This window comes from Streptomyces sp. NPDC090021, from assembly GCF_044748225.1.
Classification (GTDB): domain Bacteria; phylum Actinomycetota; class Actinomycetes; order Streptomycetales; family Streptomycetaceae; genus Streptomyces.
Genome location: NZ_JBIVFO010000013.1, coordinates 1 through 56937, shown reverse-complemented (window position 1 = coordinate 56937; position 56937 = coordinate 1). Strand labels below are relative to the sequence as shown.

Sequence of the window (56937 nt, the reverse complement as noted above, 5' to 3'; positions counted from 1 at the left end):
AGCGAGCTGACGGTCGAGGCGATCCGGCGCGCGGCCCGCCACCACAAGCTGCAGGTCCTCACCGGGGTGCTCGGGGACCGTCTGGTCGTGATCGCGGGCGGCAGCGACAACCCGCTGCAGGTGGCGAAGTCCCTGATCGGGCCGTTCGCGGCGGGTCCGGTGGTGGCCGGCCCGGTGGTGGCCGACCTGCTGAACGCGACGAAGTCGGCGCAGGCCGCCGCGGCCGGACTGAAGGCCTGTACGGCGTGGCAGGACGCTCCGCGGCCGGTCCTGGCGGATGATCTCCTGCCGGAACGCGCGATCGCCTCCGATCCGGCAGCCAGGGAACAGCTGGTGGAGGAGATCTACAGACCGCTGGAGGAGGCGGGGTCGGCACTACTGGAGACGTTGAGCGTCTACCTGGAGCAGGCGAGCAGTCTCGAAGGGGCTGCTCGGATGCTGTTCGTACACCCCAATACGGTGCGCTACCGGCTGCGACGTGTGACCGACGTCACCGGATGGTCGCCGTCCGATGTCCGATCGGCGTTCACCCTGCGGATCGCCCTGATTCTGGGGCGTCTGGCCGACGGTGACACCCAGTCCTGACATTTTGTGGGACATCAACAATTACCCCGACGGTTCTTGGTCCCTGTCCCCACGGGCGGCAGGGACCATCCACAAGAGAGAGTGTGAGGGTGCTCGTACTCGTCGCTCCCGGCCAAGGCGCTCAGACGCCCGGCTTCTTGACCCCCTGGCTCGACCTCCCCGGTGCCGCCGACCGCGTCGCCGAGTGGTCGGACGCCATCAAGCTGGACCTCGCCCGCTACGGCACGACGGCCGACGCAGAGGAGATCCGCGACACCGCGGTGGCCCAGCCCCTGCTGGTGGCCGCCGGTCTGCTGTCCGCCTCCGCGCTGGGCTCCACCTCGGCCTTCGGGGCCGTCGCGGGCCACAGCGTCGGTGAGATCACCGCCGCTGCCATCGCCGGCGTACTGCCCGAGAAGGACGCCCTGTCGTTCGTCCGGACCCGCGGGCTGGGCATGGCGGAGGCCGCCGCCGTCACCGAGACGGGCATGGCCGCGGTGCTCGGCGGGGAACCCGCCGTCGTGGTCGCACACCTCGAGAAGCTCGGCCTGACCCCGGCCAACATCAACGGCGCGGGCCAGATCGTGGCCGCCGGCACGATGGAGCAGATCGAAGCCCTGCAGGCCGACAAGCCCGAGGGTTCCATGAAGGTCGTTCCCCTCAAGGTCGCGGGCGCCTTCCACACCCACCACATGGCCCCCGCGGTCGCCGAGCTGGAGAAGGCCGCCGAGGCCCTCTCCCCGGCCGACCCGGCCCTGAAGTACGTCTCGAACAAGGACGGCCTCGTCGTCGCCACGGGCGCCGACGTCGTCGCCCGCCTGGTCGGCCAGGTCGCGAACCCGGTCCGCTGGGACCTGTGCATGGAGACGTTCGCCGAGCTGGGCGTCACGGGGATCATCGAGCTGTCCCCCGGTGGCACCCTGACGGGTCTGGCCAAGCGCGCGCTGAAGGGCGTACCGAGCGTGGCGCTGAAGACCCCGGACGATCTCGAGAAGGCCGCGGCGCTGGTCGCCGAACTGACGGCCTGAGAGAAGGAGCCCACACAGCATGTCCAAGATCAAGCCGGCCAAGGGCTCCCCCTACGCCCGCATCCTCGGTGTCGGCGGCTACCGCCCGACCCGCGTGGTGCCCAACGAGGTCATCCTCGAGACCATCGACTCGTCCGACGAGTGGATCCGTTCCCGCTCCGGCATCGCGACCCGGCACTGGGCCTCGCCCCAGGAGACCGTCGCCGCGATGTCGGTGGAGGCCTCGGGCAAGGCGCTGGCCGACGCCGGTGTCGCCCCCGAGCGGATCGGTGCGGTGATCGTCTCGACGGTCTCGCACTTCAAGCAGACCCCGGCCGTCGCGACCGAGATCGCGCACCGGATCGGCGCGGTCAAGCCCGCCGCCTTCGACATCTCCGCGGGGTGTGCCGGTTTCGGCTACGGCCTGACCCTCGCCAAGGGCATGGTGGTGGAGGGTTCCGCGGAGTACGTCCTCGTCATCGGCGTGGAGCGGCTCTCGGACCTCACCGACCTGGAGGACCGCGCGACGGCCTTCCTGTTCGGCGACGGCGCCGGCGCCGTCGTCGTCGGTCCCTCGGACGAGCCGGCCATCGGCCCCACGGTGTGGGGTTCGGAGGGCGACAAGTCCGACACGATCAAGCAGACCGTGCCGTGGGACGAGTACCTCGGCAAGGACGCCGGAGAGAAGTTCCCGGCCATCACGCAGGAGGGTCAGGCGGTCTTCCGCTGGGCCGTCTTCGAGATGGCCAAGGTGGCCCAGCAGGCGCTCGACGCCGCCGGGATCACCGCGGACGACCTGGACGTCTTCATCCCGCACCAGGCGAACATGCGGATCATCGATTCGATGGTGAAGACTCTGAAGCTGCCGGAGCACGTCACGGTCGCCCGTGACGTGGAGACCACCGGCAACACCTCGGCCGCCTCGATCCCGCTCGCCATGGAGCGGCTCCTGGCGACCGGAGCGGCGAAGAGCGGCGACACCGCGCTCGTCATCGGCTTCGGGGCGGGGCTCGTCTACGCCGCGACGGTCGTTACCCTCCCCTAGGGCCGGGATCCGCATCCCGGTCTGCCTTACCCAGTTACCCAGAGAAGGAGCGCCACATGGCCGCCACGCAGCAGGAGATCGTCGAGGGCCTCGCCGAGATCGTCAACGAGATCGCGGGCATCCCGGTCGAGGACGTCGAGATCGACAAGTCCTTCACCGACGACCTGGACGTCGACTCCCTGTCCATGGTCGAGGTCGTCGTCGCCGCCGAAGAGCGCTTCGACGTCAAGATCCCGGACGAGGACGTCAAGAACCTCAAGACGGTCGGCGACGCCGCGGACTACATCCTGAAGCACCAGGCCTGAGCCTGACGAGCGTTTGTCGCCACCTGGCGGTGGCGCCGTGACAATTCAGCACCCTCTGAGACGTGGAGAAAGAATTCCTGTGAGCCCGACCAATCGCACCGTGGTCGTCACCGGTATCGGCGCAACCACTCCGCTGGGTGGCGACAGCGCTTCGACCTGGGAAGGTCTGCTCGCCGGCCGTTCCGGCGTCAAGCCCCTGGAGGGCGAGCGCTTCGCCGAACTCCCGGTACGGATCGCCGCCCCGGTCGCCGTGGACCCGAGTGAGGTCCTGCCCCGGCCGCTGGCCCGCAAGCTGGACCGCTCGGCGCAGTTCGCCGTCATCGCGGCCCGCGAGGCGTGGGCCGACGCCGGTTACACCGCCCCGGCGGGCGAGGACGAGTCCATCGCGCCCGACCGCCTGGGCACCGTGATCGCCTCCGGTATCGGTGGTGTCACCACTCTGCTCGACCAGTACGACGTACTGAAGGAAAAGGGTGTGCGCCGGGTCTCCCCGCACACCGTCCCCATGCTCATGCCGAACGGCCCGTCGGCCAACGTAGGCCTTGAGGTCAACGCCCAGGCGGGTGTGCACACCCCGGTCAGCGCCTGCGCGTCCGGCGCCGAGGCCATCGGTTACGCCGTCGAGATGATCCGTACCGGCCGCGCCGACGTGGTCGTCGCGGGCGGCACCGAGGCGGCGATCCACCCGCTGCCGATCGCCGCCTTCGCCAACATGATGGCGATGTCGAAGAACAACGAGAGCCCGCAGACGGCCTCCCGTCCGTACGACAAGGCCCGTGACGGCTTCGTCCTGGGCGAGGGCGCGGGCGTCGTCGTCCTGGAGTCCGCCGAGCACGCCGCGGGGCGCGGCGCCCGGGTCTACTGCGAGGTGCTGGGCCAGGGTCTGTCCGCGGACAGCCACCACATCGCGCAGCCCGAGCCGACCGGCCGCGGTGTCGCGGCCGCGGTGCAGAACCTGCTCGACAACACGGGTCTCGACCCGGCCGAGCTGGTCCACGTCAACGCGCACGCCACGTCCACCCCGCAGGGTGACACGGCCGAGATCAAGGCCCTGCGCAAGGTCCTGGGCGACGACCTCGACCACATCGCGATCTCCGCGACCAAGTCGATGACCGGTCACCTGCTGGGCGGCGCGGGCGGCATCGAGACCGTCGCGACCGTGCTGGCGCTGTACCACCGCGTGGCCCCGCCGACGATCAACGTCGACGCGCTCGACGACGACATCGACGCGGACATCGTCGTGGGCGAGCCGCGCAAGCTGCCGGCCGACGGCCCGATCTCCGCGATCAACAACTCCTTCGGCTTCGGCGGCCACAACGTCACCCTGGCGTTCCGCAGCGTCTGAACCGGTTCCATGTGAAGGGGCCCCGCACGGCAGTCGCCGTGCGGGGCCCCTTCACATGTACGGAACGCCTCCCGGCTCAGACGACCTGGTGGAGCCAGCGGACGGGTGCGCCTTCGCCCGCGTAGCGGAAGGGCTCCAGTTCGTCGTCCCAGGGTTTGCCGAGCAGTTTGGAGATCTCCGCCTCCAGGTCGGTCTCGCCGCGCACGGAGCGGGCCAGCGCGGCGCGCAGCCGGTCCTCCGGGATCAGGATGTCGCCGTGCAGACCGGTGACGGCGTGGAAGATGCCCAGCTCCGGCGTGGAGCTGTAGCGCTCCCCCTCGGCGGTCGGGCAGGGCTCCGCGGTCACCTCGAAGCGCAGCAGGTGCCAGCCGCGCAGGGCGGAGGCGAGCTTCGAGGCGGTGCCCGCCTCGGCCTGCCAGGAGAACTCGGCTCTCCAGGTGCCCGGGGAGGCGGGCTGCCTGATCCAGTCGAGGTTCACCCGCACCCCGAGCACGCCCGCTACGGCCCATTCCACGTGCGGGCAGAGCGCGCGCGGTGCGGAATGCACGTACAGAACTCCACGTGTCGTCACCGGGACCTCCAGTGGTGGACGAGGTCGGGAATAAAACTCCAGAAAACAGACAGTTTGTGACGTGATGTAATGTAACGGAAATTATTTGACATTGCGCTACGGGACCTGCGGCCGAAACGCCACGGGAAAAAGTTACCGTGCGCCAGGGGTCCAGGTGTGACGTACGGTCACTCCAGCGCCGGTAAACACGGAGCTTTCACTCAGCAGGACCCCCCGGACGACGCGGGGTCGACAAGGAGGGGTCCTTCCCATGCGCACCACCCCCGCCCGGCGCCGGGCGCGCCGTGCTCTCGCGGGCGCGGGCGCGGTGGTCGCGCTGCTGACCGGGACCCTGACCGGGTGTCAGTCGGGCGGGCAGGCCGGCCCGGGCGAGCGCGGGTCACAGTCGGCGCCGCGCTGGAACACGGCGCCCACCTCGATCGCGGCCGCCGGTGACTCCATCACCCGCGGTTTCGACGCCTGTTCGGTCCTCGCGGACTGCCCCGAGGTCTCCTGGGCCACGGGCAACGACCCCTCCGTCCGCTCCCTCGCCGCCCGGCTGCTCGGGGACGCCGCGGTGCCCGAGCGCAGCTGGAACTACGCGGTGACGGGCTCGCGGATGGCGGACCTGCCGGGCCAGCTGACGGCGGCCGCCGCGCACAAGCCCGACCTGGTCACGGTGATGGTGGGCTCGAACGACGCCTGCCGGCCCACCGCTTCGTCGATGACCCCGGTGGCGGAGTTCCGGTCCGGTTTCGAGCAGGCCCTGGCCCGGCTGCGGGCCGCCTCCCCGACCTCCCAGGTGTACGTCTCCAGCGTGCCCGACCTGCAGCGGCTGTGGGAGCAGGGCAAGGACCTGCCGATGGTGCGGCAGGTCTGGAAGCTGGGCATCTGCCAGTCGATGCTCGCCGATCCGCTGTCGCTGGCCACGGGGGCCACCGCCCGGCGCGAACAGGTGCGGGCGCGGGTGGTCGAGTACAACGAGGTGCTGCGCGAGGTCTGCGGGAAGGACGCGCTGTGCCGCTACGACGGCGGCGCGGTCTTCCGGTACCCCTTCGCGGCGGAGCAGTTGAGCCGCTGGGACTGGTTCCACCCGGGCAAGGACGGGCAGGCGCGGCTGGCGGAACTGGCGCACCGCCAGGTGACGGCCGCCGAACCGCCGCGTTGACGCCGCAGCGCGCGGAGGGCCCGGAGGCGGAAGGCCCGGAGGCGAAGGGCCCGGAGGCGGAAGGTCCGGGGGCGGGTGTCAGGTCCCGCCCCCGGACCGGCTTTCAGGGGTGGTTTCCGGCCATACGGTGTGTCACGCGATGTCGAGCGTGGCGGTCAGCCGGGTGTCGCCGTGCGCGTGGCTCGCGCGGACCTCGTAGGAGCCGCCGATCCGCCGCCGGGCACCGGCCTCCTCGTCCCAGATCTCGAAGGCCCGGGCGGGCAGCGGGATCTCGGTCTCGACGCTCTCGCCGGGACCCGCGGTGACGCTCGCGAAGGCCGCCAGCCAGCTCGCCGGCCGCTCCACGGTGTCCTCCAGGGGCGCCAGGTAGACCTGGACGACCTCGCTGCCCGGCCGGGTGCCGGTGTTGGTGAGGCGGACCCGCACGGCGTCGGCCGTGGCCTCCAGGGACTCGTACGTCCAGTCGGTGTAGCCGAGGCCGTGCCCGAAGGGGTAGGCGGGGACGACACCGTGCTTCTCGTAGGCCCGGTAGCCGATGAAGAGGCCCTCGCCGTACTCCAGGCGCCCGTCGGTGGGCACGACCCCGGTGACGGGCGCGTCCGCGAACCGCGCGGGCCAGGTGGTGGGCAGCCGCCCGCCCGGCTCCTCCTCCCCGAGGAGTACGTCGGCCAGCGCGGCCCCGCCCTCCTGCCCGGGGAACCAGGTCAGCAGCACGGCGGCGACGTCCTCGCGCCACGGGAGCTCCACCGGGGATCCGGCGTTGACGACGACCACGGTGTTCGGGTTGACGGCGGCCACCGCACGCACCAGGTCGTCCTGGCGGCCCGGAAGGGCGAGGTCGCTCCGGTCGAAGCCCTCGGACTCCACGCGCTCGGTGGTGGCGACGACCACGACGGCGGTGTCGGCGGCGCGGGCGGCCGCGACCGCCTCGGCGATCAGCTCGTCGGGGTCGCGCCGCGGACCGAGGTGGAGCAGCGAGAACATGACGGCCCGCATCGGGAGCCCGCTCGTGTCGGGGACCCGGTAGGTCAGCGACACCTCGACGGGCTCGCCCGCGGTGAGGGTGACGCCGCCCCGGACGCTGGGCGCCCCGAAGAAGGCCTCGAAGGGGTCGGCCTCGTCGCCCATCTCCTGGACGCCGCTCCACAGCGGACGTCCGTCGACGGAGAGGGAGAAGGCGCCGAGTCCGCGGGTGCCGAAGGCGTGCTCGCCGCTCTCGCGCGGTACGAACGTACCGCGGACCTCGATGCTCGCCATGGTCTCGTAGGTGGCGCCCGCGGGCAGGTCGTCGCCGATCCACTGCACCTGGCCGGTGGGCAGGGCGCCCTGGCCGAGGACCGCGCCGGAGGCGTCGCGGCACACGGCGACGAGCTCGAAGCCCTTGTCCGCGGGGGTGGGCTCCTCGGAGGGATCGGCGCCGACGGCGTAGGTGAGGGTCCCGTCCGCAAGGGCCGCGGCCAGGCCGTCGAGCGGGGAGACGATCCGTTCGGGGAAGACGGTGGCGCTGCCGCCGCCGAGCACCCGGGCGTCGCGCGCGGCGGCCCCGAGGAGGGCGACGGTGCGGCCGGCGGAGGCGTCCAGCGGCAGGGCGCCGTCCTCGTTGCGCACGAGGACGAAGCCGCGGGCGGCGAGCTCACGGGCCAGCGCCTGGCCGTCGACCGGGGCGGGCGGGGTCTCCACAACCGCGGGGGCGCCGTCGAGGGCCCCGACGCGGGCGGCGAGGCGCAGGACGTTGCGCACGGCGTCGTCGACGGCGGACTCGGGGACCTCCCCGGCGCGGACGGCCTCGGCGAGGGCGGGTCCGTAGACGGTGGTCGGGCCGGGCATGGCCACGTCCAGTCCGCCCAGGATGTCGCCGGCGGTGGAGCGGGCGGCCGTCCAGTCGGAGACGTTGCAGCCGTCGAAGCCCCACTCGCCGCGCAGGACCTCGTTCACCAGGTGGTGGTGTTCGGTCATCGTCGTGCCGTTGACCTGGTTGTAGGCGGTCATGATGCCCCACGGGTGGGCGTTCTCGACGATGGCTTCGAAGGGGGCCAGGTACAGCTCGCGCAGCGGGCGCGGGGCGATGACGCTGTCGACGGTGAACCGGTCGGTCTCGGCGTCGTTGCCGACGAAGTGCTTGACCGTGGTCCCGACGCCGCCGTCCTGGACGCCGCTCACGTAGCCGCTGCCGATGGCGCCGGTGAGGTACGGGTCCTCGGAGTAGCACTCGAAGTGCCGGCCGCCGAGCGGCGAGCGGTGCAGGTTGACGGTCGGCGCGAGCAGGACGTGGACGCCCTTGCGGCGGGCCTCCTGGGCGAGGAGCCGGCCGGCGCGGCGGGCCAGATCCGGGTCCCAGGTGGCTGCGAGGGACGTCGGGGAGGGCAGGGCGACGGACGGGTCGTCGGCGGTCCAGCGCACGCCGCGCACCCCGACGGGGCCGTCGGACATGACCAGGGAGCGCAGCCCGATGGCGGGGAGCGCGGGCAGGGACCACATGTCCTGGCCGGCCAGGAGCAGGGCCTTGGTGTCGAGGTCGAGCTTGTCGAGCGCCGCCTCCACGGCGTCTTCCCGGATCTGATCGCGGACCTGATCGGCATCGGTCACGGCCGAGCCTCCTCGTCGAGAGCGGTGCGGTTGCGCGGTGCGGCGCGGTGCGGGTGCCCCCATCGTGAACCCGTTGCCTGTTGAACGGTAGGGTTTGTTATTCTTTCGTGATATTCGAATGCCGTACCGTCCTTCTACGGTCCTGCGGGCGGGAGTGGACGGAAGGAGTGCCATGGCGATGGCCAGGGCGAGGAGCGAGGAGCGCCGCGGGGAGATCGTCCGCGCGGCCGTCGAGGTGATCGCGGAACGCGGCTACCGGGGGGCGTCCCTGGGCACGGTCGCGGAGCGCGTGGGCCTGACCCAGCAGGGGCTGCTGCACTACTTCCCCACCAAGGAGGCGCTGCTCGTCGCGGTGCTGGAGGAGCGCGACCGGTGGGACACCGGCGGCGGCTCGCGCGCGGCGGCGGACACCTGGCGACTGGACCTGCTGGCCTCGCTGGTGGACTACAACGCGATGCGTCCGGGCATCGTGCAGACCTTCTCGGCACTGCTGGGCGAGAGCGTCACGGACGGGCACCCGGCCCGGGAGTTCTTCACCGAGCGCTACACCCAGGTCCGCGCGGAGATGGCGGCGGTGCTGCGCGCCGAGTTCGGCGACCGCCTGCCCTCGGGCCTCACCCCGGAACAGGCGGCGCCGCTGCTGACGGCGGTCATGGACGGCCTCCAGTACCAGTGGCTGCTGGACCCGGAGACCGTGGACATGCCCGCCGCCTTCCGCGCCTTCCTGGCCCTGCTGCGGGGCCCGGAGGCATAGCCGGCGCGGGCGCCGCAGGCGTCGTTCTAGTCGACCTGGAGCTCGCCCATCCGGCTCCAGCCGGTCGCACCCTCGATGGTGGTGCTGACAATCTCGGGCGTACGGGTCACCATCGGCCGCATGGTCTCCAGCGCGGCTCGGAAGTGCTCGGAGGTGACGTGCGCTTCGGCGGCGTCGTCCTGGAAGGCCTCGACCAGCACGTAGGTGTCCGGCTCCTCCAGGCTGCGCGACCACTCGAACCAGAGGTTCCCCGGTTCGGCGCGGGTGGCTCGGGTGAACGGCGCGACCTTGTCGGGCCATGCGTCGACGTATTCGGGCTTGACGGGGAATTTCACCACAATGAAGATCACACAGGCATTTTATGCAGGGCCCTGCTGACCCTGCTGCAGGAGGCCGCGGACGGGTTGGCATCCTGAGCCGGTGAAGATCGCCGCCGCACAGATGACGTGCGTCCCCGCCGATGTCCGCGCGAACGCCGCCCGGGCCGCCGCCCTCGCCCTGACGGCCCGTGAGCAGGGCGCGGCGCTGGTGGTGTTCCCCGAGCTGACGCTCACCGGCTACGAAATCGACGCGCTCGCCGCAGACCCCGGGCTGTGGACCGGAGCGGACGACCCCCGGCTGGACCCGCTGCGCGCCGCCGGAATCGCCACCGCGGTCAACGTGGCCCTGCCCGGCGACGGGCCACGGCCCGCCATCGCGACAGTGGTCCACGGCGCGGACGGCACGCACCTGACGACGTACCGCAAGCAGCACCTGTTCCGGCACGAGCAGGACCTCTTCGAGCCCGGCACGGGCGACGGGTGCTTCGAGCTCCTCGGGGTCCGCTTCTCACTGGGCGTCTGCTACGACAACCACTTCCCCGAACTGCCCGGCCGGGGCGCGGCCGCCGGCTGCCGGGTCCACCTGGCCGGCTCCCTGTACGGAACCGGCGACGGGATCCACGAGCGCGCCACCGTGTACCCGGGCATCGCGGAAAGGCACGGCCTGTACGTCGTCCTCGCCAACCACGTCGGCCCGGCGGGCCCGTGGACCGGCTGCGGCCGCTCGGCCGTGTGGGCCCCGGGCGGCGCGCTGCTCGCCGAGGCCGACGACCGCACCCCGTCGGTGGTGACCGCCGAGATCGGCCCCGCCCTCTGACGGGGCCTCGGACGGGACGGGCGGAGCCGGACGGGTGCGTCAGACGGGCTCGGGGACCCGCGAGTGGCTGCCCGTACGGGAGCTGCCCGGGGCCGGGAGCCGCCCGGCCTCGTCCCTGCGGTCCGGGAGCAGGGCGGGCAGCACGACGGCGCAGGCCGCCACCGCGTACAGGCAGCTCCAGAAGACCCACCCGCCGGGCGGGGCCCAGTGCGCGGAGGTCGCCACCCACGATCCCCCGGTGCCGACGGCGAACCGGCGCAGCGTCCAGTAGAAGGCCGCCGCGTCGGCCAGGACGAGGGCGACGACGGAGAAGCCGACCAGCCGCCGCCAGGGCAGGCCGCGCTCGGGGGCCCGCGTGGCGCAGACGGCCACGGCCATCAGCGGCAGGCCGACGGCGAAGGGCAGCAGGTAGCGGCCCTGCCACACCATGCCGATCCGCTCCGCCTGCGAGGCCTGCGCGACCACCGGCACCATCACGACGGCCACCAGCATGCCCAGCAGGGCCACGACGTCGCGGGCCCGGCCGTGGACGAGCGCCAGCACGACGACGGTGGCGAGCACGGCCATCCACACCAGGTACATGAAGGCCGGGGCGGGGGTGTCGAGCCAGCCGAAGAAGCCGAGCATCTGCTTGATGTAGACCTCGGTGTTGCCGAGGGTCCGCTTCGCGGCCACGCCCGTGGTCAGCGAGTCAGGGATGTCGATCTTCGAGTTGTCGGGGTGCTTCGCCGCCCAGAGCAGCGCACCGGCCGTCGCCAGGCCCAGCAGGGCCGTCCAGAGCCACAGGGCCTTGCGGCGCAGCACCTGTCCCAGCAGCCCGCGCCGCTGGGTCAGCAGCAGGCAGAAGACGACCGCCCCGCCGAACCAGATCAGTCCGAGCGGCCGGATGTTGATCAGCACCAGGCCGCCGATGCCGAGCCGGGCCAGTCTGCGGTTGAGCAGCACGGGGTCGGGCGACAGGACGACCGACAGCAGGGCCGTCCACACCAGGATTCCGGCGGCGATCTCGCCGCCGCTGGGGTTGACCATGCCGGACATGTAGAGCGTCATCGGAGTGGCCGCGGCGAACACCCCGAGCATCGCCAGTGAGCGCCGCCGCCATTCGGCGGCCGTGACCACCGCGCTCGCCAGCAGGGCCGAGCAGAGCAGCGCCGACATGAAGCGCATGAGGTACAGCCCCTTGGGGCCGTCGACCAGCAGGCTCGGCCAGCCGGTCACCAGGTAGTAGCCCGGGTGGTAGCGGCCGGCCGCCGTGGTGGCCTGCGCGGTCTTCTCGGAGTTGCCGAGCGAGGGCGCGCAGGACGCGGGCTGCTGCTCCTTCCACGAGTAGCACTCATGGACCGTGGGCAGGTTCCGGTACCACTCGGGGAGTTGCACGCCGGTCTCGGCGAAGTGCCCCTCGATGCCCGCGACCGTGTGCGGGACCATCACCTCGGTGCCGCCGATCTGGCCACGGGCGACGGCGGCGGCACGGATGAAGTGGGCGTGCTCGTCGGGGGAGCTTCCGAGCGGGCTGGCGGCCGCCCACGAACCCGTGAGCGTGAAGAACAGCGCGAACGAGATCAGCCAGAGCCGTTTGGGGGTCCTGGCCGACCAGTCGGCGAGTCGCGTCAGTGCGGAAGTCATCGGTCCCCCGGGGTCATCGGATGAAGCCCAGCCAGCTCTGGTCGCCGTCCTTGGAGCAGGTGCCGCCGGGCGCGTACTTCGGGCAGCTCCCGTCCCGCTCCGTGATGGTGTGCGACACCCAGGGCAGGATCCGGTACGTGTTCTCCTTGGCCGGCATGTAGCGGTCGGCCATCGAGGAGGAGACCGTGCCGAGGAGGAGCAGCAGGGCGCACAGGGCTCCGATCACCGCGCCCTCGCGGCCGGGGAAGCCGGTGCCCGGCGTGGTCCCGGCCGGTCCGGAGTCCGCCGCGGGCTGCGTCCGGCGCTCGGCCATCCGCAGCGAGACCAGGTGGACGACCAGCGCGCACAGCAGCAGCCCGCAGTAGAGCAGCTGGTTGTTCGTGCGGGTGTAGAGCTGGACGGTCTGCGTCTCGTACATGTGCGAGGCGATGTACATGCGCATCACCCACGCGCTGATGAACATGGCGGCGATGGTGACCACCATCGGCTTGCGGATGCCCAGCCAGATCGCGGCGCCGAGGCCGACGAAGGTGACCAGGGCGAACAGCCCGACCCCGCCGTACTCGCCGGGCAGCGGCCACTCGCCGACCTTGCCGGGCATGTCGGTGCGCCACATGAGGTAGTACGCCGGGTCGGTGAAGTTGTCGAACCGGAAGTTGTAGTCCTTGGTGGTCTGGCCCTCGGTCAGCATGACCATCAGGTAGCGCCCGGCGACCACGAGGAACGCCGCCAGGGAGGCGCCGAGGAAGGCCGCGCCCTTGATCCGGCCGAGCCGGCCGTCCCGCCACGGGAAGTACAGCAGCGCGGCGAACAGCACGCCCGCGGCGCTCCACAGGAACCAGCCCGAGTAGGTGAGGAACATGAGGCCGAGCAGCCCGCCGAACCCCGCGCCCTTGAGCAGCAGCGGCCGCCAGTTCTGCGTGCCGCTGCGGCTCAGCGACACCACCATCGCCACCAGGACCGGGACCAGCACGACGAGGACGGTCTGGCTGTACGGCTTGTACGCGTCGATCAGCGCGAAGGCGGGGGCGACGCCGAAGGCGAGGGCGCGGACCGGGCCGAGGAGCATGCGCCAGCACAGGTAGACCAGCGGTCCGAAGGCCGCGGCGCCGAGGATCTGGAGGTCCTTGAAGGCGTAGGCGGTGTTGCCGCCGCGGAACCACTCGGCGTAATAGCCAAGGGTGTGGAGGGGGGCCGGGGGGTAGACCGGCGAGCCCGAGGGGCGGCCGTTGGCCACGGCCTGGGCCCATTCGACGATGCGGCCGCTGTCGCCGTTGAGGCCGAACATCGGCCAGGGCGTCCCGTGGAGCGCGACGACCGCTCCGGCGGCGACGAAGCCGCTGGCCAGGCCGGCCAGGGCGGCGGAGGCGAGCCGGGTGGTGAGGTCGAAGTGCCGGCCCCCGCGCAGCCGTACGGCCAGCGCCACCGCGCCGATGAAGACAAGGCCTATGAGCGCGAACCGCAGCTGGATCGCGGCGAGGCCGCTGACCTGCGCGATCCGGTCCAGGGGGTTCAGCTTGAAGCCGCGGGCCAGCAGCGGGAGCACGAGCGCCGCGGCGAAGGCGACGACGGCTTCGAGGAGCAGGAGCGTGCCGCGTGAGCCGATCGCGCGGCGGGTGGCCGGTATCGGGCGGGCGGGCGCGGCCGGTCCGCCCGGGGGCAGCACGGTCGCCGTGCCCTCGGTACTGACTGTCACTGCTGTGTCCCTACTGCTGGTCGGTCCCTCGGCCCGGTGGCCGCTCTGGCTCGGCAAGCCGCCGCGCGACTCCGGCCCCCCGCCGAAGCTCCGGGCCAGGGCGGACTCAAGGGCAGTGAGAGACAGCCTTGGCATTTGCTGCCATGCATACTACGGGCCCGCCGGGGGCTGCCGGGGGCGGGCAACCGGTCTCCGGCCGGCTAGGCCGGATCCGGGAGGAGGTGCTTCGCACCCCACTCCCCCAACGGCTCCAGGGCCGCGTTCAGGTCCTGGCCCAGCGCGGTCAGGGAGTACTCGACGCGCGGCGGGACCTCGTCGTACACCTCGCGGTGGACGATGCCGTCGGTCTCGAGCTCGCGCAGCTGGGCGGCGAGCACCTTCTCGGAGACGCCGGGCACGAGCCGGCGCAGCTCGCCGAACCGGCGCGGGCGCTGCTCCAGCGTCCACAGGAGCGACACCTTCCATTTGCCGTCGATCACGGACATCGCCGCGGCGATCCCGCACTCGTCCGCACCGGGCCTCCGTGTCACCGCCACCGCGCATCCTCCCCACCTGCTCGCTCACCTCGGGGTAACCACCCACTCCGAAGTGCGTACTTGAGCACCGCACTGCCTGCAACCAGGCTAAACGCCATGACCGACACCACATCCCGGAAATCGCTCACCCTCCTCGGACTCGGCGACATGGGCACCGCCCTCGCCCGCACCTGGCTCGCCGCCGGGCACTCCCTGACCGTCTGGAACCGCACCGCCTCCAAAGCCGCACCACTCGCCGCCGAGGGCGCCGTCGTCGCCCCGGGCGCCGCGGCGGCCGTCGCGGCGAACGAGCTGGTCGTGACCTGCCTGCTGGACGACGCCAGCGTGCGTTCCGCCCTGGACGGCATCGACCTGACCGGCAAGGACCTCGTCGACCTCACCACCGGCACCCCGGCCGAGGCCCGGGCCCGGGCTGCCTGGGCCGAGGCCCGCGGCGCCCGGTACACGGACGGCGGGATCATGGCCACGCCCACGATGATCGGCGTCCCGGAGGCCGGCGGGTACGTCTTCTACAGCGGCTCGCGCGCCCTCTTCGACACCCACCGCGCGACGCTGGAGGTCCCGGCCGGTGCCCGCTTCGTCGGGGAGGACCCGGGTCACGCCGCCCTGCACGACGTGGCCCTGCTCAGCGCGATGTACGGGCTGTTCGCCGGCATCTCGCACGCCTACGCGCTGACCGAGGGCGAGGACATCGCCCCGAAGGACCTGTCTCCGCTGCTGTCCGAGTGGCTCGGCGCGATGGGCTTCTTCGTCGGCAACGCCGCCGAGCGGCTCACCTCGCGGGACTTCACCGGCGGAGTGGTCTCCCACCTCGCCATGCAGGTCGCGGCGACCGGCACCCTGCTGCGCACCGCCGAGGAGCAGCAGGTCAGCGCGGAGCTGATCTCCCCGTACCTGGATCTGATGCGCCGCCGGCTGGCCGAGGACCCGGCCGCCCACGGCGGGGAGGACACGGCGGGGGCCATCCTGCTGCTGAAGAAGCGGCAGGACACCCCTTGAGTCCTTGAGTCCTGGGGGGAGCGGCCTACGAGAACGCGGGCGGCGGCGGTCCGAAGCCGGCGGGAGCGGCCTCGGTGGCCGGGGTTTCGTCGGTGCGCATCAGGTCGCGCGCCATCAGCGTGGCCCCCGCCACCGCGCCGGGCATCAGGAACACCGCGACGAGCGGCACCAGGAACGCCAGTACCAGCGGCACTCCGAAGCCCAGCACCAGCAGCCGCCGTGACCGCAGCAGCACCAGCCGTTCGGGCAGCTCCACCTTGCGGCGCTGGAGGGCCACGGAGGTGAGCTCCTGGGTCAGGAAGTAGCCGGAGACGCAGAAACCCAGCACCGGGACGACCGTCTGGCCGATCACCGGGACGAAGCCGAGCACGAAGAGCCCGCTGCCGTACAGCACCACCCGTCCGAGCACCTTGACGCTGTCCCGGGCGGAGATCCACAGCTCCCGCCACAGCGGGAGACCGGACTGCGGGACCTCGCCGCCCTCGCTGCGGTCGACCTGCTCCGAGAGGGACTCGTAGAAGGGCTGACCGATCAGCAGGGTCACGGCGGTGAAGGTGATCACCGCGAGGAAGAGCCCGAGGCCGAAGAACAGGGCGGTGAGGAAGCCGCGGAAGAGGCCGAGCCAGGGGGCGGACCAGTCGTCGGCGAACGGGGTCACCCAGGCGGTCAGGTCGTCGGCGCCGTAGCCGAGCCCGATGAGGGCGCCGGCGTAGAGGGCGAGCGAGACGAGCCCGGGCAACAGGCCGAAGCCCAGCCACCGACCGTGTCGCAACACCCATCGCTGTCCGGCCAGCAGGTACCGGAAGCCCCCCGCAAGATCGTGCATGGCGTCAGTCTACGGCGAAGGCCGCACCCCGATCGGGGTGCGGCCTTCGCTGTGCGGCTGCCAGATCAGACGGCGAGCTCGACGGTGATGTTGCCACGGGTGGCCTTGGAGTACGGGCAGACCTCGTGGGCCTTCTCGATGAGCTCCTTGGCGGTGGCGGCGTCCACGTTCGGGATCACGGCGGAGATCTTGACGATCAGGCCGAAGCCGTCGTCGTTCTTGCCGATGCCGACCTCGGCGGTGACCGTGGAGCCGGAGATGTCGGCGTTCACGTTCTTGGCGACGACGCCCAGGGCGCCCTGGAAGCAGGCGCTGTAGCCGGCGGCGAAGAGCTGCTCCGGGTTGGTGCCGGCGCCGGAGCCACCGAGCTCCTTGGGCGGGTTCACAACGACGTCGAGCCGGCCGTCGTTGGTGGCGACGCGGCCGTCGCGGCCGTTCTCGGCGGTGGCCACGGCGGTGTACGCGACGTCGGACTGCTGGATGGACATGAAGAATGTTCCTCCTGGTGATCGCCGCGACTCGCGCCCACGGGTCACGACGGCTGTGGGGTGAGCCTAACCGGTGAAGGAAACGATCATCTTTCCGGTGTTCTCTCCGCGGAGCATGCCGAGGAAGGCGGAGGTGGCGTTCTCCACGCCCTCGACGACCGTCTCGTCGTAGCGCAGCTCACCGGAGCGCAGCCACCCGGCGACGTCCTGGACGAACTGCTGCTGGAGACCGGCGTGGTCGTTGACGAGGATGCCCTGCAGGCGCAGCCGCTTGCCGATGACCTGCATCAGGTTGCGCGGGCCGGGGGCGGCCTCGGTGTCGTTGTAGTGGGCGATCGCTCCGCAGAGGGTGGCGCGGCCGTTCACGTTCATGGAGGAGATGGCGGCCTCCAGGTGGTCGCCGCCGACGTTGTCGAAGTAGACGTCGATGCCCTCGGGGGCGGCGGCGGGCAGCTGCTCGGCGACGGGGCCGTTCTTGTAGTTGAAGGCGGCGTCGAAGCCGTACTTCTGCGTGAGGAGCGTCACCTTCTCGTCCGACCCGGCGGAGCCGATGACCCGGGACGCGCCCTTGATCTTCGCGAACTGGCCGACGAGGCCGCCGACCGCACCCGCGGCGCCGGAGACGAAGACGGAGTCGCCCTCCTTGAAGGAGGCGACCTCGAAGAGGCCGGCATAGGCGGTCAGGCCCGGCATACCGAGGACACCGAGGTAGGTGGAGAGCGGGGCGAGGGAGGCGTCGACCCTGGTGGCGTGCTGGGCGTCGAGCTCCGCGTACTCGCGCCAGCCCAGGCCGTGCAGGACGTGGTCGCCGACGGCGAAGCCCTCGGCGTTGGAGGCGACGACCTCGCCGACCGCGCCGCCCTCCATCGGCCGGTCGAGCTGGAAGGGCGGGATGTAGGACCGCGCGTCGTTCATGCGGCCGCGCATGTACGGGTCCACGGACATGTGCAGGTTGCGCACGAGGATCCGGCCGGCGGCGGGCTCGGCGTCGACGGGCACCTCGCGCAGGGCGAAGTCCTCGGCGACGGGCCAGCCCTGCGGGCGACGGACGAGGTGCCACTCGCGGCTCACGGCGGGGATCTCAGACATTGCGGCGCTCCTGGTCAGAACGAAATTGGTTCACTAGGTGAAACAACCATGCGCCTGGATATTTCATGTTGTCAAGTAAGTGGGTACGCTGGATCCATGTCCAGTCATCGCGCAGACCCAGTGACCGTCGAGGTCGTCGAACTCATCGGTGACGTCGTGAGCCGGTACCACATGGAGTACGAGCACGCGGCGGCCAGCCATCAGCTGACCGGCGCCCAGGCCAAGGTGCTGAACCTGCTCTCCCTGGAGCCGACGCCCATGCGCCGCATCGCGCAGAAGCTCCGGTGCGAGCCCTCGAACGTGACGGGCATCATCGACCGGCTGGAGGGCCGCGGCCTGGTGGAGCGCCGTCCGGACCCCGCCGACCGGCGGGTCAAGCTGGCCGCCCCCACCGAGGAGGGGCTGCGGACGGCGGAGCGGCTACGCGAGTCGCTGGACTTCGCGCGCGAGCCCCTGGCCGGGCTGTCCCCGGCGGAGCGGGCAGTGCTGCGGGACCTGCTCAAGCGGATGCTGGGCTGACACCCGGCGAGCGGCCCCCGCGACCGCTCAGAACCAGCCGCAGAAGATCCAGCAGTCCTCGGTCGGCTCCGGCGTCGGCGTCCGGGTCGGGGTCGGCGTCCGGGTCGGGGTCGGCGTCCGGGTCGGGGTGGGAGTGGGAGTGGGGGTGGGGCTGCCGCCGGGTGACGGCGAACCCGTACCGCCGCCCTGTACGGACGTCCCCGGACCGGGGGTGCGGGAGACCCGAGCCGACGAGGCGGGGACGGGGGAGGACGCGGCGCCGGTCGGACCGGGCTGCGCGGTGCTCTCGGAGGGCGCCGGGGAGCCGGCCTTCTTCGTGGCCGCGCCCGGGGCCTTCACGGTGGCCTGCCCCGGCCCCGTGGACGCACCGGCCGTCGGTGCGTCCGGCAGCGGAGCGGGATCCCGGGGCGCGTCCTCCGTCAGGACCACCTCGGAGGCCCGGTCGGTGCGCTCCCCGTCGGCGGCCATGCCCGCGACCGTCACGGAGCCCGCGGCGGCGAGCAGCACCCCGAGCGAGAGTGACACCACGGTACGGCGGCGGCGCCGGTTCGCGGCCCGGCGGCGGGCGCCGGACCTGTGCCCCTCCGGGGCCGAGAGCACCACGAGGGAGTCGGCGAAGACGTCGGCCAGGGCGGCCGGCGGAGCGGCGGCGGCCCCCTCGACCGCGGGCGGCGCGGGCGGCCCGGCGGTGGGGGCGGCGGGGATCAGGTACTCGGCGGGCGTTCCGCATCCGGCGCACGCCAGTGCGCCGTTGAGGTGCCTCCGGCAGGCGTGGCAGTAGTTCATGGCGCCCGCAGGCTACGCGCTGGGGGACAACCAGCGGATCCCGAGAACGTAAGGATCCTGTGTGGAATCGTTTCCTCCATGACTTCTTTCGGGCCTGCGGCGTTCCAGTTGGTGCTGTTGCGGCGGATGGCGGACTTCCAGCCCGACCTCGTCGACGAGGCCCGACGGCGGCTGGGAGCCTCGCTCGCGGACCAGCGGGAGGCGAACAAGCGCTGGCAGGCGATGGTCCGTTCCCCGAACTCCGTCCGGGGGGACCCCCGGTCGCGTTCGCGCGGGGCGGCGCTGGCCCGGTACCGCTCGGTGCTCGGACCGCCCGAGTCCACCGGGCACCGCGCGATCGGCGACCTGGAGTGCGAGGCCCTGCTGTGGCCGCTGCCGCTCTGGCCGGACCTGCGCTTCGAGGTGCTGGCCGCGCCGGACGGGGCGGTGTGGAACGAGTGGCTCGTCCGGGCCCCGGGCGCGCGGGGGCCCGTACTGGACTCGCCGGACGACCTGCTGCCCTGGTCAGCGACGGTGGACGAGGTGGCGCGGGCCTTCGCGCCGGTCCGGCCGATGGAGGGCACCGCGCCGACCCGCTGGCGCCTCGCCTTCACCGCGCGGGGACGGCCCTGCGTGGCGGAGTTCACCTACGGCCTGCTCCAGCGCGTCACCATGGCCGGTCCTCAGGCGTGACGGCAGGCGCCGCGGGCCGTACGGGTGATCCTGCGGACTCTCGACAGGGCGTACCCGGCCGTCACGTATCCCGCGCCGACCGACAGGGGGCCGAGCACGGCCAGGAGCGGCAGGGCCGAGAAGAACAGCGGTTCGTGGGGGCGCTCCCGGCCGGGGGAGGTGCAGGAGGGCGGCTCGCCGGCCCTCGGCCCCGGGCAGTCGGCCGGCGCCAGGACGGCCCTCTTCTCGGCGCCCAGGCCCAGAACCGGCTCGCTGCCCCTGCTCACGGCCTGCTCGGCCAGCAGGAGGGCCACGGCCAGGAAGGCCGTCCCGGCCAGCATGAACACCCCGCCGTACAGGCAGGTGAGGCGCAGACGGGTGACGGGACGCCGCGGCGGCGCGGGCCGTTCGTCGGTGGCGCGGGCGCGGACCCGGTCCGGCATCGGCATTTCCCCCCTCAGGACGCGGCGGCCTCCCCCACTGTCGCCCGCGCCCCCTAAGCAGCGCGTCAGCACCGTCCGCCACCCGGCACCCACGACACCCCCAGGCCCTGTCGGCCTAGGACGCGAGGAAGGCGCGCACTCCGGCCGAGGTCCCGTCGTCGGCGAGCAGGTCGTTGTGCTTCAGGCAGCCGACCGGGGTGTTGGTGGCGCCCGGGAGCGGGACGCTGTCGTCGGGGTTGATCACCTCGTCGCAGTGCGACCAGAAGGTCGCGTACTTCACCGCGCCCGGGGTGGCGTCCCCGCTGCCCAGGTTTTTCACCACGTACGACCCGGGGGTCATGTCCCGGCACGCCTGGTCCCACAGGGCGCAGGCCCACGCGGTGGAGGTGCCGCGGTTGGGGCCGGCCAGCGACACCCAGTGGTCCACGGTGGCGGTGCCCCCGCCGAACTTGACGTACCAGCGGCTCACCAGCGAGCCGAAGGAGTGGGCCACGACGTCGACCCTGGCCGCGCCGGTCTCCCGGCGGACCTGCTCGACGTAGGCGCCCAGCCTTCCGGCGAGGACCTCGTTGACCGACCGGTGGGTGTCGTAGCCGAAGGAGAACAGCTCCGCGTCGGTGTACCCGTCGGCGCGCAGGTCGGCGCGGAGGGCTCCCCAGACGCCGGGGTCGGCGTTGTACCCGTGCACGAAGACCACCGGGCTGCGCGGTGATGCCGGGTCAGCGGCGAGGACCGGCCCCCGGCCGGCGGCATGGGCCGCGGCGGACATGGTGAGCGCCGGGCAGAGCGTCAGGAGCGCGAGCACCCCCTGTCGTACCGTCAGCATCTGTGCCCCCATACCTTGTTACGCGCGAGTAGCGCGTGCGGTGCGGGCATGGTGGTGCCTGTCGGTACAGAAATCCACCCCCATGCAGCCGCGACACACCCACGGCCGGAGCATTCCAACGGGCGGATAGTCCCGAATGCCCGGGATGATAGGACAAGCGGCCGGCACTTCCGCCGGTCCTCTTGCGTCAGCGCTCTCGGGAGGTACTGCCGTGACCGTCAGTCTTGAGCAGTTGCGCCGCTGCCACGTCGCCGTCGACCTGGGGGCGGCCAGGACCCGCGTGTACGTCAAGGGCGCCGGCCTCGTGGTCGACGAACCCAGCGTCGCCGCGGTCAACACGCGCACCGGCGCACTCATCGCCGTCGGCACCTTCGCCGAGCGGATGACCGGCCGCACGCCCGACTACATCAGGGTCGTGCGCCCCGTCTCCGGCGGCACCGTCGTCGACATCGAGATGGCCCAGCGGATGCTGCGCCACCTCCTCGGCGAGAAGCTGCGGCGCGCACTGCGGCGCAAGCCCAGGCTGCGGGCGGCCGCCTGCACCCCGCACGACGCGGACCCGCTCGCCCAGCGCGCGGCGGTGGAGACCCTGGTCGGGCTCGGAGCGCGGCGCGTCGAACTGGTCGACACCCTGATCGCGGCGGCCGTCGGCTGCGGACTGCCCGTGGAGCAGCCGACCGCGACGATGATCATGGTGTGCGGGGCCGCGGCCACCCAGGTCGCCGTCCTCTCCCTCGGCTCGATCGTCACCGCCCAGCGGATCCCCGTCGGCGGCGAGGCCATCGACCACGCCGTCGTCCAGCACCTGCGCCACGCGCACGAACTGATGCTGCCCAGCCAGGCCGTCCGGCCGCTCCAACTGGCCCTGCACGGCAACGGCCTCACCTCCGAGGGGCCCGCGTCCACCCTCATCCACGGCCGTGACGTGGCCACCGGCCTGGCACGTTCCGTCCACGTGGACACCGCGGCCGTACGCGACGCCATCCACACCCCGCTGACCGCCGTCCTCGACGGGATCGGCAAGGTACTGCGCGACTGCCCGCCCGACCTGGTGGCCGACCTGACGGACCGGGGAATCATGATGGTGGGCGGCAGCGCCCTGCTGCCGGGCCTGGACCAGATGCTGCGGGACGCCACCGGAATGCCCGTCGCCATCGCCGAACGACCGGACGTGTGCGCCGTCATGGGTCTCGGCGCGATGCTCGAAGGGAAGATCGCACCCATGGTCCTCAACCCGCTGGCCGGATGACGGACGCAGAGCAGGAGAGGCCCGCCGACCGGCCCGACGAGGCCCCGGCGGGCCTCCCCGTGCTGCTGGAGGCCGTACTGAGCGTCGGCTCCGAACTGGAACTGCGCGCCACACTCCAGCACGTCGTGGACTCCGCCGCCGAGCTGTGCTCGGCCCGGTACGGCGCGCTCGGGATCCTCGACCCCGAGCGCGTCCTGGTGACCGCGCTGTTCACGTCGGGCCTGACCGAGGAGCAGCGGGCGGCCGTCCCCCACCTGCCCGACGGCCGCTCCGGCCTGCTCGGGGTCCTCGCCCGGGACCCCCGGCCGCTGCTCCTGGACGACCTCACCCAGGACCCCCGGGCGGCCGGCCTCCCACCCGGCCACCCGCCCATGCACAGCTTCCTCGGCGTCCCGATCCGGGTCCACACCGAGGTCTTCGGCAACCTCTACCTCACCGAGAAGCACGGCGGCGGCCCCTTCACCGAGGAGGACCTCGCCCTGGTGCGCGTCCTGGCCGCGCAGGCCGGCATAGCGATCGGCAACGCCAGGCTGTACGAGACCGCGCGCCGCCGGGAGCGCTGGATCGACGGGGCCGCCGCCGTGACCACGACCCTGCTGGCGGGACGTCCCGCGGCGGACGCGCTGATGTGCGTGGCCGAACGGGCCCGGCTGCTCGCCGGCGCCGCGGCCGGGGTGGTGCTCCAGCCGACGCCCGAGGGCGGCATGGAGATCGTGGCCGCCTCCACCCCGGGGGACCCCGGGGACCTCGTGGGGACGGCCATCGCCCCCGGATCGCCGGTACTGGAACAACTCCTCGGCGGCGAGCCCGTCTTCGTCGACGACTCGGCCACCGACCCGCGGATGACCACGCACGTCCGGATGCGGTTCGGGCCGAGCATGATGCTTCCGCTCCAGAGCGGCGGCCGGCTGATCGGCACCCTGGCCCTGCCGCGCGCCCGGGGCGGCCCGGCGTACGACGCGGTGGACCGGCTGCTCGCCTCGCAGTTCGCCTCGCAGGCCGCGCTGGCCCTCGTCCTGGCCGGCGCCCAGCACGACCGGGAGCAGCTCGCGGTGTACGAGGACCGCGACCGGATCGCGCGGGACCTGCACGACCTGGTGGTCCAGCGGCTCTTCGCCACCGAGATGATGCTGGAGAGCACACGGCGGCGCGCCGAGAACGCCCCCTGCGGGGACACCGTCGGCGACGAACTCGCCCGCGCCGTCGACGAGCTGGACTCCACCATCCAGGAGGTCCGCACGGCCATCTTCGCCCTCCAGCAACCGCCGACCGACGCCCCGACCACCTTCCGGGGGCGGGTCCTGCGCGAGACGAACGGCGCGGCGGTCCTGCTCGGCTTCCAGCCGTCGGTGCACTTCGCGGGTGCGGTGGACGCCCTGCTCCCGCCGACCGTGGCGGGCGACCTGCTCGCGGCCCTGCGCGGCGCCCTGGCCGCAGCGCACCGGCGCGACCGGGTCACCTCGATCGAGGTGGTGGTGGACGCGTCCTCCCCCGGCCGGGTCCGCCTGACCGTGACCGACGACGGGCGTACGGAAGCGGGGGCACCGGGCACGTCGTTCGCCTGGGAGTCGGCGCTCTGACAGCGGCGCGGCCTAACCGGGGCGGTGCGTCAGGGACGGCCGGGGCGGTCGGCAGCGCGCAGGGCGATCCGGGTGTTGGACTGGGCCACCCCGGCCTCCCGCTTCAGGCGGCGCAGCAGGCCGTCCAGGGCTGCGGGGTCGGCGGCCCGGGCGCGTACGAGGTAGTCGTGCGCACCGGTCACATGGACGACCTCGGTGATCCCTGGCAGCCCCGCGACCCGACGCTCGAACTCCTCATTGGTGGTGTCCTGGCGGAGGGTGACGTCGATGAAGACGACGAGACCGCCGGCGGTGTCGGCGGCCGGATCGACCACCACGGTGAACCCGCGGATCACCCCCTCCCGGCGCATCCGCCGCACCCGGTCCGCGGTGGCGTTGGCGCTGAGGCCGACGCGGACGCCGAGATCACGGTACGAGATCCGCGCATCCTGCTGCAGGATGCCGAGGATTTCCCTGTCGAGGCGGTCCATGCCGCGATTCTCGCAGTCGCACCCGATATCCGCGTCCATACCGCGGGCACGAGGCCCGACCCTCGCCCGTATGAGCGAACTGATGACACCGGCGCTGGCGGGCGCCGCCGCCGGTCTGGGCGTGGCGATGCCGATGGGTGCGATGAGCGTGCTGCTGCTCCAGGAGGCGATGCGGCACCGCCGGACGGCTGTTGCCGCGGCCACGGGCATCGCCGTGGTCGACCTCGGCTACGCGGCCCTCGCCACCGCCCTGGGCCCCTGGGTTGCCTCACACGTCGCCCCCGTCGAGGCGTGGGTGCGGCTGGCCTCGGCCGTGATCCTGCTGGCCATCGCGGCCCGCGGCCTCTCCGGGGCCCGCTCGGAGGCGGCGGTCGCGCCGACGCCGGATCCCGGACAGGACGCCGGCACCGGGGGAACCACGCGAACGGCCACCGACGTGCGGCCGGCCAAGGCCTTCGCCCGCTATGTCGCCCTGACCGCGATCAACCCCACCACCGCCCTCTACTTCGCCGCCCTCACCACCGCCCAGGGCGCCACCCTCGGCTCCGGCCCGTCGGGAGCCGCCTTCCTCGTCGGCGTCGGCGCCGCCTCCCTCCTCTGGCAGCAGGCCCTCGTCGCGCTGGGCTCCCTCGCGGGCGCCCGCATCTCCGCCACCGCCCGCGTCTGGACCTTCCGCCTGGGCTACGGCCTGGTGGCCGCCTACGCGGTGAAGATCGCCCTGCCGCTGCCCTGACCGCGTGCCGGTGCCGGTGTGTTGCTTGCCGACATGGCCGTTCCTTTCGGCTACTACGCCGCCACCGACGACGGCGGACCGTCCGGCACCCGCGGAGGTGCCACCGGCCCACCTCCTCCCCGACGTCACGGCCGTCGCCGGGACCGTGCCCGGCGTCGTCCTCGGCGCGGTGATCCGCGGGCCCGCCGTCCCCGGCCGCGCGTCCGCCTCCTCGTCGCGGTGCTGCCACTGCCCCTCGGGCTGTGGCTGCCGCCGCGCCCGCCCTCGCCCCGCGCCACGACGGCACTGGCCCTGACCGTCGGCGTGGCCGGGGGCGTCCACGGGATCGGCGGCGGCTCGCGGCTCGGCCCCGTTCCGGCCGGCCACGGGGCGCCGGTCGCCGTCGCGCCCGCCGCCCCGGCTGCCGCCTTCGCCACCTCGGCCGTCGGCGCCGCCACGTACGCCCAGCTCTCCCTGGCCGCCACCGGCGACGTCACCCCGGACCGGTCCCCCATGCCGGTCCCCCGTGCTGGTTCCTTGGACTGGCTCCCCGGGCTGGCTCCCCGGGCCGTGCAGCGGGGCCGGCCTGATCGACGGACACCTCGGCGCCCGCCCGGCCTCCAGCCCCCGCCTCGCCGAGACCCCGCTCCGGCTGCTGCTCGCCGGCCTGGCCACGGCCGTCGGGGCGCCGTACGCCGACCGGTTCGCGGGCTGCCCGCCTCCGGCCGGCCGAAGTACTGTCGCCCGGAGACGACTTCGACCGATCCGACCTGGGGTGCACCCGTGACGACGACCCGCCTCTCGGCCCGCGCGGCCATCGCCTCCGTGACCGACCCCGGCACCTTCGCCGAACTGCCCGCTCCCCACCGCGAGTCCCCCGCCGACGGCCCGCTGGCCTGGTCCGGGTACGACGCCTCCCGCGCCCGCGCCGCCGGGCGCACCGGCGAGCAGGAGTCCGTCGTCACCGGCACCGCCCGCGTCGGCGGTCGCGAAGCCGTCCTGATCTCCTTCGAGTTCGGCTTCCTCGGCGGTTCCCTGGGGCAGCGCACCGGCGACCGGCTCGAAGCCGCGTACGCACACGCCCGCGAGCACCGCCTGCCCCTGGTCTCGCTCATCGCCACGGGCGGCTCCCGGATGCAGGAGGGCATGCTCGCGCTGACGCAACTGCAGCGCGTGGCCCGCCAGAGCGTCCTGACCCGGGCCGCCGGACTCCCCCAGCTCGCCGTCCTGCGCGATCCGACCACCGGGGGCGGCTGGGCCACCCTCGGGGCCGGCGCCGACGTGGTCCTCGCGCTGCCCGGCGCCCAGGTGGGCTTCGCCGGGTCCCGGGTGCGGCCGGCGGACGCGGACCCGGCGGCGTACAGCGCCGAGGGCCAGTACGCCGCCGGGCACGTGGACGCCGTGGTCCCCGCCGCCCACCTGCCGGGGACCCTCGCGAACTGGCTCCGCGTCCTGGCCGCGCCCCGCTCCGGCGAGCCGGTCGAGCCCCCGGCCGCGCTGGCCGACGTACGGCCGCCCGCCACCGGCTGGGACGCGGTACGGCAGGCCCGCGACCCCGGCCGGCCGCGCGCCGAGGCGTACCTGGACGCGTACTTCGAGCTGCGCCTGCACCTCTCCGGGGACCGTGCGGGCGGTACGGACCCGGGGATGCTGTGCGGGTTCGGACTGCGGGAGGGCCGGGCCGTGGCCTACGCCGCCCAGTGCGGGACGGCCACCCGCCCGGCCGGATACCGTACGGCCGCCCGCGTGGTCCGCCTCGCGGACCGGCTCGGGGTCGCCGTGCTCACCCTGGTGGACACCCCCGGCGCGGCGAACGACGCCGCCGCGGAGCACGCGGGCGCGGGCGCCGCCATCGCCGACACCTTCGCCGCGCTGGCGGCGGCCACCGTCCCCGTCACCACCCTCCTGATCGGCGAGGGCGGTTCGGGCGGCGCCCTCGCGCTGGCCGCGCCGGGCAACACCTGGGTGACCCCGGACAGCTACTTCTCGGTCATCGCCCCGGAACTGGCCGCGGCCATCCTCAAGCGCCCCCCGTCGGCCGCCGCGGCCACGGCCGACCAGCTCCGCATCCGCCCCCAGGACCTGGTCTCCCTGGGCGTCGCCCGCGGCATCGTCGCCCCGCCGGACACCCCCTAGTCGCGCCGACGGGCCGGCAGCCGGGCGTCCATCCGGTAGAGCCTCGTCACCTGCTGGGCCAGCTCGTTGTCATCGCTGACCAGCAGCAGCCGCATCCGGCCGCATCCGGCCGCGCCCGTCCTCCCCGATGACGACCATGCCCTCGACGTTGTCGACCAGCGGGTGGTTCTGCGGAAGCTTCGACGGCGCACCCGGCGTCGGGCAGCCGTCGAGGTCCCCGAGCGCCGTCTTGCGGGCGACCCGCAGCCCGGGGCCCGCGGCCAGCGCCTCGACCTTCGAGGTGTCCGTCGCGCCCAGCGGGTCGGCGACGTACAGCCGCACGGTGATGGCGAACTCCCGGGTGAAGCCGCGCTCCAGGACAATCAGCCGGCCGTCCCGGGTGGGGGCGAGTTCCACGAGGCCGTGCCCGGCGTCCACCGGGTAGGCGTACTGTCGTCCCAGCCGGAATTCGCGCTCGCGGCCCCGCTCCCAGGTCAGGATCCGCTGGAGCGTGCGCCCCTGGGCGTCCTCGCTGTCACCGGCCAGCGGCCCCTCGACGCCCGCCCCGATCGGGCGAACCGGGCCGGACTGGTCCCGACGTGCCGGGCGAAGTGCCGCGTGAGGTGCGCCTGGTCGTAAAAGCCGGCCTCCGCGGCCGCCGCCGCGGGCCCCGCCCCCGCGAGCAGCAGTTCCCGCGCCAGCGCCACCCTGCGCCCCGTCAGGTACGCGTGCGGCGGCAGCCCGTAGGCCTTCCGGAAGCTCCTGATCAGGTGGGTGGGATGGGCGTGGCCGAGCCGCGCCGACGCCTCCTCCAACGCGATCCCCTCCACCACGCGCGCGTCCAGCAGCTCGCGCAGCCGTACGGCAAGCCCCGCCGGGGCCGGCGCCCCGTACCCCGCCGGCGCGCGCCCAGTGAGCCACCGGTGCAGCCGCTCCCCTACGAAGGCCAGCCGCGACTGGGCCTCCAGGGGGTCCCGGTCCCGTTCCCCGAGTGCCAGGTGCAGCGCGTGCACGCGCTCGCGCAGCGCGGGGTCGGCCAGCAGCGGCGCGTCCACGGCCGCTCCGGTCAGCCGTTCCGGCAGCACCGAGGTGTCCAGGTACAGGACGCGCTTGCGGAAGCCCGCCTCGGTCACGGTCCGCCCGTCGTGGACCACGCCGGGCGGGAGCAGGACCACCGCGTCCGAGACCCCGACGCCGTGCCGCTCCCGGTCGAGGGCGAAGTCCACCCGTCCGCCGTCCACGATCATCAGCGCCCAGGTGTCGTGCACGTGGGCCGGGTACGCGTGCTCGGTGAAGCGGGCGTGGAAGACCTCGGCGATGCCCGGCACCGGCGGCCGCCAGGCACTGACGGTGCTGCGCGGACGTATCGCGGCCATGCCAGGAACGTACAAGACCCTCCGCAAACGCGCCGCCAGGCTGTCCGCATGACGACACAAAAGATCGACATCGCCGGCAAGCTGGCCGGTTTCACCGAGCACTGGGCGCCGCGCCGCATCGCCCGCGTCAACGACTACGAGGTCAAAGTCGCCAAGGTCCGGGGCGAGTTCGTGTGGCACGCGCACGAGGACACCGACGAGCTCTTCCTCGTCGTGGCCGGAACCCTGACGATCCGCCTGCGGGACGGGGACGTGGTCCTGGGCCCCGGCGAGATGTACGTCGTCCCGCGCGGCACGGAACACTGCCCGGCCGCGGACGAGGAGGCCCACATCCTGCTCTTCGAACCGTCCGGCACCACCAACACCGGCACCGCGGGCGGCACCCGCACCCGGGAGCCGGTGGACGCGTAGCCCGCCCGGCCCCGCGGTCGCAGCGGTCAGGCCTGCGGGGAGTGGGCGTCGTAGCGGGCGAAGTTGCGCCAGCGCAGCGCCAGCAGGCCCACCACCAGGACGCAGGCCAGCCCGCCGCCCGTGACCGCGACGGCCGGGGAGGTCAGGTCGGCGGCGGTCCCGGCGAGGAAGTCCCCGAGCCGGGGCCCGCCCGCGACGACCACGATGAAGACGCCCTGGAGGCGCCCCCGCATGTCGTCGGGGGTGGCGGCCTGCAGCATGGTGGTGCGGAACACCATCGAGACGGTGTCCGCGTACCCGGCCAGAGCCAGGAAGAACAACCCCAGCCACAGGTTCCGCGTGAGGCCGAACACCGCGATGGCCAGCCCCCATCCGGCGACGGCGAGCAGGATCGCCAGCCCGTGCCGCCGGATCCGTGCCTGCCAGCCGGAGAACAGCCCGCCGAGCAGCGCCCCGGCGGCGATCGCGGCCACCATGAGGCCGACCGTCCTCGCGTCGTCCCCGTACCAGAGCACGGCGATGGCGGGAAACAGCGCCTTCGGCTGGGCCAGCACCATGGCGGCCATGTCGGTGAAGAACGTCATCCGGATGTTGGGCCGGGTACCGAGGAAGCGCAGTCCGTCGACGACGGAGGCCCGCCCCCGCGCGCCCTCCGCCCGGTCCGGCTTCATCGACGGCAGCCGCCACATCGCGTAGAGCGCGGCGGTGAAGGTGACGGCGTCGACCAGGTACGCCCACTCGTACCCCCCGAGGGCGACGATCAGACCGCCCAGCGCGGGGCCGACCATCGTCCCGAAGGTCATGGTCACGGAGTTGAGGGCGTTGGCCGCGGGCAGCTGTTCCGCGGGCAGCAGCCTGGGGATCATGGCGGACCGCGCCGGGCCGGTGAGTGCCCCGCAGACGGCCTGGAGCGCGACGACGGCGTACAGGAACCAGACGTGGTGCTGTCCGAGCAGCGCGGCCACGGCGAGCGCGACCGACAGCCCCGCGGCGCCGAGTGAGCTGTAGAGGCCGAGCCCCCGCCGGTCCACGGTGTCGGCGATGGCCCCGCCGTAGAGGCCGAAGACGATCAGGGGGACGAGGGAGAAGAGCCCCACGAGCCCGACGGCGAAACTTGAGCGGGTGATGTCGTAGACCTGGAGCGAGATCGCGAGGGCGGTCATCGCCTGGCCGACCCAGGAGATCGTCCCGCCGAACCACAGTCTCCGGTAGTCCGGGGACGTGCGCAGCGGGGTGAGGTCGGCGAATATCCGCCGTCGGGGGCGGGTTGGCGCACTAGTACGAGTCACATCGGATGATAAGCATCGGCCCGTCGGTGCCCCCAGGGTGCCGCCTGCCCGCTTCGCACACCGGCAACAGTCGCCCCATGCTGCTCCGGCCTCCCGGCGCGGGCGAGCCGTTGCCGGTAACCCGCCACTATCACCGCACATTTGACTGATTCGCCGCGCGCTCCTCACCTCGTGTTCAGCTCATGATGAAAAGACTCGTATGTCCAGGGAGGCGTAGTGATCGATCCTGGCAACAGCACCACGAGCACCGGCACGACGCAGAACACGGTGCGCCCCACCGTACCCCTCACCGTCGGCGTCGAGGAGGAGTTCCTGCTCGTCGACGCCCGCACCCTCCGGGTGGTCCCCGCCGCCCCGCTGGTCCTGGCGACGGCCGACGGACTGCCGGGCGAAATGCATCCCGAGGGCACCCGCTACCAGGTGGAGATATCCACCCCGGTCGCCGACTCGGCGTCCTCGCTGCGCGCCGAGCTCGCCGCGCTGCGGCGCACCCTCGGCCGGGCGGCCCGCGCCCACGGCTGCCGGCTCCTGGCCGCACCCTCGCCGGTCGTCGCGGTCGACGGGCCGCTGCACCTGACGGATGACGAGCCGCGCCAGCGCGAGCAGCACCGCCGCTTCGGCGCGCTCACCGACACCCTGGTCAGCTGCGGCCGGCACGTCCACATCGGCACACTCGACGTGGACACGGCGGTGGCGGTGTCCAACCGGATCAGACCATGGCTGCCCACGCTGATCGCGCTGGCCGCCAACTCGCCGTTCTGGGGCGGCCGTGACACCGGTCACTGCAGCTGGCGTGCGATGGCCTGGTCCGGGTGGCCCTCGGCGGGCCTGCCCCCGCACTTCACGTCCACGGCCCACTTCCGGCGCTCCGTGCAGACCCTGCTCGGCTCCGGGGCGGCCCTGGACACCAAGATGGTCTACTGGGACCTCCGGCCCTCCGGGCACTGGCCGACGCTGGAGTTCCGCGCACCGGACATGTCCCCGGACGTCGACTCGGCGGTCCTCCAGGCCGAACTGTCCCGCGCCCTGGTCGCCACCGCGCTCCGCGAGATCGCCGAGCAGCGCCCCGAGCCGGCCGTACGGGACGACGTGCTGCGCCTGGCGCGCTGGCGGGCGGCCCACGACGGCCTGGAGGGCTTCGGCCTCGACCCGTACACGGGAACGGAACTCCCGGCGGCCGACCTCGCGGAGGCCCTGCTGGACCTGATCGCCCCGGAACTGGCCGCCGCCGGCGACCTCGACCACGCCGCCAAGACCCTGGCCGGCCTCCTGCGCGACGGCTCGGGCGCCCACCGCCAGCGCGCCGCGTACGCCCGCCGCCAGGACCTGGCGGACGTCCTGCGCCACCTCGTGGACGAAACGGAGGACTTCTAGCCGGTCCCCGGCCCTGGCCCCGGCCCGCGGTCCCGCCCCGGCGGAACAGGTCGGTCCGTTCGGATCGGGCCACGAACAGCGATCGGCCCTGACCGGCGGGATGCCGGTCAGGGCCGATCGGAGGCGTGGGTCAGGGAACCGGCCCACCGGGTCCGCGCCCGGTCGACCGCCGCAACCGCTGCTGCTACGGATACGGATACGGCTACCGGCCGAAGACCAGGGCACACAACGCGCAGACGGCCGCCGTCAGCAGCATGGCGTCCGCGACGACGTCGGCAACCACCTTGCGGTGCACCGGACCGTCCGCCCCGGGGGCGCGTCGGCCCCGGCTGCGGTACTTCTTGAGCTCGGCGGCCGCCTTGTCGGAGGTCTTGAAGAAGCGGTCGAGCAGAGAGCCCGCGAACCCGACCACGAGGTACCCCTCGCCCTCGGTGTCCGCGACCCGCTCCTTCGGGAGCACGGTCAGGCTCCCGGACCCGCTGACCTCGATCCTGTGGATCGAGCCGTAGGGCACCTCATAGCTGAAGAGCGGGTTGACCACGGTGAGAGAGCTCTCACCGGCATGGACCCGGGAGCGGGTGATGCGGTAGGCGAACGATCCGGCGGCCAGCAGCAGCGCCGCCGCGAACCAGCCGTCCCGTTCGTCCCTCCACAGCCCGTCGTAGAGCCCCAGCACGGACCCACCGCAGAACAGCGCGAGGACGAGCAGGGCGAGCACCCGGAAGGAGCGTCGGCGCAGTACCCGTCCGCCCGTCACACGGCCGTATTCCATTCGGCTTCCCGTCCTTCGTGTGCGGTGGAGCCCGCCGAGGGGGCCGGGGAGCGGCCCCCTCGGCGGCCTGTCATGGTGTCCTTCGGTTCAGCAGGAGCCCACCAGCAATCCGGGACTCGCAGGGCCGGCACCACAGAATCCCAGGGCGAAGTTGGCGTTGCTCACCGAGTTTCCGCGAGTGACAGCCCAGTTGATCGGTCCTGGCTGTCTGATCGCCCCGCTGGTCGTGGTCGCCGGTTTGACGACGACGGAGGTCCGTGAGATCGCGCTGCCCCAGGCGGCCTGCTTGAGGGTGGCGCCACCCCACTGAGCGTACTTGATGGCGGCACCCGTCCCGACGGCGGTCCATGCCAGGCTCTTCCCGGCGGTCTTGAAGTCCCAATCGCCGGTCGTGACCCGATCACCGACCAGGACCACGCCCGCGCTCACGACGCCGGCGAAACCGCAGACGCCCGCCGAGGCGATCACACACGTCGCGAAGCCCGCCGCCGGAAGCACCCGGTTCTTCCAGCCGTCCCAGGTGCCGAAGGTCTCCTTCGTGCCGTCCCAGAACTTCTGCCAGCCGGACCGGTTGTCCTTGGTGTTCTTCTTGACGTCGTTCTCCCGGGCGCGCTGCTCGTCCGCCTTGCGCTGGGCCTCGCGGGCCGCCGCGTCCGCCCGCGCCTGCGCCTGGGCGCGTGCGTTGTCGGAGACGAACGGGCCATGCACCCTCGGGGTGGTCGCCGGCCGGTAGGGGCCGAGGACGGGACTGCGGCCGCCGAAGTAAGAGGACCGGCTGAACACGGTCCGCCGCCACGCCATGACGACCCGGACGACCAGACGCACGAGGTTGATGATCGTGCGGATGAAGCTCCCGAAGAACTTGCCGTCGGGGTCCGCGTACACCAGCGGGTTGTTGTTGCCGTAGGTGTAGCCGTGCATCTGCTGCGGATCCCCGGTGTCCATGACGGGGTCCACGGAGATGAAGCGGCCGAGCGTCGGATCGTACTCGCGCGCGCCCAGGTGCGTCAGGCCGGTGGCATCCGCTGTACCCCCCACGAAGCCCTTGCTGCCCGGCCAGTGGGACGGCTGCGCGACGCGCTGGCCGCCGAAGACGTGCTGCTTGCGGCGGGTGACCGCCTGGCCCATGCCCATGAGGACGGCGACGGTGGCCGTGCCGTGGTGGTCGGCCAGCATGACGCTGGTCTGACCGCTCACCTTGGTGGCGACGGTCTTGCCGTCCTGGACGTAGTGGCGGGTGCCCGTCTTCTTGCCTGCCGTGTCGAGCTTCAGCTCGTTGCCGGCCGGCAGGTAGAGGGTGGTCCCGGTCGCGTCCTTGGCCAGGACGCGGTTGCCGTCGGGGTCGTAGCCGTACTCGGTGGTGCGGCCGCCCTCGACGACCTTGGCCAGACGCCCCTCGGCGTCCCAGATCAGGTCCTGGGCGCTCGCTCCGACCTTGCGGGAGGTGGTGTTGCCCGTCTTGTCGTAGCCGTAGGTGTCCTTCTTCGCGTCGGCCTCTCCCTCGGCCTGGCTGGTCACGGAGGTCAGGGCGCGCTTGCCGGCGCCGTTCTCGCCGTAGCCGTAGGTACGGGTGATGTCCTTGGTCGCCACCACGTCGCCGGCGACCTTGTGCTGGACCTCCGTCTTGCGGTTGCCGATCGGGTCGTAGGTGAAGGAGTGCCAGTAGGCGTCGGGGCCGCCGACCTTCGGTGTGGTGCCGCCGGCGGTGCCGTCGGCGTTGGGCTTGGCGGCGCAGCTGTCCGTCGCGGTCCAGGCGTTGGTGATCCGGCGCAGCGCGTCGGTGGTGAAGCACTGGGTGTCCACCGACTTCTGCTGGTCCTGGCCCGAGGCCGTGGCCAGGCGGGTGATGTTGCCCGCCAGGTCATAGGCGTACGTGGTGTCGTCGATGCGTGCCGGGCCCGTCTCGCGGTCGGTGACCGTACGGGTCAGGTTGCCGGTGTGCTCGTCGTACTCCTTGGTCTCCCACACACGCAGACCGGTCTGGCCGAACTCGGTGCGCAGCGGACGCTTGAAGGCGTCGTACGTCACGTTGTTGACCAGCGGGCCCGCCAGGCTGCTCGTGCCGACGACCTGGTCGTACGGCAGCGAGGTGGAGTAGCGGTGGCTGACCCGCTCGGCGGCCTGGCCGCCGAGGGCGGGGTGGCGGGTCCACTCCAGCTGCCCGGTGCGCTCTCCGTAGCCGTACGTCCACTCGTAGGTGCCGGCCAGCGCACCCTCACGGCCGGGAATGGTGATCCTGGTTCCGGTGGGCTGGTAGCGCTGGTTGAGCCCGGTGGTCTCGAAGACGTACTCCTGTCCGTCCAGGTAGCGGACGGACTTGGCGACCTGTCCCTTGGCCACGGTGTCGTAGATCCAGCGGGAGAGCGTGGTACCGCCCTGCTTGATCTCTGTCTTGCGGCCCAGCGCGTCATAGGCCGTGGTGACGGTGGCGCCGTTGGCGTCCTTGGCCGACACCGGCCGGTCGGCCTGGTCGTAGGCCGTCTCGATCGGGCCCTTGTCCGGGTCCTCGGCCCGCGTGACGCGCCCCCGGTGGTCGTAGTGGTAGCGCCAGACGGAACCGACCGGGTCGGTCGCGGTCTCCTTCAGTCCGGCCGGGGTGTAGGTGTACTTCGTGGACTGCCAGGTGGTGCGGGCGTCGTTGGTGTACTGGATCAGCTCGACCGTGCGGTCGTCGACGTCCTTGACCGTGGTGGTCGCGGTCTCGCCCTTGGGCGGGATGATCGTCGTCCGGTCACCGTCGTAGCGCGTCGAGGTGCGGCGCTGCTCGACGGTGTTCTTCTCCGCGATCTGCACGGTGGGCCGGCCGGCCCCGTCGTACTCCGTGCGGACCAGGTCCGCCACCTTGGTGTCGTCGCCGGTCACCAGGGTCGGGGACGGGTTACCCGTGGCGTAGTAGCCGTTGTAGGTCTTCCACTCCAGGCCGCGGGAGTCGTACTTCTTCTCGGAGATGATCCGGCCGATGCCGGTGCCGGAGGGCACCTGCGTCTCGCGCTCACGCAGCAGACCGTCGTAGAAGGTGTACTCGCTCCGGTAGTCACCGGTGTGCCGCAGGGTCTTCGTGGTCACCACGGTGGGCGCCGTACGGGAGACCGCGTACGTGTACTCCCTGCTCGGTTCCTTCGGGTGCTCGGACTTGGTCCAGCCGGGCTCCCATGCCTTGACGACGCGGCCCAGACCGTCCCGTTCGGCGTCGGTACGCCGTCCGTTGACATCGGTCTTGGCGATCTCCTCGCCGCGGCCCGGGTCGGACTCGACGCTGGAGGAGTGGCCCAGCGCGTTCGCGGTGACCGTCCTGGTGGGCACGTACTGGGTGGTGGGGGTGAAGGCCGTGGTGGTCTTCTCACCCGCCGCGTTCACCGTCTCGACGGTCCGGCCGTGCTGGTCGGTCCTGTTGGTCTCGACGGTGACGAAGCCGGTGCCGGCCGCGTCCTGCTCGTCCACGCGGGTCACGTCGCCCTTGGTGGGGGCGGCGCCCAGGGTGGTGGAGCCGTCGAAGTAGGTGCGCTTCTCGGAGATCAGGTCGCGCGGCAGGGTGAGGGCGGAGCCGCAGAGCGCGGCCGTCTTCTTCACCGACGCGGTGGTCGCCAGCAGGTTCGCCCCGGTGTTGCGGGCGTACGTGGTGGCCGTGCAGCTCTCGTCACCGCTCTTGCCGGTGTCGCCGTGGTCGGACTCGGTCGCGAGCATGCCGTACGCGTCGTAGGCGCGCTCCACCTTGGTGCGGCGCCAACCGCCGGCGACCTGGGTACGGGTGGTCTCCGTCTGCTCGGCGGCGGACATCCGCGCGGTCAGGGCGGGCAGCCCCGGCCGGGCCCGGCTGGCGGTCACGGCGGACTGCCAGGGGGTGAAGGTGCCGGCCTCGATCAGCTTGCCGTCGAGGAAGGTGCCCTCCTCGCGGGTCATACCGGAGAACACCGGCTGGTCGGTGACCTTGTTGCCCTCGGAGTCGGCGACGTCGGCACCCGCGATACCGCGGAAGTAGCGGTTCTCGGTGTGCAGCCTCGGGCCGTCGGTACCGCTGCCGACCGTGGTGCGCACGTGGCCGTAGCCGCGGAAGTCCGCGTACGTGAGGTGCTCCGGCTTGGCGAACTCGGTCTCGGCCTTCGCCCACGCCGCGCCGCCGAGGTAGGTGTAGTCGGTCTGCTTGGGCGGCGCACCGCCCCACCGGTCCTCTTCCCGCACCTGGGTGACGACGTAGGTGTGGAACCAGTCCTTCACCGGCTTGTACTCGGCGGCCGGTGAGTCGGGCGAGGACCAGAACACCGGATAGCAGCGCTTGGTGTTGGAGGATTCCGAGGGCAGCGATCCGGGGGTGCACTCGGGTGCCGAGTAGGTGACGGCGATGGTGCCGCCGGACTCGGTGTTGACGGCGTTCACCCGGTAGCGGATCAGCGGCGGAATGCCGTCACCCGTGGTGTCCACCCGGTTCTGGAGCTGGGTTCCCATGAAGGTCACCGGCGGGAGGGACGCGGGCGTGCCCCCGGTGTGGCCGGTGCGGGTGACCGAGGCCAGCCACAGGGCGGGGCTGGAGCCGTCACCGGTCGACGGGAACTGGTGCGTCAGCTTCCAGGAGTCGACCTTCTGGTAGCCGGTGCCCACCCGGACCTCGGTGGTGATGTCCGTGATCCGCTTGCGGGACCAGAAGGACGGGCTGTAGCGGCTCTTGCACTCGGTGCCCGGTGCGCAGTACTGGTCGAACGGCACGTCGGGCCAGTGCTTGGCGTTGTCCTTGGTGAACTTGGACTCGGCGCAGTCGAACGAGGAGCCGGGCAGGCAGCGCTCGGCCTCCTTGAAGGTGATCTTCGCGGCCGGGGTGCCGGTGTAGAGGTTGCCGGCGCGCAGGCCGTACTCGATGCGCTTGAGGTGGCCGCCGCGGATGTAGGGGGTGGCGGTGGAGGCACCGGTGGACGTGTTGACGTTGCGCCCGTAGTGGTTGGTCTCCTTGCCCCAGTAGTACGCCATCGCGTCCCCGTGCGGGCTGACGACGTAGTCCAGGTTCCAGCGCCAGCCCTGCTGGCACCAGGAGTCGGCGAAGGCGCTCTTGTGGCAGGGCTCCGCGGACTGGTTGCCGTAGACGGGGACGGTCCACGTGGAGTCCGTCACCGCCTTGCCGGAGGACCAGCCGGGCAGCCGGTTGTAGCCGAAGTAGTACTGCACGCCGTTGGTGTCGGTGACGCGCCAGTACTCGCCGTTGTCGTCGCCGTTGCCGCGTCCGGTGTCGGTGAGGCGCTCGACCTTCGTGCCGTCGTCGCCTGCCGGCTTCCAGACGCCGGTCTTGTCGTCCTTGACGAGTTCGCTGGTCTTGCCGCCCAGGGAGAGCACGGCGTTGTCGCTGCCCCAGCAGAGGTCGCCGGTCTTGGCCTTGTTGTTGCCGCCGGTCATGTCGGTGTTGCAGGGCCGGTAGCGGCGCTCGACGAAGCCGGGCTCCAGGCCCCAGCCGTCACCGATGTTGTTGGCCTGGTTGTTCGTGGCGGCCGTACGGCCGTCCAGCGAGGAGGAGTTGTAGCTCAGCGCGAGCTTCGGGCCGAGACCGCCGGGCACCGCGGGGGTCTGGAGGTCGTACGACCAGGTGAAGGCGCCGGAAGGGCCGCCGGACTCCCAGCTCGCGGAGGGCGCGAGCGGGGTGGCCGTGAAGTCGCCTTCCGAGCCGGCGGGGGCGGAGCCGACCGCCAGCAGGGTCGAGGAGCCGGCGGACGCGGCCGCGGGGGCGGCGGCGTAGGAGGCGAAGGAAGCCGTGCCGGTCGCCGAACCGGCGCCCGTGACGGCCTGCCCGCCGTCTCCGGCCGTGTGCCCGGCCGGGTCCGTCCGCGGAGTCGCCGTGGCCGTGCCGAAGGTGGCCTCGGCCATGACCGTGCCGTCCTCGGGCCGGTTGCGCACGTTGCCGAGGGGCTTGGGCTTGCACTCGGCCCGGTCCGGTGTGGTGAGGGCGCAACCGGGCAGTTCGGCGAGGGTGAGCCGGGAGGCCCAGCCGCCACCGTAGGCGTTCTGGAAGGCGGAGTAGTCCACCTTGACGTCGGCGGCCCCGCGCGCGCCCTCGACCGCGAGGAGCACCCCGTCCACGCCGGCCTTCTCGGTCTGCGCCCGGTCCAGCACGCGTACCCGTACGTCGCCGGACGCCGGCGCGGCCCCGGCGGCGGCCTTGGGCGCCAATTCCACGGGCAATCCACCCGGCTTGGCCCGTGCGACGGCCCCGCGACCGGCGAGCTTCAGCCGTTCGGACCCCGCGGACGGCCAGTCGGCGTCCTTGGGGTTGAAGGTGGATGAAGCCACCGTGTCCTTGCCGGACTTCACTTCTGTGACGGGTACCGGCTTCGTCTGCTGCAACGCGGGCAGGGACAGCGGGGTCAGCGCCAGCGCCTCGGCCGAGACGAGGCCCGCGAGCAGTGCGGTGGAGGTGATGACGGTCACTGATCGGGCAAGTCCACGGCGTCTGCCTGATCTGGTCTTTGGTATGTGCTCCGCCGACGGGTCACCGTCGGCGGGAATCGTCGGCGCATGCCTGAAGCGCACACTTCCCCCTTGAGTCGAACGATCCACTATCGGCCACGCATTATGCAAGTCCATTACCTGGGTGGGACCGTCCGCCATCGCCGCACCCTCGCCAGGAATCACGCTCCGGCCCCGAACGCACTGCTCCGAGGCCGTTCATTCCCCCGCGAACGACGGCCCGAAGCGCCCGCCCCCTGGCCGGATTTATCCGTGCTATACCTTCGCTTTGCCGATCTGACGTCCCATGAAGAATGCGGGGGAGCACGACATGCCACATCCGAATCCACCGACGAGATCCCGAGGAAAGTTCCGAATAGCCACCGCTTCGGCGGTAATTGCCGCTCTGAGCATGCCCTTTGTGGCAGCTGCCTCAGCTTCCGCTTCCGCTCCCTCCGGCAGCACCTCACCGACCTCCGGGAGCGCCGCGGGCACACCTGAGGAGACCGCTGCGGCCCAGCGGGCCGCCGGCTCCGGCAAGCCCGTCGAAGTGCTGTCCCAGCGGACCGAATACGACACCGTGTTCGCGAACCCGAACGGGACCTTCACGATGGAGTCCGCTGTCGCCCCGGTCCGGGTGCGCCAGGGCGGCAAGCTGGTACCCACCGACGCGACGCTCCAGCCCACCGGCAACGGCACGGTCAGGCCCAAGGCGATCGCCGTCGGGCTGGAGTTCTCCGCCGGCGGCGACGCTCCGCTGGCGACCATCACGCGTGACGGCCGGTCGATGACCGTCGACTGGCCGGGCAAGCTCCCCGCACCGGTCGTGGAGGGCGACACCGCCACCTATCCCGAGGTCCTGCCCGGGGTCGACCTCAAGATGCGCGCTTCCGTCGGGGGCTTCCAGCAGCTGCTCGTCGTCAAGAACGCCGAGGCCGCGAAGAACCCCGCCCTGAAGACCGTCACGTTCGACGTGGCCGCCTCGGGCGTCGCCCTCTCCACCGACGAGGCGGGCAACCTCAAGGCGGTCAACCCGGCCGGCCAGGAGGTGTTCACCGCGCCCACACCGACCATGTGGGACTCGGCGGGCATCGCCACCGGTGAGGCGGCACCGGCCGCGCCTGCCGCGTCGCCGCGCTTCCTGAAGGGCGGCCCGCGCTCGCTGGTGGCCGCACCGGACACCCTGACGGCCGCGCCCGACACCACCACCGCCGCCCGCGAACTCGGTGGCCGCCCGGCCACCCCGGCCGAGGACGTGTTCGAACCCCGGCACGGCGCCGTCGAGAAGCGCATGCCGATCGCGGTCAAGGGCGGCGAAATGGCGCTGAAGCCGGACGCGTCCGTCCTCACGTCCAAGGACACCGTCTACCCGGTCTACATCGACCCGACGGTCAGCGGCGCCCGGCTCAACTGGACCTCGGTCGCCAAGAAGTACAGCACCACCTCGTACTGGAACCACTCGTCCGGCGTGGCCCGGGTGGGCTACGAGTCCGACACCGGCGGCACCTGGCGGTCCATGTTCACCATGGACACCAAGAAGCTGCACGGCAAGCAGATCATCGACTCGGTCTTCCGTATCAAGAACACCCACTCCTGGTCCTGCACCAAGAAGCCCGTGGAGCTGTGGCGGATCAACCCGATCTCCTCCGCCACCACCTGGGCCAAGCAGCCGTCGTGGGTGGCCAGGGTCCAGACGCTGACCGAGGCCAAGGGCTGGGGCTCCGGCTGCCCGGCCGGCAACCTGGAGTTCAAGACCAAATCGGTCGCCGATCTCGCCGCCGCGAACAAGTGGCCGACCGCCACCCTCGGCCTGCGCGCCTCGGAGTCGGACACCTACGGCTGGAAGAAGTTCGACGCGAAGTCGGCCGTGTTCTCCACCACCTACAACACCACCCCGTCCACTCCGTCCGGCCTGGCGACCAGCCCCGCCACCGCCTGCACCGCCTCGCCCGGCACCACCGTCGGCAACACCGACGTCCAGCTCTCGGCCAAGGTCGCCGACGGTGACGGCGGGACGGTGACCGCCCGCTTCAAGGTCTGGCAGACCGGCACGAGCACAGTGCTGTACGAGAAGACCCAGGCGGTGACCTCCGGCAACATCGCCCGGGTCACGGTGCCCAAGGGCTCCTTCGTCGACGGCAAGCAGCACTCCTGGCAGGTCCGGGCCGAGGACGGCCGGGCCAGCTCCGCGTGGAGCGGTGTGTGCCGCTTCCACGTCGACCAGAACGTACCCAACCACCCGCCCGGCATCAGCTCCAAGCAGTTCCCCGACGGTGACGACGGCTGGCCGACCCAGACCGGCACCGCGCGCTCCGAGGGTGTCTTCACCCTCTCCCGCGGCCTGGCCACCGGTGTCGCCTCGTACGAGTACTGGACTGAGTGGTCCCCCACCGTCCGAACCGCCACGCCGGCCGCCGTGGACGCGTCCGTCGACGTGAAGCTGACGCCCCCCGTCGCCGGTCCGCTGCGGGTCTACGCCCGCTCACTGAGCAAGGGCGGCAACCGCACGGCCATCCAGACCTACCTCTTCTACGCCAACAGCCCCGCGATGAAGGACAAGCCGGGCGACCTCAACGGCGACGGCACGTCGGACATGTACGCCCTGCGCACCACGGGTGAGCTGTGGATGTACGCGGGCAACGGCAACGGCACCGTCGGCCGGTACCAGGAGGCGGGCGCCACCAACCTCGCCGGCGCGTCCATCACGCACCGCGGCGACTGGACCGGTGACGGCTACGAGGACCTGGTCGCCGCCACCGGGCCGAAGGGCTCCCGCCAGATCCAGGTCTTCCCGAACAACGGCTACGGGCACGCCTGCACCGCCTTCGGCGAGACCGCCGAAGGCGGGGACTGCGCGGACGAGCGCCGTGACCTCCAGGTGTACGAGGAGCCCAACAACCACTTCAAGAACGCCGACCAGATCCTGGCGGTCGGCGACGTCGACGGTCCCACCGACCTCGACGGCGACGGCACCATCGGCGAATGGGACCTGCCGTCCTACCCCGACCTGCTGGTCAAGGAGGGCGACCACCTGTGGCTCTACTTCGGCCATGCCTCCGGCTACCTGGACGAGTACGCCGAGCCGGTCCTGGTGGGCAACGGCTCCTGGTCCAACTACGACATCGCCGCCCCCGGCGACCGCACCGGCGACGGCCGGGTCGACATGCTCGCCCGTAGCCGCATCAACGGTGACCTGCGCCTCTACACGGGCACCGACGCAGCCGGCGGCGGCCTCGGCAGCGGTCCGGCCGCGATCGTCATCGGCACCGGCTGGACGGTCTCGCACCGCCCGCTGATCACTGCGCTGCCGGACGGCAACGGCGACGGCAAGACCGACATCTGGTCCTCCGGCGGCGATGCCAAGCTGTACTTCTACAGCGACATCAAGGGCAGCGGAACCGAGGTCGGCACCGGCGGCTGGCAGAACTTCTCCGCGCTGAGCTGACCGGCACCGGCCGCGCACGCGACAGAACGCCCATGAGGGGGCGGGGCCCAGGGCCCCGCCCCCTCCGGCCGTCCCCCGGCCGGACGGGCCGCAGGGCAGGCCGTTTCGGACGGGGACGGCGCCGCGCTCTGCGGCACGGGCGGACCTCGCCGGCGCCGCCGGAGTCGGCGCGGCGATCGCGCCGAAGCGCCTCGGGCCCTCCACCGTGCCCCCCTGCTGTTCCTCGGAGAGGTCCGACCAGGACCGCGCGCTGTACGGGGGACCTGCTATGGCCTGGGCGAACTCGTCGAGGCCCGCTGCCTCCACGGCGGGCGATGCGGTGAGCAGTTCGACGGCCAGGTGCTTGTGCTGTGCGGCGATGACGTGCACGGCGCCGAGAGCGGCCCTGCGCACAATGCTGTCCCCGTGGGTAGCGATTTCCCGCAGCAAGTCCTCCTCGCCGTCAAGCAGATCGCCGCGACCGCGCAGGCTGCCAAACGCCTGCGCCACTTCCCGGGTGAGTTCGGTGTTCTCCGAATCCATGAGCGTCCGGCCCCAGTGGACCGCGCGGTCACCGGCGGCGTGCCCCATCGCAGCGAGAGCGACCGACACCAGCGACGCCATCGAACCCTCGGGCGACGCCATGGCCTGCTCACAGATGGCCTCGCCGACGGACGGGCGGTCGGAGCGGCCGACCGCGATCGCCTCGCCCAGGTCTTCCATCCCTCTGCGGCAGCCGTCACGTAACACAGTGCGACATCAAGGCGTGCGTGCGGCAATCCTCTTTCCACAGCGCCCGCCGAAGGCGGCCCCGGCCGTACTGTGCCCCGCCGTTCGCGCTGACGGGCCACCCGTTGGCCACCTGAGTTGATCGAGTGTTGTTCGAACTCAATGAAGAATCAGGCCCGTACGTCTCGCTGCTGCACTTCCTTGAGGACCCCCGCCACTGTGGCGAAGCCGTTGTCCACGTGGAGCACCGTGTGGCCGTGATGGACCGCTGTCGCGCACACCAGGAGATCGACGGCTCCGGCGGCACGGTGTTGCCCGCGCTGGGTGAGCTTGTACTGCGCCGTGTCGACCCAGCGCCACGCGTTCTTGGGGACCGGCGAGAAACGGCAGAGAGCATCCAGCTCTTCGGCCAACTCGTCGCGGTGGGCCGGGCTCGTGGCCGAGTAGAGGAACTCCACTCTCGTGGGCTCGCAGACATGGAACACGCCGGCGGCGATGTGCCCTTCCCAGGGCCGCAACGCCCCCGGCGTACGGAAGAGGTGCCACAGGGCGGACGTGTCGAGAAGGTACGTGATCACTCGAAGGCTGCCCGCCGGGCGTGCTTGGCGGCGGCATGCGCCGCAGCCGCGGCCTCGAACTCGCCCCGCTCACCCCGCGCGGCCAGCTTCTCGGCAGCCTCCAGCCGCTTGACGCGCGCGACGTAGTCCCGCAGCGCCATGTTGACGGTCTCCTTCTTGGTCGAGGCGCCCATCAGTCTCATCGCCTCGGCCAGCGCCTCGTCATCGAGATCGATCTGGGTCACGGACATACCGGCACCTCTCACCGCGAGTATGTGATGTACATAACCAATCTACATCACCAACATTCTCCTGGGTGGACCCATCGCGCGCGGGGCAAGCACGGCCCGACCGCCGAACCGCAGGCCTCTCGGCGGTCGCGGGACCCGCACTTGACGCTCCCATAGCTGCGGGCACACAAAAGCCCAGGTCACAGCCGCACAGGACGCACCTTCGATGCGCGAAGACTCACCGTCGCCACACCCTCGCGAGGCGACCGCCACACGCGAAACGACCCCGTAAACGCGTTTCCCCAGGTCAGAACGATTCTGCCTGGGGACGCTCAGTGGGGCGGGTGGGACTCGAACCCACGGCCGACGGATTATGAGTCCGCTGCTCTAACCGGCTGAGCTACCGCCCCTTCACGGCGTGGCGCGTACATCTGTGCGCGCCGTCTGCCGCAGCATAGCCGCTCATACGATCTCCTGCTTCGGATGCCTCGCATGATCGGCTTCTCCTGCTCAGTGAGACCGCGCCGAGGGCTGCCCGGTTCCCTGGACGGGCGACAAAAAGGAGAGGGCCCCGTAGGACCCTCTCCTCTTCCTTGCTCCCCCGGCTGGACTCGAACCAGCAACCCTCCGGTTAACAGCCGAATGCTCTGCCAATTGAGCTACAGGGGACTGCGCTCCCCCGACTGGACTCGAACCAGTAACCTGCCGGTTAACAGCCGGCTGCTCTGCCAATTGAGCTACAGGGGATTGCTGCGGTGCATCGAACGGCCCACCTCCGGCCTTGCCGGGGGGCGAGCGCCCGTTGCGAGACATAGATTAGCGCAAGCAGGGGGGTGCTCCGCCAATCGGTATCGACAGCAGGCCGGGCACCACACGACGAAGGGTGACAGGCATGCGGTACAAGGTCACGTTCGTGGTCGGACTGGCCCTCGGGTACGTGCTCGGAACCCGGGCCGGGCGCGAGCGCTACGAGCAGCTCAAGAAGTCCGCCCGGCAGATCGCGCAGAACCCGGCGGTGCGCAACGCCGCCGAGACCGCCGGCCACACCGGCCGGGAGTACGCCGGGAAGGCCTTCGCCGCGGTCAGCGAGAAGGCCGGCGGCGCCGTGCCGGAATCGCTCGCCCGGCGGGTGCCCGGACTGCGCGGCCGGACGGGTGGCGGGGCCGGCGACGACGACTGGGGCACCAGCAACACCTGACATGTCACCGGCCCTGCCCGGAGCCCCTGGGACCCATGTGGTTTCAGGGGCTCCGGGACGGTCAGGACCGGCCCCGCGTGCGGCAGAATTCTCCGCATGGGGATAGTCGCCGGGCTGGACAGCTCTTCCGCCTTCACACGCATCGTCGTCTGTGACACCGAGACCGGCGCCGTGCTGCGCCAGGGGTACGCACCCCATCCGCAGCCCGTGGGCGAACCCGACGGCGCCAGCCCCCACGAGACCGACCCGCAGGCCTGGCTGCTCTCACTCGGCGAGGCCGCCGGCGGCGGGATCCTGGAGGGCGTCCAGGCCATAGGCGTGTCCGCGCAGCAGCACGCCCTGCTGCCGCTGGACCCGCAGGGCGCGCTGGTACGCCCCGCCCTCGTCGGCAACGACAAGCGCGGCCAGGTCGCAGCCGCCGACCTCACCGAGGCCCTCGGCGGGCGGCACGCCTGGGCCGAGGCGGTGGGCTCGGTACCGCATTCCGCGCAGCCCGTCGCGAAGCTGGCCTGGCTGGCCCGCACCGAGCCCGAGGCGGCCCGCCGGGTGGCCGTACTGATGTCGCCCCACGACTGGCTGGTCTGGCAGCTGCTGGGCCGCCCGGCCCGGCGGACCACCGACCGCGGCGGCGCCTCGGGAACCGGCTACTGGTCGGCGGCCGCCGGAGCCTGGCGGCCCGATCTGGTGGAGCTGGCGCTGGGGCACCGGGCCCTGCTGCCGGAGGTGCTCGGCCCGGCCGACGCGGCCGGGACCACGCCCGAGGGGCTGCTGATATCCGCCGGTACCGGCGAGACGATGGCCGCGGCCCTCGGTCTGGGGCTGGGCCCCGGCGACGCGGTCGTCTCCCTCGGTGCCTCCGGTTCGGTGATGGCGGTGCACCACGAGGCGCTGTCGGAGCCGGGCGGGCTGATCACCTCCCTGGCCGACGCCACCGGTATGCACCTGCCCGTGGTGAACACCTCCAATGCCGTACGGGCCCTGCGCGGCACCGCCGAGCTGCTCGGCACCGACCTGGAGGGGCTGTCCGAGCTCGCGCTGAAGTCCACGCCGGGCGCGCACGGCCTGGTGCTCCTGCCGTACCTGGAGGGTGAGCGGACGCCGAACCTGCCGCTCGCCGCCGGGACCCTCACCGGGCTGCGCCGGGACTCCATGAAGCCCGAGCACCTGGCCCGGGCGGCCTTCGAGGGCATGCTGTGCGGGCTGGTGGATGCCCTCGACGTGCTGCGTTCGCGCGGGGTCGAGATCCGCCGGGTGTTCCTGCTGGGCGCGGCCGCCGAGCTGCCCGCCGTACAGGCCGCGGCCCCCGGGCTGTTCGGGACCCAGATCGTCGTGCCCGCGCCCGCGGACTACGCGGCGCTGGGCGCGGCCCGCCAGGCGGCCTGGGCCCTCGGTGTGGCGCAGGGCACCCTGGCACCGCATGTCCCGCCGGTCTGGCCGGCCCCTGCGGCGCAGGTCTTCGAGCCGGACGAGGACTTCCCGGCCTGGCAGGGCGTGCGCCAGCAGTACATCGCGACGCGGGAGCAGATCCACCCCGGGGCGTTCTGACCGCCGCCGGATCCGGGCGGGCGCGGGGGTCGTAGGACCCGCGCCCGCGCGGGTGGTCCTTTTGACCGGCCTTTGCGAAATCCGGTGGGGATCGGTGGGCCGATTGGCCGAAGATGGGTTGAACCCCTCGATCGTGCCGACCGGAGCCTGCGCGTGCTCATACGACTTCTGCGGACCCACCTGGGTCCGTACCGGAAACCCATAGCGGCGCTGGTCCTGCTGCAACTCCTGCAGACCAGCGCCAGCCTGTACCTGCCCACTCTGAACGCCGACATCATCGACAACGGTGTCGTCAACGGCGACACCGGCTACATCCTGCGCTTCGGCGCGCTGATGCTGGGTGTCTCGCTCGTCCAGCTCGTCTGCAACGTCGGAGCCGTCTACCACGGCGCTCGCACGGCCGCGGCCGTCGGGCGCGACATCCGTGCCGGCGTCTTCGACCGGGTGCAGAGCTTCTCCGCCCGGGAGCTGGGCCATTTCGGTGCCCCGTCCCTGATCACCCGTACGACGAACGACGTCCAGCAGGTCCAGATGCTGGTGCTGATGACCTTCACCCTGATGGTCTCGGCGCCGATCATGTGCGTCGGCGGCATCGCCATGGCGCTCTCGCTGGACGTGCAGCTGTCGGGCGTCCTGCTGGCCGTGGTCCCCGTGCTCGGGGTATCGGTCGGCGCCATCGTCCACCGGACACGGCCGCTGTTCCGCCGGATGCAGGACCGCCTGGACACCGTGAACCGGGTGCTGCGCGAGCAGATCACCGGCAACCGGGTGATCCGCGCCTTCGTCCGCGACGACTACGAGAAGGACCGCTTCCGCGAGGCCAACGCCGACCTCACCGGCGTCTCGCTCGCCTCGGGCAAGCTGCTGGCCCTGATGTTCCCGACCGTGATCCTGGTCGTGAACATCTCCAGCGTCGCCGTCATCTGGTTCGGCGCGATGCGCGTCGACAGCGGCGGCATGGAGATCGGCCAGCTGACGGCCTTCCTCGCCTACCTGATGCAGATCGTCATGGCCGTGATGATGGCCACCTTCATGTTCATGATGGTGCCGCGGGCCGAGGTCTGCGCCGAGCGCATCCAGGAGGTGCTGGACACCGAGTCCAGCGTCGTCCCGCCCACCGACCCGGTGCGCGAACTCACCCGCCGCGGCGTCCTGGAGCTGCGCGGCGCCGATTTCCGCTACCCGGGCGCCGAGGCCCCGGTCCTGCGCGGCGTGGACCTGGTGGCCCGCCCCGGCGAGACCACGGCGGTGATCGGCTCCACCGGAAGCGGCAAGTCCACGCTCCTGGGGCTGGTCCCCCGGCTGTTCGACGCGACCGGCGGCGAGGTACTCGTCGACGGCGAGGACGTACGCCGGCTCGACCCCGAACTGCTGGCCAAGACGGTCGGCATGGTGCCGCAGAAGCCCTACCTGTTCTCCGGCACCATCGCCTCCAACCTGCGCTACGGGCGCCCGGACGCCGGCGACGAGGAGCTGTGGCAGGCCCTGGAGGTGGCCCAGGCCAAGGAGTTCGTCTCGGCGCTGGAGGGCGGCCTGGAGGCCCCGGTCACCCAGGGCGGCACCAATGTCTCCGGCGGCCAGCGCCAGCGTCTGGCCATCGCCCGCACGTTGGTCCAGCGCCCGGAGATCTACCTCTTCGACGACTCCTTCTCGGCCCTGGACTACGCGACGGACGCGGCGCTGCGCGCGGCGCTCGCCCGCGAGACCGAGGACGCGACCGTGGTCATCGTCGCCCAGCGGGTCGCGACGATCCGCGACGCCGACCGGATCATCGTCCTGGACGAGGGGCAGGTCGTGGGCGAGGGACGCCACCACGAGCTGATGGCCGGTAACGAGACCTACCGGGAGATCGTGCTCTCCCAGCTGACGGAGGCGGAGGCGGCATGAGCGGGCCCGGAGGACGGATGATGATGGGGCCCGCCCAGCGGTCCCTGGACTTCAAGGGGTCGGGCAAGCGGCTGCTGGCCCAGCTCGCGCAGGACCGGGCCAAGCTGTGGGGCATGGTCCTGGCCGTCGTCGGCAGCGTCGCCTGCGCGGTCGTCGGACCGAAGATCCTCGGCGCGGCGACCGACCTGGTCTTCGCGGGGATCGTCGGCCGGCAGATGCCGGCCGGTGTGACCAAGCAGCAGGCGCTGGACGGGATGCGCGCCCGCGGCGAGGACGGCATGGCGGACATGCTGTCCGGCACCGACTTCACCCCGGGCCAGGGCATCGACTTCGGTGCCGTCGGGGTCGTGGCGATCTGGGCGCTGGTGGTCTTCACCCTGGCGGGCCTGCTGATGCTGGTCGCGACCCGGCTGTCGAACCACGTCATGAACGGCACCCTGTACCGGATGCGCGAGGAGCTGCAGGCGAAGCTGTCGCGGCTGCCGCTGTCGTACTTCGACCAGCAGAAGCGCGGCGAGGTGCTGAGCCGGGCCACCAACGACGTGGACAACATCGGCCAGACCCTCCAGCAGACGATGGGTCAGCTGCTGAACTCGCTGCTGACCATCGTCGGCGTGCTGGCGATGATGTTCTGGATCTCGCCGCTGCTGGCGCTGGTCGCGGTCGGTACCGTCCCGGTCTCGGTCTACGTCGCCGCGAAGATCGGCAAGAAGTCGCAGCCGCAGTTCGTGGAGCAGTGGAAGACGACCGGAACGCTCAACGCCCACATCGAGGAGATGTACTCGGGGCACAACCTGGTCAAGGTCTTCGGCCGGCAGAAGGAGTCCGCGGCGCTCTTCGCCGAGCAGAACGAGGCGCTGTACCGGGCCTCGTTCAAGGCGCAGCTGGTCAGCGGCATCATGCAGCCGGTGATGTTCTTCATCTCGAACATCAACTACGTGCTGATCGCGGTGGTCGGCGGGCTCCGGGTCGCCTCCGGCACCCTGTCGATCGGGGATGTGCAGGCCTTCATCCAGTACTCGCGGCAGTTCTCGATGCCGCTGACCCAGGTCGCCTCGATGGCGAACCTCGTCCAGTCCGGTGTCGCCTCGGCGGAGCGGGTCTACGAGCTGCTGGACGCCCCGGAGCAGGAGCGCGACGCGGACGTGCCGGAGCGCCCGCAGGAGCTGCGCGGCCAGGTCACCTTCGACAAGGTGGCCTTCCGCTACGAGCCGGACCGGCCGCTGATCGAGAACCTCTCGCTCTCGGTGGAGCCCGGCCACACGGTCGCGATCGTCGGCCCGACGGGCGCCGGCAAGACCACCCTGGTCAACCTGCTGATGCGGTTCTACGAGGTCACGGGCGGGGAGATCGCCCTGGACGGCGTGGACATCGCCAAGATGACCCGCGAGGAACTGCGCGGCGGCATCGGCATGGTGCTCCAGGACACCTGGCTGTTCGGCGGGACCATCGCCGAGAACATCGCCTACGGTGCTTCGCGCGAGGTCACGCGCGCCGAGATCGAGGAGGCGGCGCGGGCGGCGCACGCGGACCGGTTCATCCGCACCCTGCCGGACGGCTACGACACGGTGCTGGACGACGAGGGTGCGGGGGTCAGCGCGGGCGAGAAGCAGCTGATCACCATCGCCCGGGCGTTCCTGTCGGACCCGGTGATCCTGGTCCTGGACGAGGCGACGAGCTCCGTGGACACCCGTACCGAGGTGCTGATCCAGAAGGCGATGGCGCGGCTCGCGCACGGCCGTACGTCCTTCGTGATCGCGCACCGGCTTTCCACGATCCGCGACGCAGACCTGATCCTGGTGATGGAGAGCGGCTCGATCGTGGAGCAGGGCACGCACGAGGAGCTGCTCGCGTCGGGCGGGGCCTACGCCCGGCTGTACGCGGCGCAGTTCGCCCAGGCGGTCGCCGAGGTCGACTGAGACCGGACCGGACCGGACCGCCGGGAGCGGGTGCGGGGGCGGGTGCGGGGGCGTCCTTCGGGGCGCCCCTTGCCCGTTCCGGCGGTGCCCGCTTCAGTCGAGGTATCCGCGCAGCTGGTCGGCGAAGGCGTGGTCGCGCAGCTTGTTGAGGGTCTTGGACTCGATCTGACGGATCCGCTCCCGCGTCACGCCGAAGATGCGGCCGATCTCCTCCAGGGTGCGCGGCCGTCCGTCCGCGAGCCCGTACCGCAACTGCACGACCTTGCGCTCGCGTTCGCCGAGGGTCGACAGGACCGCTTCCAGGTGCTCGCGCAGCAGGAAGAAGGCGGCCGACTCCACGGGGGAGGCGGCGTCCCCGTCCTCGATGAGGTCGCCGAGCGCGACGTCCTCCTCCTCGCCGACGGGCGCGTGCAGTGACACCGGCTCCTGGGCGAGGCGCAGTACTTCCAGGACCCGCTCGGGGGTCAGCTCCAGGTGGACGGCGACCTCTTCGGCGGTGGGCTCGTAGCCGCGTTCCTGGAGCATGCGGCGCTGCACACGGACGACCCGGTTGATCAGCTCGACGACGTGGACAGGCACACGGATGGTCCGTGCCTGGTCGGCGAGGGCACGGGACATGGCCTGCCGGATCCACCAGGTGGCGTACGTGGAGAACTTGTACCCGCGGGCGTAGTCGAACTTCTCGACCGCCCGGATCAGCCCGAGGTTGCCCTCCTGGACCAGGTCGAGCATGGTGAGCCCGCGGCCCACGTACCGTTTGGCGACGGAGACGACCAGCCGCAGGTTCGACTCGATGAGCCGGCGTTTGGCCATGCGCCCCAGGACGACGAGCCGGTCGAGGTCGAGGGCGAGCTGGGAGTCGAGGTCGGGGGTGTTGCCGAGCTTCTCCTCGGCGAACAGTCCGGCTTCGACGCGCCGCGCGAGATCCACTTCCTCGGCGGCGGTGAGCAGCGGGATCCTGCCTATCTCGCGCAGGTACTGCCGGAACAGGTCGGCGGAGGGGCCCGCTCCACCCCCGCTCCCGTCGCTGTCCCGCCTGCGCTGCACAGGTACCGGCTCGATCAGCTCCAGTACCTCGGGCTCTTCGTCCACGGCTTCGGCCTCCGAGGACTCGCTCGCGTTCACGGTCAGGGTCCGGGTCTGCACGGGGGCGACCTCCAGGGCTCCGAGGACGGGGGCACCGCATTCAGTGTGGGGTAAGACACATGGCTGCCACGAGGGGCGTGCGAGCACTTTCTGAGTCCGGTGCGTGACCGATGGTTACCCCCGGCCGGGAACCCCGATGCGGATCGGACGCATGTCCGAGATGATCGGCTCCATGCGCGAGGACGAAACCCACGTGACGGTGCGCTGCGCGGACGCGGCGGAGTCGGCGCGGCTCGACACCTGGGCCGCCGCACGGAAGTTGGAGGTGACGCACGTCGAGCCGGAGCGGGGGCGGGCGGTGTCGCGGCCGGTGCTGACCCTGCCGGACCGCACGGGCCACGAGCGGCTGGTGCCGCAGCTGCGGGCGGACGGCTTCGATCCGGTGCGGGTCGAGGTGAAGACCGTCCCCTGGACCACGGACCTCCCGGGGCCGGGCGGCGGCTGCTTCGAGCACCACCTCCCGGTGCTGCTGCCCGCGGACTTCGACCGCCCGGCGCTGGAGGCCCTGGCGGCCCCGCACGGGGCGCACCTGTCGGGGAACGTGCGCCGGGTCGGGGGCGGGGCCTGGCAGGTGCGGTGCGTGAGGCAGCGGTGGAGCGGCGCGGCGGGGGCGGCCGGTGCGGGTGCGGCCTTCGACGCACTGATCCGGGAGCTCGACTCGGCCGGGTACGAACTGGACACGGGGAAAAGGCAGTTCGTGCTGTACGACCGCGACCTGTCGGTGGACGACGGCCGGCTCGGGCAGGGTGCCTAGGCGGGTTCGACGCGGACCGCGCAGACCTTGAACTCCGGCATACGGGAGGTGGGGTCGAGGGCCGGGTTGGTCAGGGTGTTGGCGCGGCCCTCGCCCGGCCAGTGGAAGGGCATGAAGACCGTGTCCGCGCGGATGGCGTCCGTGATGCGGGCCGGGGCCACCGCGCGGCCGCGGCGGGAGGTGACGGCGAGGAGGCTGCCGTCGACCGCGCCGAGCCGGGCCGCGAGGCGGGGGTGGAGCTCCACGAAGGGACCGGGGGCTGCCTCGTTGAGCTCGTCCACCCGGCGGGTCTGGGCGCCGGACTGGTACTGGGCGACCACGCGGCCGGTCGTGAGCAGGAGCGGGTAGTCCACGTCGGGGACTTCGGCGGCGTCACGGTGGGCGACGGGGACGAAACGGGCCCGGCCGTCGTCGGTGGCGAACCGGTCCAGGAAGAGGCATTCGGTGCCCGTGGAGCCCTCGGGGCAGGGCCAGAAGACGCCCTGTTCGGCCTCGATGCGGTCGTAGGTGATGCCGGAGTAGTCCGCCGGGCCACCGGCGGAGGCGCGGCGCAGTTCGTCGAATACCTCTTCGGGGGAGGTGGGGAAGCCCTTCTCGACTCCGAGGCGGGCGGCGAGCCCGTGCAGGACGTCCAAGTCGCTGCGGACGCCCGGGGGCGGGGTCAGTGCGCGGCGCCGCAGCAGGACGCGGCCCTCCAGGTTGGTGGTGGTGCCGGTCTCCTCCGCCCACTGGGTGACGGGGAGGACGACGTCCGCGAGGACGGCCGTCTCGGAGAGCACGACGTCGGCGACGGCGAGGAAGTCCAGTGAGCGGATCCGGTCCTCGACGTGTGCGGCGCGGGGGGCCGAGACGACCGGGTTGGAGCCCATCAGGAGGAGGGACTTCACGTCGGTGCCGAGGGCGTCGAGAAGCTCGTAGGCGCTGCGGCCGGGTCCGGGGAGGCTGTCGGGGTCGACGCCCCAGACCCCGGCGACGTGCGCCCGTGCGGCCGGGTCGGTGAGCTTGCGGTAGCCGGGGAGCTGGTCGGCCTTCTGGCCGTGCTCGCGGCCGCCCTGGCCGTTGCCCTGGCCGGTGAGGCAGCCGTAGCCGGAGAGCGGGCGGCCGGCCCGGCCGGTGGCCAGGCACAGGTTGATCCAGGCGCCGACGGTGTCGGTGCCCTTGGACTGCTGCTCGGGGCCGCGGGCGGTCAGCACCATCGCGGAGTCCGGTGCGCAGAAGAGGCCGACCGCCTCGCGCAGGGCCGGGACCGGGACGCCGGTGATGCGTTCCACCAGCTCGGGCCAGTGGGCCATGGCGGCGGCCCGGGCCTCTTCCCAGCCGGTGGTGCGGGCGGCGATGAACTCGTCGTCGGTGCGGCCGTCGGCGACGACGAGGTGCAGGAGACCGAGGGCGAGGGCGAGGTCGGTGCCGGGGCGCGGGGCCAGGTGCAGGTCGGCCTGTTCGGCCGTGCGCGTGCGGCGCGGGTCGATGACGACGAGGGTGCCGCCGTTGGCCTTGAGCTCGGTGAGGTAGCGCAGGGCGGGCGGCATGGTTTCGGCCAGGTTCGAGCCGACGAGGACCACGCAGCCGGTGCGGGGGATGTCCTCCAGCGGGAAGGGCAGGCCGCGGTCGATCCCGAAGGCCTTTTGGTGTGCGGCGGCGGCCGAGGACATGCAGAAACGGCCGTTGTAGTCGATCTGCGAGGTGCGCAGGGCGACGCGGGCGAACTTGCCGAGCGCGTACGCCTTCTCGTTGGTGAGCCCGCCGCCCCCGAAGACGCCGACCGCGTCCGGTCCGTGTGCGCGGGCCGTACGGGAGAGGCCCGCGGCCACGGCGTCGAGGGCCTCCTCCCAGGTGGCGGGTTCGAGCCGCCCTGCGTGGGTGCGGACGAGCGGCTCGGTGAGACGCACCCGGGAGGAGAGCACAGCGGGGGCGGTGCGGCCCTTGCCGCACAGTGCGCCCCGGTTGACCGGGAAGTCGGCGCGCTCCTCCACCGTCACCCCCGTGCCGCCGGGCTCGGGGCGCAGGTTCATCCCGCACTGCAGGGCGCAGTAGGGGCAGTGCGTGGCGGTGGTGGATCCCGGCGTGTGCATACGGTTCAGCATGCGTCGGCGGTGTTACACCGGCCGCCACCCCGCGTTACGGCTCGGGGTGCTCCACCTCAGCGCGGCCCGCCGCCCCCGGTGAGGGCGACGCGCAGCACCGGCCGCAGCTCGGGCCGGTCCAGGACCTCCACGAACATGATCCGGCCGTGGACGACGTCGAGGATCAGGCACCCGCGGGCCGGGAGCAGCGCCACGTTGCGGTGGCCCGGCCCATAGGGCGTCCCCGGCGGGTGGGGCGCGGTGTGGAAACTCTGGCAGAAGTCGTCGCCGCAGCCGCAGTCGGCGAGGATACGGAGGTCGTGTGCGCAGAGGGCGAGATCGCGTTCGCCCTCCTCCTCCAGCAGCCGCACGAGTTCGGCGCTCAGCTGCGGGAGGACGTCGCGCAGCAAGGGTGCCGTGGTGTCTTCATCCTTTTCCACAGGGCGGACCGTAGCCCGCACCCCCGTCGGCGGCACGCGATTAACGCGGCCGCGGCGCGACGGACGGGCAGGCGGGCGCGGACGGGGAGCGTACGACGGGACCCGGGCGCCGCCGCGGCTCCCAGTCCCCGGGCCCCGCCGGTGATGACGACGGCCTTGCCCCGCAGATCCGCTCCAGCCACGGTTCCACCTCTGACGCCCGTATCCGACCGACCCCGTATATGACGAATCGTCATATACGGCGGTGCTCACTCTGCCGGAGCCGCCAGGGCCCGCGACACCCCGTGCTCCTTCGGTCCCAGGAAGTGGGGGGCCGGCTTGAAGGCCGCGTCCACGGCCGCCTTGCCGGCCGCGAGGAACTCGCGCGCCTGCCCGTAGCGCCAGGTGGCGTCGTGCACGTCGGCGACCCCGACGCCGTACGAGTCCACGCCCGCCGCCTGGCACAGGGCGACGGCCCGGCGTATGTGGAAGCCCTGGGTGACCAGCACGGCCCGGTCGACGCCGAAGATCTCCTTGGCCCGCACACAGGAGTCCCAGGTGTCGAAGCCCGCGTAGTCGCTGACGATCCGCTCGCCCGGCACCCCCTTCCCGGTCAGGTAGGTGCGCATCGCGTCGGGCTCGTCGTACTCCTTGCGGCTGTTGTCCCCGGTGACCAGCACCACCCGCACCCTGCCCGTGCGGTACAGCTCGGCGGCGGCGTCGAGCCGGTCGGCGAGATAGGGGGTGGGCCGCCCCCGCCACAGGCCGGCTCCGAACACCACCGCCACGTCGGCGGCGGGCGCGTCGGCCGTCGTCCGCAGCCGGTCCGCGGCCGACGCGTGCGTCCAGGCCGACGGCAGCAGCGCCAGCACACAGCCCGCCATGACGGCCTGCACCACCCGCCGTCTGCCCCGGACTCCCCGCAGCCGCCGCGGCCACCCCGCCCGCCGGTCCGCCATCGCTCTCACCGCCGCGCCCGCGCGCGCCCTCGCCCGCGCCCCGACCGTCGCCATCGCCGTTTCCCCTGCCCCTGCCCTTGCCGTCGCCCTTGCCGTCACCCAGCCCTTGATCCTCATGACCGTCCCTCCCGCACAGCGCCCGCACACGCCGCCGTTCGCACACCTCGTTCGCACACATTGACGATCACCACCGGCCCGGGAGTTCCGCCACCACCCCCTTTCACTCGTACGAATGACCGGGTGAGCCCCCCGCAACCACCTGTCATCCCGGTGCAACGCACCGGCAATCTGCAACCCGCAGGATCGGTTCATGACGGAGCCGGTGCACCCTCCCGACAGTCTCGCCCTCCCCTCCCTCCCGTTCGGCAGCGCGGCCGAGCTGCTGACCCGGATCACCGCCCAGCTCGGCACGCAGCTCAGCGGACTGCGACCGCCCCGCACCCGCACCCTCGGAGACCTCCCATGCAGCAGCCCACCCTCGTCGCCGTGGCCCACGGCAGCCGCGACCCGCGCGCCCTGCACACCGCCCTCGCCCTCCTCGAACGGGTCCGCGAGCTCCGCCCGCGGCTCGACGTCCGGCTCGGCCACATCGAGCTGAACGAGCCGCTGCTCGACGACACCCTGCGCGCGGCCTCCGGCGCCGCCGTCCTCGTCCCGCTGCTGCTCGGCCGCGGGTACCACGTCAAGCGTGACCTGCCCGCGGCCGCCGCCCGGGCCACCCACCTGGACACCCGCGTCGCCGCCCCGCTGGGGCCGCACCCGCTGCTCGTCGAGGCCCTGTACGAACGGCTCGTGGAGGCCGGCTGGACCGCCGGCACCGCCGTGGTGCTCGCCGCCGCCGGTTCCCGCGACCCCGAGTCGGCCGCCGACACCCGCCGCACCGCCGCACTGCTCTCCGGCCGCCTCGGCGATGTCCCGGTGGTGCCCGCCTACGCCTCGGCCGCCGCGCCCACCGCCCCCGAGGCCGTCCGGGCGCTCGCCGCCCGCGGCCACCACCGGATCGCGGTGGCCTCGTACTTCGCCGCTCCCGGCCGGTTCGCCACCCAGACCGCCGCGGCCTCGCCCGCCCTCGCGGCCGCCCCGCTGGGCGACCACCCCGCCCTGGCCCGGCTGTTGCTGCACCGCTACGACGAGGCCCTGCGCCGTCCCGCCGCCCTCGTCCGGCCGGAACTCGTCTCCGCCTGATCCCGGTCTGTCGGTCGCTGCGGTTACCGTCTTGTCGTGACTACTCCCCCGGATAGATCCGGGGGCTTCTCGTCAAGCTGGTTGAGCTTGACGACGGGCCAGCCCGGCCCGCAGAACGTTGGAAGCCCCCACGACGTCGGCGTGCGCCTGGTGGCCGCAGGCGACGCAGTGGAACTTCTCCTGTGTGGGCCGGTTCTCCGCGCTG

General features: G+C 72.3%; 49 protein-coding genes, 3 tRNA genes and 1 pseudogene (1 of these 53 only partly in view). 25 read left to right on the top strand and 28 right to left on the bottom strand.

What is annotated here, in order from left to right:
• The 5 genes from ACIPXC_RS12695 to fabF all read left to right on the top strand — a co-directional run.
• On the top strand, positions 1-585 hold the final stretch of the coding sequence (locus ACIPXC_RS12695) for a PucR family transcriptional regulator (RefSeq protein ID WP_401616245.1). 633 nt of this gene lie to the left of the window's left edge; only the last 585 of its 1218 coding nucleotides appear in the window; its start codon lies beyond the left edge, outside the window; its stop codon occupies positions 583-585.
• Between the two features lie 89 nt (positions 586-674).
• Positions 675-1592 carry an ACP S-malonyltransferase gene (locus ACIPXC_RS12690; RefSeq protein WP_046775015.1) on the top strand — a complete coding sequence of 306 codons (918 nt, stop codon included), beginning with the start codon at positions 675-677 and terminating at the stop codon, positions 1590-1592.
• Between the two features lie 19 nt (positions 1593-1611).
• Positions 1612-2616, top strand: coding sequence for a ketoacyl-ACP synthase III (locus ACIPXC_RS12685; protein WP_183065226.1), 1005 nt, complete (start codon positions 1612-1614; stop codon positions 2614-2616).
• 56 nt (positions 2617-2672) lie between these two features.
• On the top strand, positions 2673-2921 hold the full coding sequence (locus ACIPXC_RS12680) for an acyl carrier protein (RefSeq protein WP_030657054.1): 249 nt from the start codon (positions 2673-2675) through the stop codon (positions 2919-2921).
• A 79-nt stretch (positions 2922-3000) separates the two neighbouring features.
• Positions 3001-4266, top strand: coding sequence for a beta-ketoacyl-ACP synthase II (gene fabF / locus ACIPXC_RS12675; RefSeq protein WP_401616243.1), 1266 nt, complete (start codon positions 3001-3003; stop codon positions 4264-4266).
• A 76-nt stretch (positions 4267-4342) separates the two neighbouring features.
• Here the strand turns inward: fabF and ACIPXC_RS12670 are convergent, their stop codons facing one another.
• Positions 4343-4837 (bottom strand): DUF3145 domain-containing protein, encoded by a 495-nt coding sequence (locus ACIPXC_RS12670; protein ID WP_046775012.1) that lies wholly within the window; start codon positions 4835-4837, stop codon positions 4343-4345.
• A 250-nt stretch (positions 4838-5087) separates the two neighbouring features.
• Here ACIPXC_RS12670 and ACIPXC_RS12665 point away from each other — a divergent pair, with 250 nt between their 5' ends.
• Positions 5088-5984 (top strand): SGNH/GDSL hydrolase family protein, encoded by an 897-nt coding sequence (locus ACIPXC_RS12665; RefSeq protein WP_401616242.1) that lies wholly within the window; start codon positions 5088-5090, stop codon positions 5982-5984.
• Positions 5985-6116: 132 nt separating this feature from the next.
• On the opposite strand, the gene ACIPXC_RS12660 is transcribed toward ACIPXC_RS12665, so the two are convergent.
• A complete protein-coding gene (locus ACIPXC_RS12660) occupies positions 6117-8570 on the bottom strand; it encodes a glycoside hydrolase family 3 protein (RefSeq protein ID WP_401616240.1) in 2454 nt (817 codons plus the stop codon).
• Positions 8571-8748: 178 nt separating this feature from the next.
• On the opposite strand from ACIPXC_RS12660, the gene ACIPXC_RS12655 reads away from it, so the two are divergent.
• The gene (locus ACIPXC_RS12655) at positions 8749-9324 is read left to right on the top strand and encodes a TetR/AcrR family transcriptional regulator (protein WP_401616440.1); all 576 of its coding nucleotides are present in this window, start codon (positions 8749-8751) and stop codon (positions 9322-9324) included.
• Between the two features lie 26 nt (positions 9325-9350).
• Here ACIPXC_RS12655 and ACIPXC_RS12650 read toward each other — a convergent pair whose 3' ends face one another.
• Positions 9351-9674, bottom strand: coding sequence for a putative quinol monooxygenase (locus ACIPXC_RS12650; RefSeq protein WP_183065230.1), 324 nt, complete (start codon positions 9672-9674; stop codon positions 9351-9353).
• A gap of 70 nt (positions 9675-9744) precedes the next feature.
• Between ACIPXC_RS12650 and ACIPXC_RS12645 the strand changes: the two genes are divergently transcribed.
• The gene (locus ACIPXC_RS12645) at positions 9745-10461 is read left to right on the top strand and encodes a carbon-nitrogen hydrolase family protein (protein WP_401616238.1); all 717 of its coding nucleotides are present in this window, start codon (positions 9745-9747) and stop codon (positions 10459-10461) included.
• A 39-nt stretch (positions 10462-10500) separates the two neighbouring features.
• Here ACIPXC_RS12645 and ACIPXC_RS12640 read toward each other — a convergent pair whose 3' ends face one another.
• The 3 genes from ACIPXC_RS12640 to ACIPXC_RS12630 form a co-directional block, all read right to left on the bottom strand.
• A complete protein-coding gene (locus ACIPXC_RS12640) occupies positions 10501-12087 on the bottom strand; it encodes a DUF2142 domain-containing protein (protein ID WP_401616236.1) in 1587 nt (528 codons plus the stop codon).
• A gap of 13 nt (positions 12088-12100) precedes the next feature.
• A complete protein-coding gene (locus ACIPXC_RS12635; protein ID WP_401616234.1) occupies positions 12101-13783 on the bottom strand; it encodes a hypothetical protein in 1683 nt (560 codons plus the stop codon).
• Between the two features lie 200 nt (positions 13784-13983).
• Positions 13984-14313 (bottom strand): winged helix-turn-helix transcriptional regulator, encoded by a 330-nt coding sequence (locus ACIPXC_RS12630; RefSeq protein WP_401616233.1) that lies wholly within the window; start codon positions 14311-14313, stop codon positions 13984-13986.
• 102 nt (positions 14314-14415) lie between these two features.
• Between ACIPXC_RS12630 and ACIPXC_RS12625 the strand changes: the two genes are divergently transcribed.
• The gene (locus ACIPXC_RS12625; RefSeq protein ID WP_401616231.1) at positions 14416-15318 is read left to right on the top strand and encodes an NAD(P)-dependent oxidoreductase; all 903 of its coding nucleotides are present in this window, start codon (positions 14416-14418) and stop codon (positions 15316-15318) included.
• Positions 15319-15343: 25 nt separating this feature from the next.
• Here ACIPXC_RS12625 and ACIPXC_RS12620 read toward each other — a convergent pair whose 3' ends face one another.
• The 3 genes from ACIPXC_RS12620 to ACIPXC_RS12610 form a co-directional block, all read right to left on the bottom strand.
• Complete coding sequence (locus ACIPXC_RS12620; RefSeq protein ID WP_401616229.1) at positions 15344-16144, bottom strand: EI24 domain-containing protein; 801 nt, start codon at positions 16142-16144, stop codon at positions 15344-15346.
• 65 nt (positions 16145-16209) lie between these two features.
• Positions 16210-16632 (bottom strand): organic hydroperoxide resistance protein, encoded by a 423-nt coding sequence (locus ACIPXC_RS12615; protein WP_030841164.1) that lies wholly within the window; start codon positions 16630-16632, stop codon positions 16210-16212.
• A gap of 66 nt (positions 16633-16698) precedes the next feature.
• Positions 16699-17721 (bottom strand): NADP-dependent oxidoreductase, encoded by a 1023-nt coding sequence (locus tag ACIPXC_RS12610; RefSeq protein ID WP_401616227.1) that lies wholly within the window; start codon positions 17719-17721, stop codon positions 16699-16701.
• A 96-nt stretch (positions 17722-17817) separates the two neighbouring features.
• Between ACIPXC_RS12610 and ACIPXC_RS12605 the strand changes: the two genes are divergently transcribed.
• Positions 17818-18240 (top strand): MarR family winged helix-turn-helix transcriptional regulator, encoded by a 423-nt coding sequence (locus tag ACIPXC_RS12605; RefSeq protein ID WP_401616225.1) that lies wholly within the window; start codon positions 17818-17820, stop codon positions 18238-18240.
• A gap of 27 nt (positions 18241-18267) precedes the next feature.
• Here ACIPXC_RS12605 and ACIPXC_RS12600 read toward each other — a convergent pair whose 3' ends face one another.
• Positions 18268-19026, bottom strand: a complete 759-nt coding sequence (locus ACIPXC_RS12600; protein WP_401616223.1) for a hypothetical protein — start codon at positions 19024-19026, stop codon at positions 18268-18270.
• Positions 19027-19104: 78 nt separating this feature from the next.
• On the opposite strand from ACIPXC_RS12600, the gene ACIPXC_RS12595 reads away from it, so the two are divergent.
• Positions 19105-19698, top strand: a complete 594-nt coding sequence (locus ACIPXC_RS12595; RefSeq protein ID WP_401616221.1) for a hypothetical protein — start codon at positions 19105-19107, stop codon at positions 19696-19698.
• Here ACIPXC_RS12595 and ACIPXC_RS12590 read toward each other — a convergent pair.
• Both ACIPXC_RS12590 and ACIPXC_RS12585 read right to left on the bottom strand, forming a co-directional pair.
• Positions 19689-20120, bottom strand: coding sequence for a hypothetical protein (locus ACIPXC_RS12590; protein WP_401616219.1), 432 nt, complete (start codon positions 20118-20120; stop codon positions 19689-19691). The genes ACIPXC_RS12595 and ACIPXC_RS12590 overlap by 10 nt on opposite strands.
• A gap of 115 nt (positions 20121-20235) precedes the next feature.
• A complete protein-coding gene (locus ACIPXC_RS12585) occupies positions 20236-20946 on the bottom strand; it encodes an esterase/lipase family protein (protein WP_401616217.1) in 711 nt (236 codons plus the stop codon).
• Positions 20947-21157: 211 nt separating this feature from the next.
• Between ACIPXC_RS12585 and ACIPXC_RS12580 the strand changes: the two genes are divergently transcribed.
• Together ACIPXC_RS12580 and ACIPXC_RS12575 are read left to right on the top strand one after the other, a co-directional pair.
• Entirely contained in the window at positions 21158-22195 is a 1038-nt protein-coding gene (locus ACIPXC_RS12580) for a rod shape-determining protein (RefSeq protein ID WP_030841144.1), read from the top strand.
• The gene (locus ACIPXC_RS12575) at positions 22192-23775 is read left to right on the top strand and encodes a GAF domain-containing protein (RefSeq protein WP_401616215.1); all 1584 of its coding nucleotides are present in this window, start codon (positions 22192-22194) and stop codon (positions 23773-23775) included. The genes ACIPXC_RS12580 and ACIPXC_RS12575 overlap by 4 nt, the downstream gene beginning before the upstream one ends.
• Positions 23776-23804: 29 nt before the next feature.
• On the opposite strand, the gene ACIPXC_RS12570 is transcribed toward ACIPXC_RS12575, so the two are convergent.
• Complete coding sequence (locus tag ACIPXC_RS12570; RefSeq protein WP_401616213.1) at positions 23805-24245, bottom strand: Lrp/AsnC family transcriptional regulator; 441 nt, start codon at positions 24243-24245, stop codon at positions 23805-23807.
• Between the two features lie 70 nt (positions 24246-24315).
• Here ACIPXC_RS12570 and ACIPXC_RS12565 point away from each other — a divergent pair, with 70 nt between their 5' ends.
• Positions 24316-24978, top strand: coding sequence for a LysE family transporter (locus tag ACIPXC_RS12565; protein WP_401616211.1), 663 nt, complete (start codon positions 24316-24318; stop codon positions 24976-24978).
• Between the two features lie 762 nt (positions 24979-25740).
• The gene (locus ACIPXC_RS12560; RefSeq protein ID WP_401616210.1) at positions 25741-27093 is read left to right on the top strand and encodes a carboxyl transferase domain-containing protein; all 1353 of its coding nucleotides are present in this window, start codon (positions 25741-25743) and stop codon (positions 27091-27093) included.
• Between the two features lie 69 nt (positions 27094-27162).
• On the opposite strand, the gene ACIPXC_RS12555 is transcribed toward ACIPXC_RS12560, so the two are convergent.
• A complete protein-coding gene (locus ACIPXC_RS12555) occupies positions 27163-27618 on the bottom strand; it encodes an esterase-like activity of phytase family protein (protein ID WP_401616438.1) in 456 nt (151 codons plus the stop codon).
• Positions 27567-28448 carry an AraC family transcriptional regulator gene (locus ACIPXC_RS12550; protein ID WP_401616208.1) on the bottom strand — a complete coding sequence of 294 codons (882 nt, stop codon included), beginning with the start codon at positions 28446-28448 and terminating at the stop codon, positions 27567-27569. The genes ACIPXC_RS12555 and ACIPXC_RS12550 overlap by 52 nt, the downstream gene beginning before the upstream one ends.
• A 48-nt stretch (positions 28449-28496) precedes the next feature.
• Here ACIPXC_RS12550 and ACIPXC_RS12545 point away from each other — a divergent pair, with 48 nt between their 5' ends.
• The gene (locus tag ACIPXC_RS12545) at positions 28497-28859 is read left to right on the top strand and encodes a cupin domain-containing protein (RefSeq protein ID WP_401616206.1); all 363 of its coding nucleotides are present in this window, start codon (positions 28497-28499) and stop codon (positions 28857-28859) included.
• A gap of 26 nt (positions 28860-28885) precedes the next feature.
• Here the strand turns inward: ACIPXC_RS12545 and ACIPXC_RS12540 are convergent, their stop codons facing one another.
• Positions 28886-30148 carry an MFS transporter gene (locus tag ACIPXC_RS12540; protein ID WP_401616205.1) on the bottom strand — a complete coding sequence of 421 codons (1263 nt, stop codon included), beginning with the start codon at positions 30146-30148 and terminating at the stop codon, positions 28886-28888.
• 216 nt (positions 30149-30364) lie between these two features.
• Between ACIPXC_RS12540 and ACIPXC_RS12535 the strand changes: the two genes are divergently transcribed.
• Positions 30365-31522, top strand: coding sequence for a glutamate--cysteine ligase (locus ACIPXC_RS12535; protein WP_401616203.1), 1158 nt, complete (start codon positions 30365-30367; stop codon positions 31520-31522).
• 202 nt (positions 31523-31724) lie between these two features.
• Here ACIPXC_RS12535 and ACIPXC_RS12530 read toward each other — a convergent pair whose 3' ends face one another.
• Positions 31725-32294, bottom strand: coding sequence for a hypothetical protein (locus ACIPXC_RS12530; RefSeq protein ID WP_401616201.1), 570 nt, complete (start codon positions 32292-32294; stop codon positions 31725-31727).
• An 87-nt stretch (positions 32295-32381) separates the two neighbouring features.
• Positions 32382-38699 carry an RHS repeat domain-containing protein gene (locus ACIPXC_RS12525; protein WP_401616199.1) on the bottom strand — a complete coding sequence of 2106 codons (6318 nt, stop codon included), beginning with the start codon at positions 38697-38699 and terminating at the stop codon, positions 32382-32384.
• Between the two features lie 430 nt (positions 38700-39129).
• On the opposite strand from ACIPXC_RS12525, the gene ACIPXC_RS12520 reads away from it, so the two are divergent.
• Positions 39130-42162: an FG-GAP repeat domain-containing protein gene (locus ACIPXC_RS12520; protein WP_401616197.1), complete on the top strand. Its 3033-nt coding sequence runs from the start codon at positions 39130-39132 to the stop codon at positions 42160-42162.
• A gap of 405 nt (positions 42163-42567) precedes the next feature.
• Positions 42568-42888 (top strand): hypothetical protein, encoded by a 321-nt coding sequence (locus tag ACIPXC_RS12515; RefSeq protein WP_401616195.1) that lies wholly within the window; start codon positions 42568-42570, stop codon positions 42886-42888.
• A gap of 152 nt (positions 42889-43040) precedes the next feature.
• Here the strand turns inward: ACIPXC_RS12515 and ACIPXC_RS12510 are convergent, their stop codons facing one another.
• The 5 genes from ACIPXC_RS12510 to ACIPXC_RS12490 all read right to left on the bottom strand — a co-directional run bounded on the left by ACIPXC_RS12510 (position 43041) and on the right by ACIPXC_RS12490 (position 44404).
• Positions 43041-43448, bottom strand: a complete 408-nt coding sequence (locus tag ACIPXC_RS12510) for a PIN domain nuclease (RefSeq protein ID WP_401616193.1) — start codon at positions 43446-43448, stop codon at positions 43041-43043.
• Positions 43445-43678, bottom strand: a complete 234-nt coding sequence (locus ACIPXC_RS12505) for a type II toxin-antitoxin system VapB family antitoxin (RefSeq protein WP_401616192.1) — start codon at positions 43676-43678, stop codon at positions 43445-43447. The genes ACIPXC_RS12510 and ACIPXC_RS12505 overlap by 4 nt, the downstream gene beginning before the upstream one ends.
• A gap of 315 nt (positions 43679-43993) precedes the next feature.
• A tRNA-Ile gene (locus ACIPXC_RS12500) sits at positions 43994-44067 on the bottom strand.
• Between the two features lie 186 nt (positions 44068-44253).
• A tRNA-Asn gene (locus ACIPXC_RS12495) sits at positions 44254-44326 on the bottom strand.
• 5 nt (positions 44327-44331) lie between these two features.
• Positions 44332-44404, bottom strand: a tRNA-Asn gene (locus ACIPXC_RS12490).
• A 145-nt stretch (positions 44405-44549) separates the two neighbouring features.
• On the opposite strand from ACIPXC_RS12490, the gene ACIPXC_RS12485 reads away from it, so the two are divergent.
• The 4 genes from ACIPXC_RS12485 to ACIPXC_RS12470 all read left to right on the top strand — a co-directional run bounded on the left by ACIPXC_RS12485 (position 44550) and on the right by ACIPXC_RS12470 (position 50206).
• Positions 44550-44855, top strand: a complete 306-nt coding sequence (locus ACIPXC_RS12485; protein ID WP_392577838.1) for a YtxH domain-containing protein — start codon at positions 44550-44552, stop codon at positions 44853-44855.
• A gap of 96 nt (positions 44856-44951) precedes the next feature.
• Positions 44952-46400 (top strand): FGGY family carbohydrate kinase, encoded by a 1449-nt coding sequence (locus ACIPXC_RS12480; RefSeq protein ID WP_401616189.1) that lies wholly within the window; start codon positions 44952-44954, stop codon positions 46398-46400.
• A gap of 153 nt (positions 46401-46553) precedes the next feature.
• Entirely contained in the window at positions 46554-48287 is a 1734-nt protein-coding gene (locus tag ACIPXC_RS12475) for an ABC transporter ATP-binding protein (RefSeq protein WP_401616187.1), read from the top strand.
• Positions 48284-50206, top strand: coding sequence for an ABC transporter ATP-binding protein (locus ACIPXC_RS12470; protein ID WP_401616185.1), 1923 nt, complete (start codon positions 48284-48286; stop codon positions 50204-50206). The genes ACIPXC_RS12475 and ACIPXC_RS12470 overlap by 4 nt, the downstream gene beginning before the upstream one ends.
• Positions 50207-50299: 93 nt before the next feature.
• Here ACIPXC_RS12470 and ACIPXC_RS12465 read toward each other — a convergent pair whose 3' ends face one another.
• On the bottom strand, positions 50300-51439 hold the full coding sequence (locus ACIPXC_RS12465; protein ID WP_386453625.1) for an RNA polymerase sigma factor: 1140 nt from the start codon (positions 51437-51439) through the stop codon (positions 50300-50302).
• Between the two features lie 64 nt (positions 51440-51503).
• Between ACIPXC_RS12465 and ACIPXC_RS12460 the strand changes: the two genes are divergently transcribed.
• Positions 51504-52106, top strand: coding sequence for a hypothetical protein (locus ACIPXC_RS12460; RefSeq protein ID WP_401616183.1), 603 nt, complete (start codon positions 51504-51506; stop codon positions 52104-52106).
• Here the strand turns inward: ACIPXC_RS12460 and ACIPXC_RS12455 are convergent.
• The 3 genes from ACIPXC_RS12455 to ACIPXC_RS12445 all read right to left on the bottom strand — a co-directional run bounded on the left by ACIPXC_RS12455 (position 52103) and on the right by ACIPXC_RS12445 (position 55547).
• A complete protein-coding gene (locus tag ACIPXC_RS12455; RefSeq protein ID WP_401616181.1) occupies positions 52103-54178 on the bottom strand; it encodes a molybdopterin oxidoreductase family protein in 2076 nt (691 codons plus the stop codon). The genes ACIPXC_RS12460 and ACIPXC_RS12455 overlap by 4 nt on opposite strands.
• 68 nt (positions 54179-54246) lie before the next feature.
• A complete protein-coding gene (locus tag ACIPXC_RS12450) occupies positions 54247-54609 on the bottom strand; it encodes a hypothetical protein (RefSeq protein ID WP_401616179.1) in 363 nt (120 codons plus the stop codon).
• 248 nt (positions 54610-54857) lie between these two features.
• Positions 54858-55547, bottom strand: a complete 690-nt coding sequence (locus ACIPXC_RS12445; RefSeq protein WP_401616437.1) for a vancomycin high temperature exclusion protein — start codon at positions 55545-55547, stop codon at positions 54858-54860.
• Positions 55548-55857: 310 nt separating this feature from the next.
• Between ACIPXC_RS12445 and ACIPXC_RS12440 the strand changes: the two are divergent.
• Positions 55858-56732, top strand: a pseudogene (locus ACIPXC_RS12440) (sirohydrochlorin chelatase).
• 72 nt (positions 56733-56804) lie between these two features.
• Here ACIPXC_RS12440 and ACIPXC_RS12435 read toward each other — a convergent pair.
• On the bottom strand, positions 56805-56937 hold a 133-nt coding region (locus tag ACIPXC_RS12435), incomplete at its 5' end, for a zinc ribbon domain-containing protein (protein ID WP_401616435.1).

Coding starts and splice junctions, on each gene's coding strand:
- ACIPXC_RS12615 (WP_030841164.1), bottom strand. CDS start 16,632: ATGTCCATCCAGCAGTCCGACGTCGCGTACACCGCCGTGGCCACCGCC.
- ACIPXC_RS12665 (WP_401616242.1), top strand. CDS start 5,088: ATGCGCACCACCCCCGCCCGGCGCCGGGCGCGCCGTGCTCTCGCGGGC.
- ACIPXC_RS12520 (WP_401616197.1), top strand. CDS start 39,130: ATGCCCTTTGTGGCAGCTGCCTCAGCTTCCGCTTCCGCTCCCTCCGGC.
- ACIPXC_RS12655 (WP_401616440.1), top strand. CDS start 8,749: ATGGCCAGGGCGAGGAGCGAGGAGCGCCGCGGGGAGATCGTCCGCGCG.
- ACIPXC_RS12620 (WP_401616229.1), bottom strand. CDS start 16,144: ATGCACGATCTTGCGGGGGGCTTCCGGTACCTGCTGGCCGGACAGCGA.
- ACIPXC_RS12570 (WP_401616213.1), bottom strand. CDS start 24,245: ATGGACCGCCTCGACAGGGAAATCCTCGGCATCCTGCAGCAGGATGCG.
- ACIPXC_RS12470 (WP_401616185.1), top strand. CDS start 48,284: ATGAGCGGGCCCGGAGGACGGATGATGATGGGGCCCGCCCAGCGGTCC.
- ACIPXC_RS12530 (WP_401616201.1), bottom strand. CDS start 32,294: ATGGAATACGGCCGTGTGACGGGCGGACGGGTACTGCGCCGACGCTCC.
- ACIPXC_RS12505 (WP_401616192.1), bottom strand. CDS start 43,678: ATGTCCGTGACCCAGATCGATCTCGATGACGAGGCGCTGGCCGAGGCG.
- ACIPXC_RS12605 (WP_401616225.1), top strand. CDS start 17,818: ATGTCCAGTCATCGCGCAGACCCAGTGACCGTCGAGGTCGTCGAACTC.
- ACIPXC_RS12590 (WP_401616219.1), bottom strand. CDS start 20,120: ATGCCGGACCGGGTCCGCGCCCGCGCCACCGACGAACGGCCCGCGCCG.
- ACIPXC_RS12485 (WP_392577838.1), top strand. CDS start 44,550: ATGCGGTACAAGGTCACGTTCGTGGTCGGACTGGCCCTCGGGTACGTG.
- ACIPXC_RS12460 (WP_401616183.1), top strand. CDS start 51,504: ATGTCCGAGATGATCGGCTCCATGCGCGAGGACGAAACCCACGTGACG.
- ACIPXC_RS12595 (WP_401616221.1), top strand. CDS start 19,105: ATGACTTCTTTCGGGCCTGCGGCGTTCCAGTTGGTGCTGTTGCGGCGG.
- ACIPXC_RS12585 (WP_401616217.1), bottom strand. CDS start 20,946: ATGCTGACGGTACGACAGGGGGTGCTCGCGCTCCTGACGCTCTGCCCG.
- ACIPXC_RS12565 (WP_401616211.1), top strand. CDS start 24,316: ATGAGCGAACTGATGACACCGGCGCTGGCGGGCGCCGCCGCCGGTCTG.
- ACIPXC_RS12640 (WP_401616236.1), bottom strand. CDS start 12,087: ATGACTTCCGCACTGACGCGACTCGCCGACTGGTCGGCCAGGACCCCC.
- ACIPXC_RS12445 (WP_401616437.1), bottom strand. CDS start 55,547: ATGGCGGACCGGCGGGCGGGGTGGCCGCGGCGGCTGCGGGGAGTCCGG.
- ACIPXC_RS12600 (WP_401616223.1), bottom strand. CDS start 19,026: ATGAACTACTGCCACGCCTGCCGGAGGCACCTCAACGGCGCACTGGCG.
- ACIPXC_RS12625 (WP_401616231.1), top strand. CDS start 14,416: ATGACCGACACCACATCCCGGAAATCGCTCACCCTCCTCGGACTCGGC.
- ACIPXC_RS12575 (WP_401616215.1), top strand. CDS start 22,192: ATGACGGACGCAGAGCAGGAGAGGCCCGCCGACCGGCCCGACGAGGCC.
- ACIPXC_RS12455 (WP_401616181.1), bottom strand. CDS start 54,178: ATGCACACGCCGGGATCCACCACCGCCACGCACTGCCCCTACTGCGCC.
- ACIPXC_RS12550 (WP_401616208.1), bottom strand. CDS start 28,448: ATGGCCGCGATACGTCCGCGCAGCACCGTCAGTGCCTGGCGGCCGCCG.
- ACIPXC_RS12545 (WP_401616206.1), top strand. CDS start 28,497: ATGACGACACAAAAGATCGACATCGCCGGCAAGCTGGCCGGTTTCACC.
- ACIPXC_RS12610 (WP_401616227.1), bottom strand. CDS start 17,721: ATGTCTGAGATCCCCGCCGTGAGCCGCGAGTGGCACCTCGTCCGTCGC.
- ACIPXC_RS12685 (WP_183065226.1), top strand. CDS start 1,612: ATGTCCAAGATCAAGCCGGCCAAGGGCTCCCCCTACGCCCGCATCCTC.
- ACIPXC_RS12680 (WP_030657054.1), top strand. CDS start 2,673: ATGGCCGCCACGCAGCAGGAGATCGTCGAGGGCCTCGCCGAGATCGTC.
- ACIPXC_RS12480 (WP_401616189.1), top strand. CDS start 44,952: ATGGGGATAGTCGCCGGGCTGGACAGCTCTTCCGCCTTCACACGCATC.